Consider the following 55685-nt stretch of genomic DNA (forward strand, 5'->3'; position numbering starts at 1 on the left):
GGGGACCTCGTGGATCTCCACAGTTTCCGGCAGAGCTGTCCCGACGTTCAATTCCACGCCGGGAAGGTTCACCGAAGCCAAGGGCTGCTTCTTGACATACTCACGGATGACCGTGTCCTGTTCCGGCTGGATGATAATGTCGTCAGCGGCGGCGGAGCCGATCCCCGCCAAGAGCAACATGGCTGCGGCGGTGTTCACAAAGTGCATCTTCATATCTTCTCTCCTGCAAGGACCGGCACACGACGATCATCGTCCCGCACTGCCCGGCAACCNCGGCTGGATGATAATGTCGTCAGCGGCGGCGGAGCCGATCCCCGCCAAGAGCAACATGGCTGCGGCGGTGTTCACGAAGTGCATCTTCATATCTTCTCTCCTGCAAGGACCGGCACACGACGATCATCGTCCCGCACTGCCCGGCAACCAACTTTGAACCGGGGTAAACGTTCCCGCCTACGCACCTTTGTCTAATCCGATTGGTCTAAAGTCCGACCGTACAACGCAATGGTCTTACCTTTGGACTAGGCGGAACGGATTAGGGCTTCAGGTTGTTGGTTCTCCACAACGGGAGAGAACAAATGGATCAAAGTGTTGGCCAGGCGCGATGGTTGCTCGCACCGATTTTTGCAACAGCCGTTACCTTTCTGGTAATGGCGGTCGTCCTTAGCTGACATGTCTTGGATCGGCGCAGCCAGGTCCCTTCCTGCGCTGATAGGATTCGCGAGTTGCTTGAGCGGCTGGCGAATCCTCTATTTTACCGTGCGCTGGGCCTGCTCCTTCAGCAGGCGGGGCGCTTCGTTCAGCTCATGTAAGTTGGGAGGTTTACTATGCATCGGCGATCCTTTTTGACAGCGATGTTTGGCGTTGCAGGGGCAGCAGCCTTTGCAAGCGCGGTCCGGCCTATCAACGCATTGGCCGGTGTTCCAGCGGCCNGGCTGGCGAATCCTCTATTTTACCGTGCGCTGGGCCTGCTCCTTCAGCAGGCGGGGCGCTTCGTTCAGCTCATGTAACTTGGGAGGTTTACTATGGATCGGCGATCCTTTTTGACAGCGATATTTGGCGTTGCAGGGGCAGCAGCCTTTGCAAGCGCGGTCCGGCCTATCAACGCATTGGCCGGTGTTCCAGCGGCCAAAAGCGGCATTCTCGAAGAACTCGACGCGCCAGACGCCTTCGACAACGAAGGTACTCACGCGGAAGTGGAGCCGGTCAACCATCGGCGATACTTCGACCAAGATTACGACCCGGACTACTACCACCGGCGCCGCCGCCGCCGGCGGGGCTGGAGAAGAGTCTGCCGTAGTTACTGGCGACACGGGCGCCGTCGGGTCCGGTGCTATCGCCGACGGGGTCCTTCGGTCGTCTTGCGATTTTAGCTAGTCGGCTGCTTCTGCCCATGGCCCGTTCCGGCTGACGTGCTGAGAACGGGCCGGTACGATTCCTTTTTCGTGGCAAACGCAATCCATCTGAGGGCACTCATCAGCAGGGCCGATGGACCTGACTTACAGCTTGGTGGTGCCGCTGTGTGTGGTGCGCCAGGAGCGGTCTGACGGTCCCTCTGTGCAGCGCTTCGGCTGTCGCCAGCCTGGGAAAGCTTTTCGGAACGTTTGGTTCTGGCCGTTAGGCCACGGGGCCAAGCTCAGCCATCAGGACACCCCGCAAGCGATGAGCAGCGGGGCCTGGTAAGGCCCGGCGACCTCCTTTTGACATACGGGGAGAAACCAAGAAGGGCGCCGAGCCTTACCGGCGCTGCTTTGAGGGAGACGACGCCGGACGAGATGAGAGTAGGCGATCATGCTAATTTCTGCGAACCATGCGAATGAGGGAAAGCCGTGTGCGATTCTTCGCTATCCAGCCACGAACCTCTGCCTCGGACATGGCGGTCCGTCGCTCGATCGATGATGAAGAACGCCTGATGTAGCTGCTCGACTTCGTAGAGCCCGACCCGGATCTCGAACCCTGTCTGGCGGGTGGCATCGAAGTCACCGGGACCGATGACAGGGAAGGCGACGACGATGGCGAAGCGGACGACGAGCGCGAAGCCAACGATGCCGAGTATGGCTTCATAGAGGGAGGGCAAGGCCTATAATTGTCCGGTCGAGAATGAATAGCCCGCTGCCTCACGGTGGCTGGCTTCAGTTTTTGTGTGGCACGATGTAGCGACTGCTCACCGCACCCGCCCCTGTGCCCCGCGTGACGACAATCGTGCTATACCCGGCTGGAACGGAACCTGTAGCGGAGGGGTCGATCGAACTGCATCGCCCGACGATCTCCCCGTTGGGAGCGCCCTCGAGCCTCACGGCTAACGCCAACTGGCATGTGTCAAGGGATCCGAACATGGCCGGTGATGTATCGAGTGGCTTGCAGACTCCCTGGGCGGGACTGCAAGAAAGCAAAATCATCACAGCTGCAGTTGCCGGATCCATTCGTGAAGCTCCGTTGTTCGACGAGCCTCAACGCGGAATAGCGAGCTTTGTTTCGCAGGGGCTAAAATATGAGTTTTCTGGTCTGGCACGGTGGCGGGCTTTTCATTGTCACAGCTTTCGCCTCTCAATTGTCCGGATCCCGAACGGTAAAACAGCCATCCGACGAGACACACCGAGAGGATCGCGATGGCCAGAAGGATGCCGCCGGCAATGTTCACCATCAACATGAAATCCATCGGACCTCTCCCTCTTATATGCCGACAATCGGAAACTCGTGAAATCAACATGGTGAACAGGTTGCGAACATGCTGCTACGGTTTTTGCAGAGCCAAGAGATGAGACGAGACGGACCAGCACGACAGGGACTAGCTCTCGTCGCAACAAATTGACACACAAGGACTCGACGGAGTCGAACGGCAAGGGCAGGGACGCCATCAAGCGAATTTCAAAACCGGTGCCTTGGCCGACGGGCAATCGCTGATAACATCAAGGTATGCCCTGAGGCGACGTTACAAGGCAGTGTACTTGGGTGCAGCCGGCCGCAGGCGGCCGAACTCTCGCCTTCCAGAGGTTCTGGAGTGCGCCGACCGACCCCGTCGTGCTCGTCAATGTGTAGGTTTGCAGTGTGGTGTTCCTTCAAGGTCAATCAGCAGCTTAAGCATGGAGGACCACGGCAAGCGGCGTTTTATTCCCGGACAGCGCAAATTCTGTCTCGACAATGTGATTGGTCCGGGCGCCTCGTTTTTTAACGCTCTTTGGCCCGCAACATCGGCCGTCCAGTTCGGGAATATCGGGACCTTTCAAGAATTCGGATATTGTGAGAGCAGCGACGCGTCGTGCGACGAAGGGGAAACAACTTCGCAGTCTCGTGCGACAGCGAGGCGCCTGGCTCAGCGTCTGCTTGCCGGCATCCTGTGTGGGGCGGGAGCGCGGGGGGCAGTCCAGGCGACCGGCAGGCAACGCTCGCGTCTGTCCATCGCGGTGATGGGAGCCTCGTCGAGTTCAGCAGCGTTGTGGAAGCAGTCCGCTGCGCGCGTCAGAACGCTATTGCTAAGCGCAATGCCGGGGTGCCCGATGATCGTCGCATTGAGTTCCGGATTGGCATTCACCTGGGTGACGTCGTGCAGGAGCGCGATGACGACCTGATGGGTAATGGCGTCAACATCGCCGAGGGTATCCGGGTTGCCCGGGCCTAGCGGCTTCGAAGCCGCCGATTATAAGTATTCTCGCCCTGTGGCGGCCGATTCTGCGATTAAGAATTGGACGAATAGGCATGGGGGAGAAAGGCCGTTATTCTAAGCCTCATCCACCCTCGATGCGGGAAATAACGAGATCATGGAGTAGGAAAATCTCATGCTATGCGGCGGAGGTGCTTACAAGGGCGAGATTCACACCCGCCCAACGACAAGGCGCCCATCCCCTGCCCGATGGACGGTGGATAGAGTTTTGGTGCCATGAGCCAAACCCACACATTACAACCGTCATCTATCCGCTTCCCGGTACAACCACGGCTGGTGCCGGCGATCAAGGCGGCGTACTTCGCCGACCTGCCGCCAGCCGACATCACCCTCGAGCTGCTCGACGACTGGTATGGCCGTCTGCTCCGGGTCAAAGGTGTCGACATCGCCTACCGTGCCGTAAAGACGTGGCGTTCGCTGTACAATGTCATGGCCGGCATGAAGCTATGCCCGCCCGGCTCCGACCCATCGCAGGCGATCCGCCGCCAGACGCCACCACCGCGCCACCAGACCTGGACGGCAGGCGAGGCGGTGCGCATGGTCAAGGGCGCCTGGCGCGCCGGCTACCGCGGACTGGCCTGCATCATCGCCGTTGCGTGGGACACGAGCTTCTCACCCGTCGACGTGCGCACGCTCACACCGGCGCAGGCAATGCAGACAGCACAGGAATGGGGTTTTCTGATTGCACGCAGCAGAGTGGCGAGGCGGCTTTCGGCACGCTGTCGTCACGCACGCAGCGCCTGGTGCTGGCCTATGTCGAATCGCTAGGCGTCACCCTGCTTGACGATGCGCCGATCTTTCGCTCGCGCGGTTTCGCGCCGGGCCCGAGGGGCGGCCGGCCGCGCGCCGGCGTGCCTTACACGAAGGATTCTCTGGTCGACGACTTTGCCGATCTGCGTACGCTGGTGTTCGGGACATCGGAGAAGCGGCGGCTGATGGACATGCGGCGTTCCGGCGCGGTCGAGGCGAATGCCGGAGGCGCGTCGGTCGAGGCAATCTCGGCCAAGATGGGCAATTCGATCGATGGGAACAAGGCGCTGCAGAAGACCTATATGCCGGTCAATCTGGCCGCCGTCCGCTCAGCCGATGCCAGCCGCCGCAAGGGCAGAAAGCTGCTTGGCTTGGAACGGAACGAATACAAAATGTTGAAACTCTCAGGAGAATGAGAGTTGAAACTTTTCAAGGGGCGGTAGCTAACCCCTTGAAATTAATGGCGCGAGTGACGGGGCTCGAACCCGCGACCTCCGGCGTGACAGGCCGGCACTCTAACCAACTGAGCTACACCCGCGCATTGGACGAGCACGTGTCAGCCGTGTTCGTCGTTGGGGCGGTGGATAAGGGGTTCGCCACCGGGTGTCAAGCGCAGCTGGACAGCATAAACGCATCAGGAGAAGGTTTTTTGACGGGCGGCACTTTGCCCGCGAAAACCACTGTGCGGCTAAGCTCGCAGCTGTTCATTTGGCCTTGCGAAGCCGGTTGCGACCGCTTAAAGGTCCGGCCGGAGCGGGCGATTAGCTCAGTTGGTAGAGCGCTTCGTTTACACCGAAGATGTCGGCGGTTCGAGCCCGTCATCGCCCACCAAGATCCCGGATTCCGGGCGCGGCCTCAAAGAGCCGCACCCCCTTTCATGCCGGCACCAGTCTACTTCCTGATGTAGCAGGTCTTTTTCGCACGGGGAGCGGGATCCTCGTCAAAGGCATCGTTGCCGCAGCGCACGCCGTTCCTGAAAACGCCTTGCGTGAACCGACCGCGCGCTCCGTATCTGACCACTTGGCGGCCACGGAAATCACAGAACTGATTCTCTCGGGCGCAGGCCACCCATCTGCCGCGGCCCTGGCCGTAATCATCATCGCCGTAATTGTCGCCGTCGTCGTCATTGTCGCCATAGTCGTTACCGCCCCCGCGCTTCACGATATAGCAAGCCTTGTCGCGGCCGGGCGCCGGGTCGCCGAAGACGCGATTCGAGCAAGGCACGGAACGACGATCGAAGAAGCGCGAAGTGGTCTGCCCGCGCGCGCCGTAGACCACTTCCGAGGGGTAGGGCAGGCGGCAGATTTCGCCTTCGTCGGCGCATCGCTGCATCCGCTGGGCGGATGCGGTGGCTGGAAAAAGAATAGACACGGACGAGGCCAGGCCGACCAGGCAGATGAATGTAAACGTCATCCGGATCAAAGCATTGAAGGTTTTTGACACGATTTGTCTCCCGTTCGATTCGACCAGCATGGTACAGCAGCCTTGTTAAATGCACGATGAACGAAAGCCCTCCGGGACGGCAGGACAATGATGGATCATCCAGGGCGCCTGATGCTGCGGTTGCTGTTCGCATTGGCAATCGTCGGCACTGGACGCTCCGCCTTTGCAGGGAATGCGGGCGACGGCGTCGACCAGCCGGCCGCCAAGGCTTCCTTGCTCAAGGCCTATCCCGGACTTTTCACCATCAAGGGCAATGTCCTGACCTGGACCGACGGCACCACAATGGTGTGGGACGACGGCAAGGCGCGCGACGCCGAGGCGCTGCTGGAGAGCCCCGACATCGAAGACATGTTTCGCTACGTCTATCCCGGAGCAGCGGAGGGCGCCCTGGTCCCAGCGGAGGATTTCGATCCCGGCCGCATCCGCAACGAACCTTTCTTCGAAAAGCTCTACGGGGCAAGTGCCGGCGAGGTGGGCAAGCACATCGCCAACGTCAAATGGTTGCCGAAGCTCGGCAAGAAAACCGTGCAGGTGACCAAGGTGTTTGGCATCAACGACCGGCTGGGCAAGGTCTCCGCTGCGCTCGAGGCGATGCCCGCGGAGCTGAGCCGTTATGGGCTCAAGCCCGGCGGCGGCTTTGTCTGGCGGCCGATCGCCGGCACCGACCGGTTGAGCGTTCACTCGTTCGGAGCGGCCTTCGATATCAATGTCGGCTTCTCCGACTATTGGTACAACAACAGGAACAAAACCAACCCGAAGGCCCACATTCCCTTCAAGAACCGGATTCCGCTGGAAATCGTGGAACTGTTCGAGAAAAACGGCTTCATCTGGGGCGGGCGCTGGTATCACTACGACACCATGCATTTCGAGTACCGGCCTGAATTGCTGCTTTACAAGAAATCCGGCTGATCACGGCGGCAGCAGCCGGAAATCCTTGCCTTCGGGCAGCAACTGGCCGCCGTCGACGACGATGGTCGTGCCGGTGATGTAGCTGGCATCGTCCGAGGCGAGGAACAGGAAGGCGTTGGCGACGTCGCGCGGGCTGCCGAGGCGTCCGAGCGGGATCGAATCCTCCATGTTCTTGATGTAGGTGGCGCCCCGATGCAGTTCGATCGCTTCGGTCAGGATGTTGCCGGGCTCGACGCCGTTGACGGCGATGCCGTAGCCGGAAAATTCCAGCGCCGCGGATCGGATGAAGCCGTTGATGCCGGCCTTGCTGGCGGCGTAATGGCCGTGGCCGGGGCTGGTGACGTGCGGACCGGTGATCGACGAGGTGTAGAGCATGCGCCCGTAGCCCTGCGCCTTCATCGGCGCCAGCGCCGCCAGCGTGGCGTTGAAGGTGCCGCGCAGATTGACGGCCATCACCCGGTCCCAGTCGTCCGGGCTGGTGTTCTCGATGAGCTGCCAGGGATAGATGCCGGCATTCTGCACGATGATGTCGAGACGACCGTGGCGGCTCAGCGCCAGCGCAACCGCGGCTTCTGCGTCGGCAATTTGCGAGATGTCGGTTCGGATGAAGGCAGCGCCGAGTTCGTCCGCGGCCGCCTGGCCGGCCTCGGCCTCGCTGTCGGCCAGGACCAGCTTGGCACCTTCCTCGGCAAAGCGCTGCGCAATGCCTTTGCCGATGCCGCGTGCGCTGCCGACGATAAGCGCGACCTTGTTCTCAAGCCGTCCGGTCATGCGAGCCGTCCTCTCATGCCAGTCTTTGGCGAATGGTTTGCTTGAAGGCGTCGAGCAGCACGGCGGCGAGCACCAAAAGGCCGTGGATCACCTGGGTGAAGTTGGCCGGCAAGCCCATCAGATTGATCGCCGTGTTGATGGAGGAGAGCAGCAGCACGCCGGCATAGACGCCGGGCAAGGTGCCGACACCGCCTTTCAGGCTGACGCCGCCGATGACGACGGCGGCAAAGGCGTTGAACAACAGCCCGGTGCCGAGATTGGCGGTGGCGCCCGAGGTGCGGATGGCGAGCAGCCAGCCGGCGAGGCCGGCAATGGCGCCGGCCAGCACGAAGGCGATGATCAGATTGCGGTTGACGCGGATGCCGGCGCGGAAGGTCGCGGTCTCGTTGCCGCCGATCATCACGAGGTGGCGGCCGAACGGCGTCTTGGCCATGATCAGCGAGAACAGGACGAAACAGGCGACGGCGATCCAGGCGGTCAGCGGCAGGCCGGCCAGCCGCTGGATGCCGAACCAGCGGATGGCCGGCGCCAGATCCTGTGCCGAGCGGCCGCCGGAAATCACCAGCACCAGGCCGCGCACCCAGATGTAGGACGCCAGCGTAATGATAAAGGCGCTCATCTTCACCTTGACCACGAGATAGCCGTTGAAGGCGCCGATGAGGCCGCCGACGGCCAGCGCAACCAGCAGCGAAACCGGAACCATCAGCCATTGCGGATTGAGCTGTATGCCCATGCCGATGCCCGATGAGCAGAACAGGATGCCGACCGCCATGGCGCTGAGTGCGGCCACCGATTCCACCGACAGGTCCATATGGCCGGCAATGATGACCAGCGACAGGCCGATCGACATCACGCCGAGAACGCTCGAGGCCTCGATGATGTTGGCGAAGATGCCGAGCTGGAAGTAGTTGGGGACGAAGACGGAAAAGACAACCAGCACAAAGATCAGCATGAACCAGACGAGGTTGTCGAGGACGAACTCCAGGGCTTTGCGGCTGCGCGGGTTCATGGGCTGATCCGGTTGGCGCCCCCGAGAAAATCAGGCTGAGAAATCAACTCGATTTCGTCGGGTTCAGGCGCGGGTTTAGGTTCGCCACGGTGTCCTGGGACGCGGCGTCGTGAATGGGCAGGCTCCGGGCCGCAATGGCCCGGAGCGCTTCGCTAGGCGACTATTCGACAGACTTGATCGTGTCCGTCGGCGGCTTCTGGTTGCCCCAGAAGGCCGGATTGTCGACGTTTTCCTTGGTGATGGCGGCGCCCGGGATCTTGATGTTGGGGCCCCAGCTCTCCTTGGTCACGGTCGACTTCAAGCCGAGCACGTCATACTCGCCAGGCTTGATTTCCTGCTTGCCGGCGATCTTGTCCATGAACATCGCCACGGCCGCGGCCTGCGCGTAGAGCGGCTGCTCGACTTCGACATTGAGCCAGCCCTTGCGGATCAGGTCGAGACCGACCGGAGCGCCGTTCGAGCTCATCAGCATGACGTCGCCCGGCTTCTTGCCGGCGGCCTCGAGCGAGGCGACGGCTGCGACCGACAGGTGCGCGGCATGGCTGAAGATCAGGTCGATGTCGGGGTTGGCGAGCATCTGGTCGGCAACGATCGTGCCGGCGTTGCTGGCTTCCCATTGCATGGCCGGCAGCGAGATGATCTTGACGTCAGGAAACGCCTTCAACTTCTCCTCGAAACCCTTCTGGATGTCGAGCGTGTAGGGATCGCCGGGATCGCCGAGCACCTGCAGGATCTTGCCCTTCACAGAACCGTTCTTGGCGGTCAGAAGCTTTTGCGCCTGCTCGGCGGCGACGTAGCCGATCTCGACCGTGCCCGCCACCGAGGTGAAATCGGACGGGGTCGAGGTGATCTGGCGGTCGAACTCGACCACCGGGATGCCGGCTGCACGCGCCGCTTCGATGGACGGCTTCAGCGCGTTGAAATCGACGGCGGCCAGGATGATCGCCGCCGGCTTCAGCGCAATGACGTCGTTCATCTGCGATTGCTGCGCGTCGGTCTTGTTGTCGGCGTTGAGTGTTTTCACCTCATAGCCGACCTGCTTGAGGAACAGCTCCAGCGCGCTCACCGAGCCGGTCTGGAATTCATCGAGCAGGGTCGGGACCATATAATAGACGGTGCCCTTCGTCTGGGACATTGCCGGCGTGAGCGAGGCAAGAGCCAGTGCCAGGATACCGAAGACAAGAACCAGTATTCGCTTCATGTCGTTCGCTCCTCTTTTATACCGGACCCCTCTTTGGTCCCTCAACCTGCCGGTCCGGCACCGGCAAGCGTCTCACCGGTGATCATGTTGATCACCGCATCGGGACTTGTTTTGTTGCGCGCGACATCGCCGGCCACGACGCCTTGCCGGATCACCACGATCCGGTCGGCGACCTGGAAGGCCTGTTGCATGATGTGGGTGATGATGACGACGCCGATGCCCTGGTTGGCCACTTGGCGGATCATCTCGAGACCGCGCCGCGTCTGCTCGACGCCGAGGGCCGCGAACGGCTCGTCAAGCAGCACAAGCTTGCCGCCCCAGTGCACGAAGCGGTTGAGCTCGATGGCCTGGCGTTGGCCGCCCGAGAGATGCTCGACATTGGTGCGCAGCGACGGGATGCGGGTGCCGGCACTTGCCAGCGCCTTGCCGACCACGGCCTCCATGGCGCGCTCGTCGAGGATGGGGACACCGAGAACCTTGCGGGTGATTTCGCGGCCCATGAAGAAATTGGCGACGACGTCGACATTGGTGCAGAGCGACAGGTCCTGGTAGACGGTCTCGATGCCGGCAGCCTTGGCCTCGGCCGGCGTTTTCGCCAGGAATTCCTTGCCCTCGAACAGCATGCGGCCGGAGCTCGGCTCGAGGCCGCCGGCGATGATCTTGACCAGTGTCGACTTGCCGGCGCCGTTGTCGCCGAGCAGCGCCACGACTTCGCCCTTGCCGATCGAGAAGCTGATGCCCCTCAGCGCATGAATGGCGCCGTAATTCTTGGTGACGTTTTCGAGTACCAGCAGCGGTTCGGTCATGCCGCCACTCCCTTGCTGTGCATGAGGTCGGACCGGCGCTCGCGCTCGGCAATGAACATCTGGCCGAAGCGCGGCGACAGCACGCCCGAAACGGCTAATGCGGCAGCGCCGCGCAGCACCGAATGCTTGCCGCCGGTCGCCACCGTCACGCGCGGTGTCTTGCGGTCGCGCCGCGCCGAGACCGAATTGGGAAGCTGTCCCGCCGCGCCGACCAGCTTTTCGAGCAGGTCGGTGGGCGCAAGCCCGCCGAGGATGACGGTTTCCGGGTCGAACACATTCTCGATGGTGACGATGGCGTCGCGGAAGATCGGCGCGATCTCGGCCACCCAGGCGGCGTCGCTGATGTTGCGGCGGCGACGTGCTTCGAGCGAGAGATACCGTTCGAGGCAGCCGCTGTTACCGCATGGGCAAGGCTCGCCACCGGGAACGGCAGGGATGTGTCCGATTTCGCCGGCATTGCCCCAGGCGCCGCGCATCACCGCGCCGTCATGCACGATGACGCCGCCGAGGCCGACGCCGAAATAGAGGTAGTAGTATTCGGAATAACCGGAGCCGAGACCGTAAAGCCGTTCCCCCATGGCGGCCGCCGCCATGTCGGTTTCGAAGAAGGCCGGCAGCCCGGTCGACGCCGCCAGCCGTTCCGGCAGCGCGACATCCTTCCAGCCGGCCATGGTCGTCGGGCCGACGAAGCTCATCGACTCCACGCCGAACGGTCCAGGCAGCGCCATGCCGATGCCGAGCACGCGCCCGCCGGGCCGCAGCGCCGTCAACTCCGGCACCATCGCGCCGATCAGCTCGAAGGCATGGTTGGGCGTCGCATGCGGCGCCTCGCGATGCATGCTCTCGATGACATCGCCGCTGAGATTGATGAGCGCCGCGTCGATCCCCAGCGGGGTGAGGTGGACGCCGACCGCATAGCCGCCCTCGGGGTTGATCCTGAGCGTCGCCGGCGGCAGCCCGCGTCCGCGCGGCTCTTCGCGCAGCGACAGCACATAGCCGTGCTCTTCGAGTTCGCGAACGATGGTCGATACGGTCTGGACGGTGAGGCCGACCCGGCTGGCAATGTCGCCGCGGGCGATGGGACCGTGAAGACGGATGGACTCCAGCACGATGCGCCGGTTGTAGGGCCGTCCGAACTCCTGATTGGTTCCCCGCAGTGCCATGTCCCGCGCCCCTTAGGAAGACCAAGACTTGCACAGGCAATTTATTCAGTCAAATGGAATTCAAAAATAATTCGGAATGGTTCCCGGACGCGGTGCAGGACCTGTCCCATGCGCCGCGCTGGCCGATTGCAGCCGGGCTGAAACCACCGCAATGATGAATGACGTCAGGCGGGCGCGGGGCTCGCCGGCCAACAATCCAGCAGGAAAACCGATGATCGAATTGCCTTTTGCGCGCGATGAGTACCAGCGGCGGCTCCAGAAGATCCGCGCCGAGATGGCGGCGCGTGGGCTGGAACTGCTGGTCGTCAACGATGTCGCCAACCAGCATTACATCACCGGCTATGACGGCTGGTCGTTCTATACGCCGCAGGTCGTGCTGGTCCCGATCGAAGACGAGGCCGAGCCGGTCTGGATCGGCCGCGCCATGGATGCGGCAGGCGGCTTGCTGACGGCCTGGATGAAGCCGGAGAATGCGGTCGGCTTCCCCGAAGACCACGTGCAGCGAGCCGATCGCCATCCGATGGACTGGATGGCGGCCTGGATCGTCGCCAAGGGCTGGGGCGCGAGACATATCGGCATCGAGCTCGAAGCTTATTATTTCTCGCCGAAGGCGCATGCCCGGCTGGTCGCTGGCCTGCCCAATGCGAAATGGCACGACGCCGATCTCCTGGTGAACTGGATCCGCGCCGTGAAATCCGCTCCGGAAATTGCCTACCTGCGCAAGGCGTCGACCTTGGCTGAAGCAGCTGTTGCGCGGGCCTTCGAAGTCATCGCGCCAGGTGTGCGCGAATGCGATGCGATTGCCGCGATCCAGGCGGCGCAGATCGCCGGCAGCCCGGACTTCGCCGGCGACATCACGGCACTGCCGCCGACCATCCTCGGCGGCGAGAATGCATCGGCTCCGCACATCATGTGGAGTGACCGGCGGTTCGGAAAGGACGAGACGATTGCGCTCGAACTTGCCGGCGTCTGCCGCCGCTATGCCGCAGGCCTCGCCCGAACGATGCAGCTCGGCAAGACGCCGGCCCGTGTCGCCGACACCGCAAAGGCGGTGATCGACGGCATGGATGCGGTGCTCGAGGCGGTCAGACCGGGGACCACAGCCGAAGCGGTCGAGGCCGCTTGGCGCAAGGTTATCCAACGCTACGGACTGAAGAAGGAATCGCGCATCGGCTATTCCATCGGCGTCGCCTATCCCCCGGATTGGGGCGAGCACACGATCAGCCTGCGGCCCGGCGACAAGACCGCGCTGCAGCCCGGCAATGTCGTGCACTCCATTCTTGGCATGTGGATGGATGGCTGGGGCATCGAGATCAGCGAGACCATTCTGGTGACCGAGACCGGCCATGAGACGCTGACCAAATTCCCGCGAGACATCCATGTCAAATCCTGACCGGTCGGCAGCACCGGGCGGTGCCGCGCCCCGCATCGATGCCGGAATTCTCGATCGGATGGTCGAGATCCGCCGTCATCTGCACCGCCATCCCGAATTATCGAACCGAAAGATTGGGACGGGAGCTTATCTCAGGCCGATGCTGGCCGGGCAGGGGATATCAGACATCCGCGACGTCGCCCGCTACGGCCTGGCCGTCGATATCGTCGGCTCCGCGAGGCCGTCAATCGCAATGTGGCGATAAGGTGATGCATGCCTGCGGCCATGACGCCCATGGCTCGATGGGCTTCGCAGTGGCCGTGCATCTGCCTCAGCCCAGGGACAGTTTTGTCGGCACGGGTCCGCGCTTGGTGCGACCCTGGATCGCGGAACCAGCGGGCAGGGCGCGGCGAAGTTGGGCAGCAACCAGCCTGGCTTGACCTTACAAATACTGTTCGACCTTCTTGCCGACGGTCAGGAAGCGCAGCGGGTCGATGGCCTCGCCATTGTGGCGGACTTCGTAGTGCAGGTGCGGGCCGGTCGAGCGGCCGCTGCTGCCGGTCTTGCCGATGATGTCGCCGGCTGCGAGTTTTTGGCCGACGGCAACGTCGATCTCGCTCAGATGGCCGTAGCGCGTGGCAAAGCCGTTGCCGTGATCGACCTCGACCATGCGGCCATAGCCGCCGTTCCAGCCGGCCTTGGTGACGATTCCGGCCGCGGTGACCTTGGCTGGCATGCCGACCGGCGCGCGGAAATCCATGCCTGAATGCAGGGCAGCGGTGCCGAGGATGGGGTCGGTGCGCACGCCGAACGGGCTGGTGACGGAGTGGCCCGGCGCCGGGTTGGCGAGCGGCAGCCGCCGCGCCTCCTTCTTCAACTGGTCGAGCGTATCCAGCGCCTCGTCGAGTTCCTTGACCTTGCTGTCGAACATCATCGAGCTGTCAAGCGGGATCAGCGGCCCGCCGACATCGCTTTCGTTCTTGCCGAAATCGCTGTCGACCGGCAGGCCGGCCGCCTCGAGCGCCTGGGTGATGGCGTCGGCGTTCTTGTAGGCATTGTCGGCCAAGGTCTCGATGCGGGTGAGTTGCTGGCTCTCGATAGCCTTCAGTGAATCATTGATCGAGACGAACAATTTGTCGGCGCGGTCCGCAGCCGTTTCGCTGGGCAGCGGGTCGGAGCGTGTCGACCACAGCGAGAATGGCCTGGTGTCGCCCGAACCAAGGCTGGCGACCGAATAGGCGAGTGGCTCGCCGCCAGTCAGTTCGGCATGCTCGTCGGGTTTTGCCGCCACATCCGCGGCGGCCGGCGTGCCGACCTCGTTTTCCGCCCGTTCGAGGATCGGGCCAAGGCGGCCATGGCGCTGGCTTAGCTGGCTCTGCCGCTCGATCAATTCGCTGACCTTGGTCTCCATCAGTTTCTGGTCGAGAAGCTGGCGGCTGGTGATGCGGTCGACCTGCGCGCGAAGCGCCGAGATGCGATCCTCATAGGCCTGCTGCATGCGCGCCTGCCGGGCCGTGGTGGCGCCGATCAGATCGTCGCGCAGCACGAGATAGGAGGTCGCCAAGAGATAGCCGATGGCGATCGCCGCCAGTGCCGAGCCGAGAAAGGCGACGAGCCACGGGCGGATGGTGAAATGCCGTATTTCATTGCCCCGCGCAATGATGACCGTATGCGGCTCCTTGCGCCTGCCGAAGACCGCTGACTGACCGGTTAGGTTCACGGGACCAAGCTTTCGTTACGACACCAACGAAGCCCGATTACACATTATTAGGGTTAACAAAGTTTTGCCGTCGCGGGCGCGCTAGTGACCAACGGTCAGCCAACCGCATATATGTCTTATGCCCCTAATGCACTGCGCGGCGTTGGCCAGATCGGTGGCGCCTCAGAGCGCGCGGACCGCCTCCAGCACTGCTTCGGCATGGCCTTTCACCCGGACCTTGCGCCAGATCCCGGCGATCCGCCCGTCCTTGCCGATCAGGAACGTCGCCCGCTCGACGCCCATATAGTTGCGGCCATACATCGTCTTCTCGACCCACAGATTGTAGGCCTCGATCACCTTGCGCTCCTCGTCGGCAACAAGGTCGACGGTGAGATCGTATTTGGTTTTGAACTTGTCGTGCTTCTTCACGCTGTCTGGCGACAGGCCGATCACCACGGCGCCGGCCTTTTCGAACTCCGGCTTCAGCTGCGAAAAGCTGATCGCCTCATTGGTACAACTTGTGGTGTCGTCCTGCGGATAGAAATAAAGTACAACGGGCTTCCCCCGCATCGAGGCAAGGCTGAGTGAGCCGCCGCCGTCGCGCGGAAGATCGAATTGCGGCGCAACGTCGCCAACGTCGAGATCAGCCATATCGATGCCCTTGTTTGAGGTTACGCGGCCCTAAATCAAAGAGATAGAGCATGATGCCTGGACAAACGGAAACCGTTTGTCCGAGAAAACCGCCTCACACTTTTCGGCATCATGCTCTAGCCTGCGTCGTTATAGTGTCGGGCGGGGATTCGTCCACGATCGAATTCGCACAACGGAAAATTGCGTGGATCAGGAAGAACCGCAGCACGAGAAAATCCGGTTCAGGCGTGACGAGATCACCGACCTGGGGGCTTTCCCGTCCGCTTGCCGCGTGCCGCCGCTCGGCAAGGCACGGATCGGCCGCGGCTTTCGCATCCTTGCCCGGCTGTTTGCCGGCATTGGAGCCCTTGTGCTGCTGGCAGCGGCCGCCGTCTACGTCATCGGCGCCACCGGCATCGGCAACGAACGGCTGCGGTTGGAAGCCGAAACGGCGATCGAGAAACTGGCCGGTTTCGACGTCAAAGTCGCCGTCGGTCCTGCCAGCCTGACACTTGACGGATCGAGCTTCATTGCGCTGCAGGTCAAGGATGTCAGCGTCGAGACGGCCGACGGCAAGCCGATGGCCGATGCCGGGCGCGTCCGCTTCGGCATCCGGTTGATCCCGCTGCTTTCGGGCGAGGTTCGGCTGACCAGCGCCAGGATTTCCGACGCCCATATCGTCACCGCGGCAATGCCGTCGGGTGGCGACTGGACAGCGCGCCTGCGCAATCAAGACGGTCTCATCGATCCGGAAAAACTGGCCGCCGCCGTCTTCAGTGACGTCAATCGTGCACTCGATGCCGTGCGCGAGGATTCGATGCGCCGCATCGATCTCAAAAATGTCGCGTTCGAGCTGCCCGAGGCCGGATCGGTCAAGCTGGTCACGATCGCCAACGCCACGGTGCTGCAGTCGGGCCCCGGCAGCATGGAGTTCTCGTCCGAGGCGGATGTCGATGGCCGCGCGCTCACCGTCACGGCCACCGCCACCCGCGATACGAGCTCGATGCGCGTCACCGCCTTGAACGCCGCCATCGACATGGCGGATGTCGCGGAGACCACGCCGGCGGCCGGCGGGCGAACCGGCGCGATTGCTTTGAAGCTCACGGGATCCGAAGGCTCGGGCGAGACCGATTCGCGGCTGACGGGCTCGCTGTCGCTAACCGGCTCGGTGCTCGACCTCGGCACACGCGGGCTGTTGCCGGCCGATGTCGATGTCGACGCCGCCCTTGTCTCCGGCTCCAACAAGATCGATGTCGGCAGGCTGGTTCTAAAGACCGGGCGCTCGGTGTTCAATTTCGCCGGCTCGATCGGGCCAAAGCCGTCGACCGGCGCGGCCGGCGAGGAGCCTTCCTATCGTTACGACCTGACCAGCGACGGCTCGACGCTGGCGCCTTCGGAATCGCCCGAGCCGGCGCTGAATTTCTTCGCCCGCATCGCCGGCGTCTATCAGATCAAGAGCCGCAAGCTTGTCGCCGACCAGATCGGCATCAGGTCGGGATCGGGGAGCGAAGTGCTGGGAACCGCTGCGGTTTCCTTCATCGACAACGGACCGCCGGGTATCTCGGTGTCGCTCAACGTCCACGACATGGCGGTCTCGCACGTCAAGCAATTGTGGCCCTGGTTCTCGGCCAAGAACGCGCGGCTGTGGGTGCTGCAGAACCTGTTTGGCGGCCGCGTCGTCGATGCCAGCCTGCAGTTCCAGGTCGTGCCGGGGCGTCTCGGCAACGGCGTGCCGCTTTCGGCCGACGAGGTGTTCGGCCGCTTCCAGGTCGAGGGCTCGCGTTTCGACACCGCCGGCCGCATCCCGCCGATACGCGATGCCGTCGGCGTCGTTTCCTTCCACGGCAACGATGTCGACGTCGCGCTGTCCTCGGGCAGCGTCTATATGCCGAGCGGCCGCACCGTGGCGGCAAGCAATGGCACACTGTCGGTAAAGGCGGCAAACCACCCGCCGGTGATCGGCGCGCTCGACATCGACGTCGCCGGCGAGGCGCCGGCCATCGCCGAACTTGCCTCCTACGAACCGATCAACGCCATGCGCCATGTCGGCATCTTGCCGGACGACCTGTCGGGCAGGGTGACCGGCCACGTCAAGGCCGACATTCCGTTGCAATCCGGCGTCGACACGTCGAAGCTCGATTGGCTGGTATCGCTCGACTACAAGGACCTGTCGCTCGCCAAGCCGTTCGAAGGCCAGATAGTGACCGATGCCGACGGTTCGATCGAAGTCGGGCCCGGCAAGGCGGTGATCTCTGCCAAGGCGCGGCTGAACGGCATTCCAGCCGAGNGAGCTCGATCTGGTCGAGCCGCTCAGGGATGGCGGCCCGCCGCGCAGCCGCAAGGTGGCGCTTGTGCTCGACGACAAGACGCGCGCCATCGCCATGCCTGGCCTGTCGCCGCTGATTTCCGGCACCATCAAGGTGGCAATCGACAAGAGCGGCGAAGGCGGCAGCCAGAACGTCGACGTCGACCTGACGAGCGCCAGGCTGGACATTCCCTGGGCAGGCTGGAGCAAGGGGCCGGGCATTGCCGCCAATGCCACTTTTACCATGAGCAAGTCCGGCGATACCACGACGCTGTCCGACTTCGACCTCGACGGAAAGAGCTTTTCGGTCGAAGGCGATGTCGTCCTGGTCAAGGGCGCGCTGTCTTCGGCCCGCTTCAGCAAAGTCGCCTTGAACCGGGGCGACGATGTCGCCGTGACGGTGAAGCGGTCGGGCAAGGGCTTCGCAGTCGATGTCAGCGGCAACGCGCTCGATGCCCGCTCGCTGATCAAGCAGTTCACCTCCGATGTCGATACCGCCACCAAAACCACCGGCACGGACGCGGTTTCGGTTAGCGCCGACGTCAATTCGCTAAGCGGGTTCCATGACGAGGTCCTGTCCAATTTGAAGCTCGACTACAGTGCCGCCGGCTCCAGGGTGAACAGGCTCAAGGTCAGCGCCGCGGCAAGTTCCGGCGCCGCCATCACCATCAGCAATACGGCAGGCAATGGTGCTCGCGCGCTCACCATGAAGTCGGCCGACGCAGGCGCCATATTGCGCTTCCTCAACATCTACGAGCACATGGAAGGCGGATCGATCACGCTGGCGCTGAGCGGCACAGCCGACGGCCCGATGCGGGGACAGGTCGATTCGAGCAACTTCTTCATCGTCAATGAACCCAAGCTCGCCTCCATCGTCTCGACCACGCCAACCGGCGATAGCCGCAGCTTGAACGAAGCGGTCAAGGGCAAGATCGACACTTCGCGGGTAAAATTCGAGCGCGGCTTTACCGAGATCGACAAGGGGTCGGGCTATTTGAAATTGGCGAATGGCGTGCTGCGCGGCCCGCGCATCGGCACCACCTTCCAGGGCACGCTCTACGACCAGAACAACAATATGGACATGACCGGAACCTTCATGCCGGCCTATGGCCTCAACCGCATCTTCGGCGAGTTGCCGTTGGTCGGCGTTCTGCTCGGCAATGGCCGCGACCGCGGGCTGATCGGCGTCACCTACCGGCTTAAGGGCAACGCCAACAAGCCGGTGCTGGACATCAACCCGCTATCGGTAATCGCGCCGGGCATTTTCCGGTCGATCTTCGAGTATCGCTGAGGATCCCAGAAGACGGCTCAGGCAGGCCGCACAAGCACGTGCTTTTTCTTGCCCACTGAAAGCTTTGCGACGTTTTCCGGACTCAAATCCTGAGGCGTCACCATCCGCCGGTCGTCCGCCACCGGCTGGTCGTTGAGGCGCACGGCGCCACCCTGTATGTGACGCCTTGCCTCGCCGTTGGACCCGGCAAGGCCCGCGCTGACCAGCAGCGACAGGATGCCGATGCCGGCTTCCAGCGCGGCGCCGTCCACTTCCACGGTCGGCAGCGTTTCGGCCGTCACGCCTTCCTCGAACGTCTTGCGCGCGGTTTCCTCGGCCGCGAGCGCCGCCTCGCGGCCGTGCACGATGGCCGTGGTTTCGGTGGCCAGCACCTTCTTGGCCTCGTTGATCTCCGAGCCGCCAAGGGCGGCCAACCGCGCGATCTCCGAAAGCGGCAGCCGGGTGAAGATCTTCAGGAAGCGCTCGACGTCGGCATCCTCGGTGTTGCGCCAGTATTGCCAGAAATCATAGGGCGAGAAGAGGTCGCCGTTCAGCCACACCGCGCCCTTGGCCGATTTGCCCATCTTGGCGCCCGACGATGTCGTCAGCAGCGGCGTGGTCAGCGCATAAAGCTGCGGCGTGCCCATGCGGTGGCCGAGATCGACGCCGTTGATGATGTTGCCCCACTGGTCCGAACCGCCCATCTGCAGCCGGCAGTCGTGGCCGCGGCTGAGCTCTACGAAATCATAGCCCTGCAGGATCATGTAGTTGAATTCGAGGAAGGACAGCGACTGTTCGCGCTCGAGCCGCAGCCTGACGCTGTCGAAGGTCAGCATCCGGTTGACCGAGAAGTGGCGGCCGACATCGCGCAGGAACTCGACATAGTTGAGCTTCATCAGCCAGTCGGCATTGTTGACCATGATGGCGTCGTTGCCAGTGTCGCCGAAGCGCAGGATGCGGCCAAAAATTCGCTTGATGCCTTCGATGTTGGTGGCGATCGCCTCGGGCGTCAAAAGGCTGCGCTGGTCGTCACGGAAGGACGGGTCGCCGATCATCGAGGTGCCGCCGCCCATCAGTGCGATCGGCCGGTGGCCGGTCTCCTGCATCCAGTAGAGCATGGTCGCCGATATCAGATTGCCGATGTGCAGGCTGGTCGCCGTGGCGTCGTAGCCGACATAGGCGGTCACGGTTTCCTTCGCGAAAAGTTGATCCAGCCCGTTCTCATCCGAAATCTGGTGGATGAAGCCGCGCTCGCTCATAACGCGCAGGAAATCGGACTTGAAGGCGGGCATTGTTTCTTCCTGAAAGCGCCGGGTCCGAACGGCCCGGCATGGCCTGAACGCGGGCGTTTAGCATCCAAGCGCGTCAAGCAAAAGTGATTTCCGATTTTGCGCCGGCATGGACAGCCTATTCTGCACTGCCGCGCATGCTTGCTTCATCCTGTCGGCTGGCGTAATGAGGCGCCGCGCCAACGGGTTCGATCCGCTGGAACGGCACCGCACGGCATCCACCGAATGCCATATCTTGTGACAGAGCCCGACGCGATATGCCGGACGCATTGATATCCATCGTCATTCCCTGCCGCAACGAGGCGGCGAACCTGCCGCTGCTGATCGACGAGATCGAGGCGGCGATGACCGGGCGCGACTTCGAAATCATCGTCGTCAATGACGGTTCGACTGACGACACCGCTTCGGTGCTTGCCGCTGAAGCCGCCACACGGCCGTTTCCGCTTCGGCAGCTTCGGCACGAAAAATCCGCCGGCCAGTCGCTTTCGGTGCGCTCGGGCGCCTGGGCGGCGCGCGGCTCGATAATCGCCACCATCGACGGCGACGGCCAGAACGACCCGCAATATATCCCCGTGCTGGTCGATGCGCTGCGTCGGGCAGGGCCCGATTTCGGCGCCGCGCAGGGGCAGCGATTGAAGCGCCGCGACAGCAAGATCAAGCAATTGGCATCGCGTTTCGCCAACTGGCTGCGCGGCGCGATCCTGCATGACGACACCCGCGACACTGGCTGCGGCTTAAAGGCGATCCACACCGATATCTTGCGCAAACTGCCGTTTTTCGACGGTACGCATCGTTTCGTTCCGGCGCTTGTCATCCAGGAAGGCTACCGCGTCGTCCATTGCGACGTCGTCGACCGCTCCCGCCGCCACGGCAAGTCGAATTACGGCATCTTCGATCGCGGCCTGCAGGGCGCGCTCGATCTCGCCGGCGTCTGGTGGCTTCGGCGCCGGCGCCGCAGAATGCCAAAGGTAGAGGAAATCACGCATGGCTAACGTGTTTCAGGAATTGGCGACCTGGCTGCACCAGGTTTTCGTCAAGCAGTTCGACGCCTGGGTTCTGCTCGGCTTCGTTGCCCAGTTCTTCTTCACCATGCGCTTCCTGGTGCAGTGGATCGCTTCGGAAAAGGCCAAGCGCAGCGTCGTGCCGATCGCTTTCTGGTTCTTCTCGCTGTTCGGCGGCGGGCTGCTGCTGGTCTACGCCATCCAGCGTGAGGATCCGGTGTTCATCGCCGGCCAGGCCATGGGCATGGTGATCTATGTCAGAAATTTATGGCTCATCGCCAATGAGCGCAAGGCGGCGATGACCAAGGTCGACTGAGCCACCAGTCCCGCCAAATCCAGTCTGTCCGGTGTCGAAATGAGCAGGAACTACATCTTTCTCTTCCTGTTCAGCCTGATGATGACGGCGTCGGGACTGGCCTCTTTGCCGCCGCTCGACCGCGACGAGCCGCGCTTCGTCCAGGCGACCAAGCAGATGAGGGAGACCGGCGACTATGTCGACATCCGCTTCCAGGACGCGTCGCGCTACCAAAAGCCGATCGGCATCTACTGGCTGCAATCGGCGGCGGTGACGCTGAGCGGCGAGGGGGCACAGGCGCCGATCTGGATCTACCGGCTGATCTCGGCGCTGGGCATCGCCATCGCCGTCGTCGCAATCGCCTGGACCGGGGCCAATCTGTTCGGCGCCAATGCCGGTCTTGCCGCCGGCCTGGTCATGGCGGCGATTTTCGCCACCGCCTTCGAAGGCCGCGACGCCAAGACCGACGCGATGCTGCTTGCCTGCTGCGTTCTGGCGCAAGGCGCGCTGGCGCAGATTTATCTGGCATCGCGCCGCAACGAGCCGGTCGCCGGCCATCTGCCGTGGATTTTCTGGGCTGCGCAGGGCGCGGCGATCCTCATCAAGGGGCCGATTGCACCGCTGCTGTCGGCGCTGACGGTGCTCACGCTGGTTGCCTTCGAGCGCGATTGGTGCTGGCTGACAAAGCTGAAAGCGGCGCGAGGGCTGGCTCTGGTTCTGCTCATCGTGCTGCCTTGGCTCGCCCTCATCACCTGGAAGAGCAACGGCGCCTTCCTGCAGCAGGCCGTCGGCAAGGATATGCTCGGCAAGGTCGCGCAAGGCGAGGAGTCGCACGGCGTTCCGCCGGGCTTCTACGTGCTGACCTATTGCCTGTTCATGTGGCCGTTCGGCCTTGTGGCGCTCGGCGCCGGACTGCAGGCGCTCAACCGATTGCGCGACGATCCGCGCCTGCGTTTCTGCCTCGCCTGGTACATTCCGTTCTGGCTGGTCTTCGAATTGATCCCGACGAAACTGCCGCATTATGTGCTGCCGGCCTATCCCGGCATGGCCCTGCTCATCGGCTGGCTTTTGACGCTGACACCGCAAGAGGCAAATGCGCCGCTCAGGCGCTGGCAGACATGGCTGTGGTGGGCGACCGCATTCGGCACCGTTCTGGTGACAGTCGGTCTCGCCGTGCTTTGCGTCGGTGCGCCGATCTATCTCATGAAGACATTTTTATGGTGGAGCGTTCCGGCCGCCGCGGCAGCATTGGGCGCCGGCTACCTCGCTGTTTCGCGCCAGAAGCTGGTGCCGCTGGTCCGCATCGGCGGGGCTGCGGTTTGCGCCGGTATAACCTACGCCCTGCTGTTCGGTGTCATCGTGCCGTCACTGAAACCGATTTGGATGAGCCGGGAAATCGAGGCTGCGGTTCGCGCCGATCGTCCCTGTGAGATGAGCGTGCTCGCCTCCGCGCAATATCACGAACCGAGCCTGGTATTTCTGGTGGGCACAAAGACGGTACTGACCGATGTCGACGGGGTTGCGCAACATCTGCTTGGCGATCCGGCCTGCGCGCTGGGCCTGGCGCCGGTCGGCGATGAAAAACGGCTGGATGACCTGCTGGCAGGGCAAGGCAAGAAGGCCAGCCGCGTCGCCGAGATCGACGGCATCAACTATTCGTCAGGTGATAAATTGTCGCTCGGCCTGTACCGTGTGGCGAACTGATAGCTCTTCAATGATCGCGCCGAGCTCCGCATGTTGATGAAGTCGCCATCGCCGGCGCGTGCCGCTTTGCCTGCCATGCTCCGGCAGTCTGTCGCTAATTTCCGCGATACCTTCGGGATTGTACGGCATCGCCTGGCGACGCGCCCGGCGCGCTACCCGAAAATCCTGTGGTCGGTCTGGGTTGTGGCCTGGCTTTTGCTGACGATCGCGGTGTCGCTCCGTTTCGACCATCTTGGAGGGACCATGGCGAGGCAGTGGGCTTCAGGCTCGACCAATGTCTTCCGCATCGCCGAGTTTTTTACCTTCTTCGGCCTAGGCGGCTGGTATCTTGTCCCGTCGGTACTGGTGCTGATTGCCGCGAATCTGACGGATTGGCGCAGCCTTTCCCGGCGCGCGCGGATGACCTTCTACAACTGGACCTGCTTTGCTTTCATGGTGCTGGGTTCGATCGCACTCTCGGCCATGGTCGTCAACGTGCTGAAATATGGCGTGGGCAGAGCCAGGCCGATGAATTTCGACAAGCTCGGCGATCTGTCGCTGCATCCTTTTTCCTTGGAGGCGCGCTTTGCCAGCTTCCCGTCCGGCCATGCCACGACCATGGGCGTCATTTTCGGCATTGCACTGCTGTTGTTGCCCCAGCGCAGATGGGTGCTGCTGGCAGCAACCTTGTCGGTCGCATCGACCCGGATCTTTATCGGCGCGCACTACCCGAGCGACACTGTCGCCGGATTCGGCCTTGGCTGTGCTGTTGCCATCGTCTGCGCGATGGTGCTTAGCCGGCTGGGATGTATCTTCCGCTACACGGCGTCGGGGTTGCCGGTGGCAAAAACTACGTTCCGCCTATTCCGTCGGGCTCGCAAACCAAACCAAAACGATGCGCCGAGACAGACGAATTTCGGCATTGGAGCAGCGCCGGCAGGCAACTGAATTGCTGACGCCTTTGGAACCATCTAAGACCACCCCAGCTAGCTGTCGATGCCGCCCCAACTCCGCACCAGCCGAGCCATGTCGGGCGCGCCGGCGGCTTCCTTCTCCAGCCCTTCGGCGACACCGACGCGGTCGGCGACAGGCCGGTTCTGGCTGACTTTCCACTTGCCGCTGATTTCGGCGATCTCGATCTCAAGCCCGACAATGCCCTTGATTTGCGACTGGATGAAGGTAGGCGGCGCATCGGTCACCGCCCAGGGTGCCTCGCGGGCGCCTTCCTGCGACAGCGTCAGCTCGGTGATCTGCTGTGCGATCCAGGCGGAATCCTCGATCACTCTGACGGTTCCTCGCACCTGGACAATGGCGTAGTTCCAGGTCGGCACGACCTTGCCGGTCTCGCGCTTGGTCTCGTACCAGGACGGCGTCACATAGGCGTCGGCGCCCTGGAAGACGACCAGCACCGGCGATGTCGGATTGTCGGCCAGCTGACGCCATTGCGGGTTGGCCCTGGCCAGATGGGCGCGCAGCCGGCCATTCGGCCCAACCTCGGCATCAAGCAGGAAGGGAATGGCATTGGCGACCGGGCCATCGGCGCCGTTGGAGATCAGCAACCCCAGCGGATGCGTCCGGATCAGCCCGTGCAGGACGTCCGGCCGCGTTTCCTGGAAATGGGGAGGCTGGTACATGATCGNTCATGCCTTCTTGCGCTGCTGAACCGGCATTGTGCACCGTTCAGCCGAGCCGCGCCACATGTCAGGCTGGCTTCACCGTTTGGATCAGCCGAAATGGCATTTTCGCGCCCATGATGGGCACGACTGTGACGGCATCGGACCGGGAGTTTTTGTTTTGACGCAATTCCGGACGGAAAACCCGTTTACACTTTTCCTGGAATTGCTCTTAGCGCAGCCGCTTCGGCCGCGGATCGGACAATTCGCCGGCCAGCCGTCGGTCGAGATAGTCGGCGCATTCCTCGAGCAGCAGATCGGCGTCGTTGGCGAAGAAGTGGTTGGCGCCTGGCAAGGTCTTCTGCGTGATGGTGATGCCCTTTTGCGTGTGCAGCTTGTCGACCAGGCCCTGCACATCCTTGGGCGGCGCCACCTTGTCGGCATCGCCATGGATGATCAGACCCGATGACGGGCAGGGCGCCAGGAACGAGAAATCATAGGTGTTTGGCTGCGGCGCGATCGAGATGAAGCCCTCGATCTCGGGCCGGCGCATCAGAAGCTGCATGCCGATCCAGGAGCCGAAGGAATAACCGGCCACCCAGCAGCTCTTGGAATCCGGATGCAGCGACTGCACCCAGTCGAGCGCTGCGGCGGCATCCGACAATTCGCCGGTGCCGTGGTCGAATTCGCCCTGGCTGCGGCCGATGCCGCGGAAGTTGAAGCGAAGCGTGGTGAAATCGCGCTTCTGGAACATGTAGAAGAGGTCATAGACGATCTTGTTGTTCATCGTGCCGCCGAATTGCGGGTGCGGATGCAACACGATGGCAATCGGCGCGCTCTTTTCCTTGGAAGGCTGGTAGCGGCCCTCCAGGCGGCCGGCCGGACCGGTGAAAATGACCTCAGGCATGAACTACTCCAAATGGCATACGAATGCGCGGCGCCCGGAACAACTCTTTACTCTAGCCCCAGCCCTTCCGGGCCTTGACGCAGGGCAAGCGTCTTCTTAGAAGCTAGTTTAGAATTGTTCAAAACTGGATAGCCAGCCGTGACGGCCCGGCCATCCTCGCCGCAAGCCGCGTAAATAGGACGTCTTGCCTTGCAATTTCAAGGAAATAACGCGCTATCCTTGCGGAAAGGGTCTTGACGGGATCGATTGGGTGAAAATGGCCGCAGCACGCGCCTATCTCGACTACAATGCCAGCGCGCCGCTCATTACCGAGGCGCGCGAGGCGATGATTGCCGCGCTCGATCTCGTCGCCAATCCGTCGTCGGTGCATGCCGAGGGGCGCGCGGCGCGGCGCCTGATCGACACTGCCCGGCGCGATGTGGCAGCACTTGTCGGCGCCAAGGCCGAGCATGTCGTCTTCACCTCGGGCGCGACGGAAGCCGCATCAACGCTGCTGACGCCGGATTGGCGGATGGGCCGTGTCACGGTGCGCATGAGCCGGCTCTATGTCTGCGAGGCCGACCACCCTTGCCTGTTGAACGGCGGCCGCTTCCCGGCAACACAGGTTTCGCGGATCGGCGTCGACGCCGATGGCATTGCCGACCTCGCTCAGCTGACAGCCGCTCTGGCCGCGCATGACAAGGCCGAAGGCCTGCCGTTGGTCGCGATCCATGCCGCCAACAACGAGACCGGCGTCATCCAGCCGATCGAGGCAATCGCTGCAATCGTCAAGGCGGCGGGCGGCATTCTGGTGGTCGACGCGGTGCAGGCTGCGGGCCGCGTTCCCATCGACATGTCAGCGGCTTACGCCGACTATTTGATTCTGTCTTCGCACAAGATCGGCGGCCCCAAGGGCGTCGGTGCCATCGTTGCGGCAGCCGATCTGATGATGCCGAAGCCGCTGATCAATGGCGGCGGCCAGGAAAGGGGCCATCGCGGCGGCACCGAAAACTTGGCGGCCATCGCCGGCTTTGGCGCTGCGGCGCGGCAGGCTTTGGCCGGACTGAACCATGTCGATACGCTTGCGCACCGCCGCGACGAAGTCGAAACCATCATCAAAACACTGGTGCCGGACGCAGAAATCTTCGGATCCGGCGCGCCAAGGCTTGCCAACACGACATTCTTCGCTATTCCCGGCGTGAAGGCCGAGACGGCGCAGATCGCGTTCGATCTGGCCGGCGTTGCGCTGTCGGCGGGATCGGCCTGTTCGTCGGGCAAGGTCGGGCCGAGCCATGTGCTGAAAGCCATGGGTTACGGCGACAGCCTGGGCGCTTTGCGCGTGTCCATCGGCCACGCAACGAGTGCCGGGGATATCGAACTGTTCCGTGCTGCGCTGGCCGGTATTGCCCAGCGCCGGGCGGGCAGGGAACAAGCCGCCTGAGGCGGCGACAAAGAATTCAGGCCTCGCGGCCTGGTAGAGCCGTGCGTTTGCAAGTGGCCGGGTGAATTCCCGGCCGAGACGCACTATATGAAACTTACGCCGCCTTCGGCGCCTCATGGGCAGCCCTCGGCGATGCCATAGTTTGAAAACTGTCGGGCCTTGACCCCGGCGTGGATGGAGAACGCTTATGCCTGCTGTGCAGGACACGATCGATCGGGTCCGAAAGATCGACGTCGACCAGTACAAATACGGATTCCAGACAGAGATCGCGATGGACAAGGCCCCCAAGGGCCTGAGCGAAGACATTATTCGCTTCATCTCGGCCAAGAAGGATGAACCGTCCTGGATGCTGGAATGGCGTCTGGAAGCCTATCGGCGCTGGCTGACGCTGGAAGAGCCGACCTGGGCGCGCGTCCATTATCCGAAGATCGACTTTCAGGACCTCTATTACTACGCGGCGCCCAAGAGCACGCCCGGCCCGACCTCGCTGAGCGACGTCGATCCCGAGCTGTTGAAGGTCTACGAGAAGCTCGGCATTCCGCTGCGGGAACAAGAAATCCTCGCCGGCGTGCAGAAAACCGACGTCTCCGATCTCGAGGAGCCCAGCGACAACGTCTACAAATCGGGTCGTGTCGCTGTGGACGCGGTGTTCGATTCCGTTTCCGTCGTCACCACCTTCAAGAAGGAACTGGCGCAGGCCGGCGTCATCTTCTGCTCGATCTCGGAAGCCATCCGTGAGCATCCGGAGCTGGTGCAAAAATATCTCGGCTCGGTCGTGCCGACCTCCGACAATTTCTACGCCACGCTGAATTCGGCCGTGTTCACCGATGGCTCGTTCGTCTTCGTGCCCAAGGGCGTCCGTTGCCCGATGGAGCTGTCGACCTATTTCCGCATGAACGAGAAGAACACCGGCCAGTTCGAGCGCACGCTGATCATCGCCGAGGAAGGGGCTTACGTCTCCTATCTCGAGGGCTGCACGGCGCCGCAGCGCGACGAGAACCAGCTGCATGCCGCAGTCGTCGAACTGGTCGCACTCGACGATGCCGAAATCAAATATTCGACGGTGCAGAACTGGTACCCCGGCGACGCGGAGGGCAAGGGCGGCATCTACAACTTCGTCACCAAACGCGGCGATTGCCGCGGCCACCGCTCGAAGATTTCGTGGACGCAGGTCGAGACCGGCTCGGCCATCACCTGGAAATATCCGAGCTGCATCCTGCGCGGCGACGATTCCTCCGGCGAGTTCTATTCGATCGCGGTGTCGAACGGCTATCAGCAGGTCGACAGCGGCACCAAGATGATCCATCTCGGCAAGAACACGTCGAGCCGCATCATCTCCAAGGGCATCGCCGCCGGCTTCTCGCAGAACACCTATCGCGGCCAGGTCTCGGCGCACCGCAAGGCGACCAACGCCCGCAACTTCACCAATTGCGACTCGCTCTTGATCGGCGATCAGTGCGGCGCGCACACCGTGCCTTACATGGAAGCCAAAAACTCGACGGCGCAGTTCGAACACGAAGCGACGACCTCGAAGATTTCCGAGGACCAGAAATTCTACGTCATGCAGCGTGGCATCCCTGAGGAAGAGGCGATCGCGCTGATCGTCAACGGCTTCGTCAAGGACGTCATCCAGCAGCTGCCGATGGAATTCGCGGTCGAAGCGCAGAAGTTGATCGGCATCTCGCTCGAGGGCTCGGTCGGCTGACCGGACAGATATTCAGGAAACAAAAGAATGCTTGAGATCAAGAACCTGCATGCCCGCATCGTCGATGACGGCACCGAGATCATCCGCGGCCTGAACCTGACGGTGAAAGCCGGCGAGGTCGCCGCCATTATGGGCCCGAACGGCTCGGGCAAGTCGACGCTATCCTACATCCTCGCCGGCCGCGAGGACTATGAGGTCACCGAAGGCGACATCCTCTACAACGGCCAGTCGATCCTCGAAATGGACCCGGCCGAGCGCGCGACTGCCGGCATCTTCCTCGCCTTCCAGTATCCGATGGAGATACCGGGCGTGGCGACCATGGAATTCCTGAAGGTGGCGATGAACGAGCAGCGCAAGGCGCGCGGCGAAGAACCGCTGAAAATCCCGGAATTCCTGAAGCGGGTGAAAGAGGCGGCAGCCTCGCTCAATATGGACATGGCGATGTTGAAGCGGCCGCTCAATGTAGGTTTCTCCGGCGGCGAGAAGAAGCGCGCCGAGATATTGCAGATGAAGCTCCTGGAGCCAAAGCTGTGCGTGCTCGACGAGACCGATTCCGGCCTCGATATCGACGCTCTGAAGATCGTCTCCGACGGCGTCAATGCGCTGCGTTCGCCAGAGCGCGCCATCGTCGTCATCACCCACTACCAGCGCCTGCTCGAGCACATCGTGCCGGATAGCGTGCACGTCCTCTACAAGGGCCAGGTGATCAAGTCCGGCGACAAGTCGCTGGCGCTCGATCTCGAAGCCAATGGCTATGCCGGCGTGATCGGCGAAGCCGCGTGAGATGCCAGAAGGCCATTTTATGCTGAAAGGCGGGGCAAAACTGATGAATATGCATACACAACCCCAGCGCACCCAGGCCGAAACGGCGCTGATCGACGCGTTTGGCGAGCGGCTGTCGCTGCTGCCGGGCGACGGCGCGGTGATGCTGAAGCGCGACGACGCCATCGAGGCGATCAAGCACGGCCTGCCGACGCGCCGCATCGAATCCTGGCACTATACGGACCTGCGCCGGCTGTTGACCTCAGTGCCGGCATTCGATCCCACGGCTGCCACCAAGGCGCTGGCGCCCATCGTCGAAGGTTCCGCTGTCCTGGCGGTGCTGAACGGCGTCTCGAACGCGAAGTTCCCCCTGATCGAAGGCGTGACCGTCCAGCGCCTGTCGGAGAAGCTGACCGACGGCTCGATTGCGCCTGGCCTCGATCCCTATGGCAGCGATGACGCCATCGGCGCGCTGAACACCGCCTTCGTCGCCGACGGCTATTTCGTCGACATCGCCGATGGCGCTGTGCTGGAAAAGCCGATCGAATTGCAGAATTTGCAGGCTGGCGGCCAGGTGCATGTGCGCTTTCCCGTGCGTGTCGGCGCCGGCGCCAAAGTTGCAATCGTCGAGCGTCAGGCAGGCGAGGGCGCGGCACTGGCCAGCTCGGTCAGCCAGTTGGTGCTGGGCGAAGGCGCCGAGGTGACCTGGCTGATCGTGCAGGAACAGCCGGAAACGGCTACACATCTGGCGCAGTTCAAGGCGCATCTCGGCAAGAATTCGAAACTGACCGTGTTCTTCATGAATGCCGGCGGCAAACTGGTGCGCCAGGAGATCGTCGTCAGGACGACGGGCGAAGGCGCCGACTTCAAATTGCGCGGCATCAACCTGCTCGCCGGCGACGCCCACACCGACGTCACCATGGTGCTCGACCATGCCGTGCCGCACACGACCTCGACGGAAGTGATCCGCAATGTCGTCACCGGCAAGGCGCGCGGCGTCTTCCAGGGTCGCATCAACGTCCACCAATATGCGCAGAAGACCAACGCCAAGATGGCTTGCAACACGCTGCTTCTGTCTGATGATGGCGAGTTCTCGACCAAGCCGGAGCTGGAAATCTTCGCCGACGACGTTATCTGCGGCCATGGCGCGACCGTCACCGAGATCGACCACAACCATCTGTTCTACCTGATGGCGCGCNGGCGCGCGGCATCGACGAGAAGAGCGCGCGGGGGCTTCTGGTGAAAGCCTTTGTTGCAGAGGTGATCGAGGAACTGGACGACGAGGCTATCGTCGATGCCCTGGAAACGCGGCTGGACGACTGGTTCGTGGCACACGGGTAAGTGCCTCTTTCCCTTCTCCCCTTGTGGGGTCCGAAGGACGGGCGAGGCAAGTGACTCGCCCCGGGCGGTGGCCGAGCGAAGTTCGGTCGGATGAGGGGTGCGTGACGAAGTGAGGCGGTGCCTCAAGAGAGCTTGTAATGGACCAGAAAATCGAAACCACCCCCTACGACGTCGAGGCGATCCGCCGCGACTTCCCGATCCTGTCGCGCGAAGTCTACGGCAAACCGCTCGTCTATCTCGACAACGGCGCCTCGGCACAGAAGCCGCAGGTGGTGCTTGATACGATCCAGCACGCCTATTCCCAGGAATACGCCAACGTCCATCGCGGCCTGCATTTCCTGTCCAATGCCGCGACCGACGCCTATGAAAAGGCGCGTGAGACGGTGCGCCGCTTCCTCAACGCGCCGAGCACCGACAACATCGTCTTCACCTCGAACACGACCGCGGCGATCAACACCGTCGCCTATGGCTATGGCATGCCCAACATCGGCGAAGGCGACGAGATCGTGCTGTCGATCATGGAGCACCACTCCAACATCGTGCCGTGGCATTTCATCCGGGAGCGGCAGGGCGCCAAGCTGGTCTGGGTGCCGGTCGACGATCTCGGCATCTTCCACATCGAGGAATTCGAAAAGCGGCTGACCGACAAGACCAAGCTCGTCGCCATCACGCATATGTCGAACGCGCTGGGCACGGTAACCCCGATCAAGGAGATCGTGCGCATCGCGCATTCGCGTGGAATTCCCGTACTTGTCGACGGCAGCCAGAGCGCCGTGCACATGCCGATCGACGTCCAGGACCTCGATTGCGATTTCTTCGTCTTCACCGGCCACAAGGTCTACGGGCCCTCCGGCATCGGCGTGCTCTACGGCAAGAAGGACATTCTGCAGGGCATGCGCCCCTTCATGGGCGGCGGCGAAATGATCGAGGAGGTGACTGAAGACATCGTCACCTACAACGAGCCGCCGCACCGCTTCGAGGCCGGCACGCCGCCGATCGTGCAGGCGATTGGCCTGGGTGCAGCATTGGAATACATGGAAAAGGTTGGCCGCGAGCGCATTGCCGCCCATGAGGCCGATCTCAAGACCTATGCGCATGAACGGCTGCGCGCCATCAACTCGCTGCGCATCTTCGGCGACGCGCCGGACAAGGGCGCCATCATTTCCTTCGAATTGCAGGGCATTCATGCCCATGACGTGTCGATGGTGATAGACAGGCAAGGTGTTGCCGTCCGCGCGGGCACCCATTGCGCCCAGCCGCTGTTGAAACGCTTTGGCGTAACCTCCACATGCAGGGCATCGTTCGGCATGTATAATACCAGGGCCGAAGTCGACGCTTTGGCCGATGCGCTGGAAAAAGCGCGCAAGTTCTTCGGGTGACAGGTTCTTTGGATGACGACCATGGATGATGCGAGCCACACCACCGCGCCGGAAGCGGCCGTCAATCCGGTGGTTTCCGCCTCGGCAATTCCCGCCGACGAGCTGGCGCGGCTGACCGACGACATCGTCTCGGCGCTGAAGACGGTCTATGACCCGGAAATACCGGCCGACATCTATGAGCTCGGCCTCATCTACAAGATCGACATCGAGGACAACCGCGCGGTCAAGATCGACATGACGCTGACCGCGCCCGGCTGTCCGGTGGCCGGCGAAATGCCAGGCTGGGTGGAAAACGCCGTCGGCGCCGTCGAAGGCGTCTCCGGCGTCGAGGTCAACATGACCTTCGACCCGCCCTGGTCGCCCGACCGCATGTCGGAAGAGGCGCAGGTGGCGGTGGGCTGGTACTAGGTTGACTGAGGTTGGTGCACTTGCACCAGTGGTAAAACTTCACCATTTTAGGTGAGGAATCATTCGGCAGGCCTTGAACCTGCATGGAATGGAAGAGGAAAAAGAATGGGACGCTTCGCCGTCATCACGATGACCGAAAAGGCCGCCGACCGGGTGCGCGAGATCGTCGCCACGCGCGACAATGCGCATGGCATTCGCCTCGGCATCAAGAAGGGCGGCTGCGCCGGCATGGAATACACGGTCGACCTGGTGACCGAGCCCAATACCAAGGACGACCATATCGAACGCGACGGCGCGCATGTCTATGTCGCGCCCGAGGCTGCCCTTTTCCTGTTCGGCACCGAGATGGATTTCGAGCAGACCACGCTGCGCACCGGCTTCACCTTCCACAACCCGAACCAGAGTTCGGCCTGCGGCTGCGGCGAATCCGTCGAACTGAAGCCCGCCGACCTGAAGGCGCTGGCTGAAGCGCGCGCTTCCGCCTGATCTTTCCTTCGCCCCGTTCACGGGGAGGTGAGGAATGGTCCGCGCAGCGGGCGAAAAGCCAATTGCTTGGCTTTTCGAATGACGAACGGCCCGAAGGGCCGGATGAGGGGCAGCGCTAACCATCGGAAGTCGCGCTCCGAGTCCTCACTTCACCCACATCTTCGTCCGCTTGTGCCAGTCGGCGATCGATTCCTCGGGATAGACGTCGAACGCATTGTCCTTCTTGCCGATCACCGGCTCGACCCAACTCGCCTTGTATTTCAACATCAGATGCACCTTCTCCGGCGGCTTCGGCAACTCGCTGTCGATTGCCGAGGCGAAGGGGTGGACCAGGTCCGGCCATGTCGGATCGTAGAGCCAGAGCGCCGAACCGCACTTCTTGCAGAAATTGCGCTCGCCCGTCGAAATCTCACACTTTGGATGCTCGTCGTCCGCGATCTCGGCCTGGTAGACGCCGAGATTGCGCTTGCCCTTGATTTTCAGCGTCTTGTAATCGGCGCCGAGATTGATGGCGAAGCCGCCGCCGCCCTGCTGCTTGCGGCAGATCGAGCAGTAGCACAGCATGAACGGCACCGGCGTGTTGCTCTCCACCTCGAAATGGACGGCATCGCAGCGGCAGGATCCCTTGAGCAGCAGCGGCATGACAAAACTCCGACGGATGGCTCTCAACTTGCCAGCATGGTTTTTGGTTGCAGCCATGGCAAGCCCGGTGACATGATTGCGGCATGGACAATGAACGCATCGAAGAGCTGTTCGAAGGCCTCGGCCCGGTCAGTATCCGAAAACTGTTCGGCGGCAAGGGTATCTATTTCGACGGCGTCATCGTCGCTATCGTGCTGCGCGGCGAATTGCTGCTCAAGGCTGACGAGCAAAGCGCGCCCGACTTCGAAGCCGCCGGCTGCAAGCAATGGACCTATACCGGCACCCGCCACGGCAAGCTGGTCGCGATGCCGTACTGGAGCATTCCCGACGACGCGTTTGATGATCCTGACGAGATGAGGGTGTGGGCGCGCCGGGCGTATGAGGCGGGGCGGCGGGCGGGGAAGTGAACCGGGACCGTCGCGTTTCTTCCCACCCCCCTCTGTCCTGCCGGACATCTCCCCCGCAAGGGGGGAGATCAGTTGTCACATTGGTCTTCGCCAATCACCATCGTTGAAAATGGGAGCCTGCGGCTAAGCTGTTAATCTCCCTCCTTGCGGGGGAGATGGCCGGCAGGCCAGAGGGGGGTGCTGTCCCGCCGACGTAGGCGATCCTACAGCGCCTTGGCAATCCTCGCCGCCAGCCGCGCATTGTTCTCGACCAGCGCGATGTTGGTCTTCAAGCTCCGGCCGCCGGTCAGTTCGAGGATTTTGCCCAACAGGAACGGCGTCACCGCCTTTCCGGTCACATTCTGCACTTCCGCCGCCTTCTGCGCGGCCTCGATATAGCCGGCCATCTCGTCGGCCGGGATTTCATCGTCCTGCGGCACCGGGTTGGCGATCAGCGTGCCGCCGACCAGGCCAAGTGCCGCCCTGGTCTTGTAGAAATGCGCGATCTCTTCCGGTCTGTGCAGGGTCAGCGGCGCGCGGAACGGCGAATGCCGCGACCAGAAGGCCGGCATCGTCTCGCAGCCATGGCCAATCACCGGCACGCCGCGCGTCTCCAGCACTTCCAGGGTCTTTTCGATGTCGAGGATCGCCTTGGCGCCGGCCGAGACGACGATGACCGGGGTGCGCGCCAACTCGTCGAGATCGGCCGAGATGTCGAAGCTTTTTTCCGCGCCCTTGTGGACGCCGCCAATGCCGCCGGTGGCGAACACCTTTATCCCGACCATGTCGGCCGCGATCATGGTGGCGGCGACCGTGGTGCCGCCGGTGCGGCCTTGCGCCACCGCAAAGCCGAGATCGGCGCGCGACAGCTTCATGGCGTCGCCGGTCATCGCCAGCGACTCGCGCTCGCCGTCGGAAAGCCCGATCTTGATGCGGCCGGCGACCACGGCGATCGTCGCCGGCACCGCGCCATTGTCCAGGATGATCTTTTCGACATTGGCGGCCATGGCGCCATTGTCGGGGTAAGGCATGCCATGGGTGATGATGGTGCTCTCCAGCGCCACGACCGGGCGGCCAGCGGCGAGCGCCTCAGCCACGGGCGCGTGGATGTCGATCAAGGGGCGGGCGCTTTGCGGTGTCATGATGGTCTCCGATCCGGAGATCCGCGCGTCCGCTTGGACGTCGCGCTCCGGCAATGGCAATTGGCCGCCCTCATGCCAATTCCTGCGCGTCGGGCACAAGAGCCAGTGCCTCAGTGAAGGTCGCAATCGTGAAGGCCGGAACCGCGTCGGCGCTTTCAATGGCCAGCGTGGCGGCGGCAACGCCCTCGCGCAATGCCTGGCGCAGGGGCAGGCCGCGCAGCAGGGCAGCGATGGTGGCGCCGGCCAGCGCGTCGCCGGCGCCGGTGACGTCGGCGACTTTTCTCGGCGCCGGCGGCAGGATAGAGAAGGCGCCGGCTTCGTCGAATCCCAGCACCGGGCCATCGCCCGCCGTCACCACGCCACTGGTGAGGCCGCTGCAGCGCAGTCCGTCGATGGTCTCGCGCTCGGTGGCATTGGCATCGACGCCGGCCAGCACCATGGCCTCGCGCCGGTTCATGAAGACCTGCGCGAGCTCCTTCAGCACCGGTATCATCCGCACCACCTTGGCCGGCGAAATGGCAATGGCGAACACCGGCTTGCCGGCGGCGAGCCCCACCAGCCGCTCCAGCGCCGTTGATGGCAGATTGGCGTCGCAGAGCACCGCATCGGCCTCGGCGACCACCTCGCGCACCTTGGAGCGGCGGATCTGCTTGGGGAACGCCAAATCGTAGAGCGCCATGTCGGCAAAGCCGGTGATCAGCTCGCCGTCGCGATCGATCAGCGCCGTGTAGCTCGGCGTCGTGCGGTCGAGGAAAACCGCCGACAGGTCGGCAATGCCGGAGTCGGCGATGGCGCGCGCAACCGTCTCGGCCGAGGCATCGCCGCCGCGCACCGACAAAAGCGAGGCCGAGACGCCGCGCCGCACCAGGCTGCGCAGCGCGTTGAATACGCCGCCGCCGACATCCTCGCGCATCGTGCCGGGGTTGGACGCCGCGGGCACGTACGTGCCCGACACCTGGCCGCGGCGATCGATATGGGCGCCGCCCACCGCCAGTATCTTTGCTGATTTCACCATGCCGGCGATATGACCTTTGTTATTCGAGCCGCACAAGCGCTACGCTGTGCGGCGGAGCTTCGCAGGCAAGCCGGCGATTCGGCCGATCGAAACAGCCGGCGCGTCTGGCCCAATGGTGGATACATCCGGAAACGAAACCATGAGACAAAAAAAGAACAAATCCGGATAAAGATTGCTTTTCAGATATTTGACCCCTCTTGCCAAACGAGAACAAAAGTAGTACAAAATGGGCAGGGATTACGGATTGTCCGGCCTTCATTGACGACCAAGGGGTGATGTATCATGGCTCAGAATTCTTTGCGGCTTGTAGAGGACAAAGCGGTGGACAAATCAAAGGCTCTGGACGCGGCGCTGTCGCAAATCGAGCGCGCCTTCGGCAAGGGCTCGATCATGCGGCTTGGCGCCAACGAGCAGGTCGTCGAGATCGAAACCGTGCCGACCGGATCGCTGGGCCTCGACATCGCGCTTGGCGTCGGCGGCCTGCCGCGCGGCCGCATCGTCGAGATCTACGGGCCGGAAAGCTCGGGCAAGACGACATTGGCGCTGCACACAGTTGCCGAAGCCCAGAAGAAAGGCGGTATCTGCGCCTTCGTCGATGCCGAGCACGCACTCGATCCGGTCTATGCCCGCAAGCTCGGCGTCGATCTGGAAAACCTCTTGATCTCGCAGCCGGACACCGGCGAGCAGGCGCTGGAAATATGCGACACGCTGGTGCGTTCAGGCGCCATCGACGTGCTGGTCGTCGATTCGGTGGCGGCGCTGACGCCGCGCGCCGAAATCGAAGGCGAGATGGGCGATTCTCTGCCCGGTCTCCAGGCGCGTCTGATGAGCCAGGCGCTGCGCAAGCTGACCGCCTCGATCTCGCGCTCCAACACCATGGTCATCTTCATCAACCAGATCCGCATGAAGATCGGCGTCATGTTCGGTTCGCCCGAAACCACGACCGGCGGCAACGCGCTGAAATTCTACGCTTCGGTGCGCCTCGACATCCGCCGCATCGGCTCGGTCAAGGACCGCGACGAGGTCGTCGGCAACCAGACCCGGGTCAAGGTGGTCAAGAACAAGCTGGCGCCGCCCTTCAAGGTGGTCGAGTTCGACATCATGTATGGCGAGGGCGTCTCCAAGACCGGCGAACTGGTCGACCTCGGCGTCAAGGCCGGCGTGGTCGAGAAGTCCGGCGCCTGGTTCTCCTACAATTCGCAGCGTCTCGGCCAAGGTCGCGAAAACGCCAAACTGTTCCTGCGCGACAATCCCGACACGGCGCGTGAGATCGAACTTGCGCTGCGGCAGAATGCCGGGCTGATCGCCGAGAAATTTCTTGAAAATGGTGGCCCCGAGCGCGGCGAAAGCGACGACGGCTTCGAGGAAGAATCCGGCGCCATGTAGGGCACGGCCAGAGTTCGGCCATAAATCCAGTCTATTATCCGATGCTTAAGTGACCGAGTTCTTTAGTATTGCGTTTCAAACCGCCGGCCTTCGCGCCGGCGGTTTTCGTTTTTGGGCAGCGTGAAGCCGGCTTGGCAGTTGCCGGATTGGCCCAATTCCGTGTTTCTGGACAGGGTGGGGCGTGCCCGCTAAAAGGCCAAGTCGATTTCTAAAAAGCAGAGACCAGTGTCCGCCGGCCGTGCCGGCGGTTTTCGCGAAAAGGCAGCACTCATGAGTGGCGTGAACGAGATCCGGTCGACATTCCTCGACTATTTCCGCAAGGAGGGCCACGAGGTCGTGGCCTCGAGCCCGCTGGTGCCGCGCAACGACCCGACGCTGATGTTCACCAATGCCGGCATGGTGCAGTTCAAGAACGTCTTCACCGGCCTGGAGAAGCGGTCCTATTCGCGCGCCACCACTGCGCAGAAAAGCGTGCGCGCCGGCGGCAAGCACAACGACCTCGACAATGTCGGCTACACCGCGCGCCATCTGACCTTCTTCGAAATGCTCGGCAATTTCTCCTTCGGCGACTATTTCAAGGAGCGCGCCATCGAACTGGCCTGGAACCTGATCACCAAGGAGTTCGGGCTGAACAAGGACAAGCTGCTGGTCACCGTCTATCACACCGATGACGAGGCGGCCGGCTTCTGGAAGAAGATCGCCGGTTTCTCCGATGACCGCATCATCCGCATCCCGACCTCCGACAATTTCTGGGCTATGGGCGACACCGGACCGTGCGGGCCGTGCTCGGAAATCTTCATCGACCGTGGCGAGCACATCTGGGGCGGCCCTCCCGGCAGCCCGGAGGAGGACGGCGACCGCTTCCTTGAATTCTGGAACCTGGTGTTCATGCAATATGAGCAGGTCACCAAGGATGAGCGCATCGACCTGCCGCGGCCGTCGATCGACACCGGCATGGGCCTGGAGCGCATGGCCTCCATCCTGCAAGGGGTGGAGAGCGTCTTCGAGACCGACCTGTTCCGTCATCTGATCGATGCGGCCTCGTCGGCGCTCGGGCAGGGACCCGACAAGGAGACGGTTGCCTCCTTCCGCGTCATTGCCGATCATCTGCGCTCGTCCTCTTTCCTGGTTGCCGACGGCGTGCTGCCGTCGAACGAAGGCCGCGGCTATGTGCTGCGCCGCATCATGCGCCGCGCCATGCGCCATGCGCAGTTGCTCGGCGCCAAGGAGCCGTTGATGTGGAAGGTGGTGCCGGCGCTAGTGCGTGAGATGGGCCAGGCCTATCCCGAACTGCTGCGCGGCGAACAGCTGATTACCGAGACGCTGAAGCTCGAGGAGACCAGGTTCCGCAAGACGCTGGTGCGCGGCCTCGGCCTGCTCTCGGAGGCGACGGATACGCTGCACGCCGGCGATATGCTGGATGGCGAGACGGCGTTCAAGCTCTATGACACGTACGGCTTCCCGCTCGATCTGACGCAGGACGCACTGCGCCAGCGCAACATCTCGGTCGACCTTGCCGGCTTCACCCATGCGATGGAGCAGCAGAAGGCCGAAGCGCGCAAGCATTGGGCTGGCTCCGGCGACGCGGCCACCGAGACCATCTGGTTTTCTGTACGCGAGAAGGCCGGCGCCACCGAATTCCTCGGCTACGAGACCGAACAGGCGGAAGGCCTCATCCAGGCCCTGGTCAAGGACGGCAAGACAGTCGATAGCGCCGGCAAGGGCGACGCGGTGGCGGTGGTCGTCAACCAGACGCCGTTCTATGGCGAGTCGGGCGGCCAGATGGGCGACACCGGCATCATCTCCGGCGAAGGTTTCTCGATCGAGGTTTCCGACACGCAGAAAAAGGCCGACGGCCTGTTCGTGCATCTGGGCAAGGTGACGAACGGCACGGTCAAGCCAGGTGCAGCCGTCGAGCTGAAAGTTGACCATGCGCGCCGCACCCGGCTGCGTGCCAACCATTCGGCAACGCATCTGATCCATGAGGCGCTGCGCGAGGTGCTGGGCACCCATGTCGCGCAGAAAGGTTCGCTGGTCGCGCCCGAGCGCCTGCGCTTCGACATCTCGCACAACAAGCCGATCTCGGCCGAAGATCTCGAAGAGGTCGAGCGCATGGCCAACGAAATCGTCGTCCAGAACAGCCCGGTGACGACGCGGCTGATGTCGGTCGACGACGCCATCGCCGAAGGCGCCATGGCGCTATTCGGCGAAAAATACGGCGACGAGGTGCGTGTCGTCTCGATGGGCACCGGCGTGCATGGCGCCAAGGCCAACCGGCCCTATTCCGTCGAGCTGTGCGGCGGCACCCATGTCCGGGCGACCGGCGATATCGGCCTGGTCCGTGTCGTCTCCGACAGCGCGGTCGCCGCCGGCGTGCGCCGCATCGAGGCGCTGACCGGCGAAGCCGCACGAAAATATCTCGACGAGCAGGACAGGCGCCTGAAGGCGACGGCGGCCGTGTTGAAGATTTCGCCGGCCGACGTGCCGGCGCGTGTCGAGACGCTGCTCGAGGAGCGCAAGAAGCTCGAGAAGGAACTGAGCGAAGCGCGCAAGAAACTCGCGCTGGGCGGTGGTGCCGCGGCCGATGCTCCGGCCACCGCCGAAACCGTCGCCGGGATCGGCTTCCTCGGCAAGGCGGTTACCGGCGTCTCACCTAGGGATTTGAAGCCGCTGGCCGATGCCGGCAAGACATCGCTCGGCTCCGGCGTCGTCGTCTTCGTCGGTGCGGGCGAAGACAACAAGGCAAGCGTCGTGGTCGCCGTGACGGACGATCTCGTCGGCCGCTTCAGCGCTGTCGATCTGGTGCGCGTTGCCTCGGCCGCACTGGGCGGGCAGGGCGGCGGCGGACGGCCCGACATGGCGCAAGCCGGCGGCCCGGACGCCTCGAAGGCCAGTGATGCGATCGCCGCGGTGAGGGCGGCGCTGGAGGCAGCCTGAAAGCTTAGCTCTGCTTCGCCGCCTTCAGGGCGCGCGTCATTCTGCTGGAATCGCCCCAGGTGGACAGCCAGATCAGCACGTCCGCGGCCATCGAAATCAGCGACCGTAAAAAGTTCAGCGCCGGGCCGGGCGATTTCAGCTGCTCTTCGGCGTGATGGAGATGGGCGAGCTCTTCCTCGCGGATCGCCAGGATGATGCCGTGCAAGTCGTAGTCGCGATTGGCGAGGAAAAACAGCTGATCGTCCAGATGGCGATGCACCGCCGCTTCAACCGCCGCCGTGCAGGCCCAGATGCCTTGCGGACCGAGCAGGGCGGTGACAAAACCCAGCACCCAGCCACCCCAGCTCCAGAACTGCATCACCCGGCACGGTCGCGACCGCCGCGCCGGCATGGCGGCGCGGAACGCAGCGCAATGCGTGCGCTCGTGTCCAAGCATCTCCGACAAGGATGGCACGCAATCCGGCCATAAGCGCCTGGCGACAAGAATCTGCGCCGAATAGATCCTGATCGCACCAAACTCACCGGCGTGGTTGACCCTGACAATTCTGGCGACGGTGAGCGCGTCCTGGCGAGATGGGTCAGCCATGGCCCGAACCCATATCAGCCCGCCGCCAGGCTCGGACGTTTTGCGATGCCCTCCCACCAGGCCTGGATGTCGGCGAACGCCGCAAGCAGCTTTTGCCCGTCGGCGACCTTGACGAAATAGGCGATGATGGATGCCGCATGCAGGTCGGCCAGCGTCAGATGGTCCCCGAGCAGCCACGGCCCGGGAGGCTTGAGTGCGGTGAGCACCCGCAGCACCGTTTCCGCCTGGCGCAGCCCGTTGGCGACCAGTGCCTCGTCTGGCGCTTCCTTCTCAAGCCGCTCGACGGCGACGTCCCAGACCATCGATCTGTAGGCATAGGCGTCGAGAATGCCGATGAGCTGGTTCATCGTTGCACGGGTGCGGGCGTCTTTTGGCTGCAGTGCCGGGCCGTCGAACGCGTCGTCGACATAGCGGGCGATTGCGCTGGTTTCGAACAGGCGAAACCCGTCGTGCTCGAAGGCCGGAATGCGGCCGAAAGGGTGATGCTCGAAATACCAGGCAGGAGTGCCCTCGGCGGCAAAGACATCGACCGGCACAAGCTCGTAGTCGATGCCTTTTTCCGCCAGCACGAGGCGGACGATGCGCACATAGACGCTGTAGTCCGCCCCGTAGACGACCGGCTTGGCCATGGCTGCCGGCTTACGCCATCGCCTTCTGCAAATTCTCGTCGATCTTGTCGAGGAAGCCGGTGGTCGACAGCCATGGTTGGTCGGGACCGATCAAGAGCGACAGGTCCTTGGTCATGAAGCCGCTCTCAACCGTCTGGATGCAGACCTTCTCCAGCGTGTCGGCAAATCGCTTCAACTCGGCATTATCGTCGAGCTTGGCGCGGTGGGCGAGGCCGCGCGTCCAGGCGAAGATCGAGGCGATCGAATTGGTCGAGGTTTCCTCGCCCTTCTGGTGCTGGCGATAGTGGCGCGTCACGGTGCCGTGCGCGGCCTCCGCTTCCACCGTCTTGCCGTCCGGCGTCATCAGCACGGAGGTCATCAGGCCGAGCGAGCCAAAACCTTGCGCCACCGTGTCGGACTGGACGTCGCCGTCATAATTCTTGCAGGCCCAGACATAGCCGCCAGACCATTTCAGGGCGGAGGCCACCATGTCGTCGATCAGCCGGTGCTCGTACCACAGCTTCTTCGCCTTGAACTCGGCCTCGAATTCAGCCTCGTAGACCTCCTGGAAAATGTCCTTGAAGCGGCCGTCATAGGCTTTGAGGATGGTGTTCTTGGTCGAGAGATAAACCGGATAATTGCGCAGCAGGCCGTAATTCAGCGAGGCGCGGGCGAATTCGCGGATGGAGTCGTCGAGATTGTACATCGCCATGGCAACGCCGGCGCCGGGTGCGTCGTACACGTCATGCTCGATCACCTTGCCGTCCTCGCCGACGAACTTGATGGTCAGCTTGCCCTTGCCGGGGAAGCGGAAGTCGGTGGCGCGATACTGGTCGCCGAAAGCATGACGGCCGACGATGATGGGCTTGGTCCATCCCGGCACCAGACGCGGCACGTTCTTCATGATGATCGGTTCGCGGAAAATGGTGCCGCCGAGAATGTTACGGATGGTGCCGTTCGGCGACTTCCACATCTTCTTCAGCTTGAATTCCTCGACGCGCTGCTCGTCGGGCGTGATCGTCGCGCATTTCACGCCGACGCCCCATTTCTTGATGGCATTGGCCGAATCGATGGTCACCTGGTCGTTGGTGGCGTCGCGGTGCTCGACGCCGAGGTCGTAATATTCGAGCTTCAGGTCGAGATAAGGGTGGATCAGCTTGTCCTTGATGAACTGCCAGATGATGCGGGTCATCTCGTCGCCGTCGAGCTCGACGACCGGGTTCGCCACCTTGATCTTCGCCATGAAAAGAATGCCTCGCTTTTGGGGAACAAAACGGCCTCGCCCGCATGGCTTCGGCCGGGTATGCGGAGCGTATATCAAAGCCTATTTGGCCGCGCAAACCACGATCCGTGCAGAATGGGTCGTCTGTGCCGCGACCGGTGTTTGCAAAAGCTTCATTTTGCCAAGCGGATATGGCAGGGAACGCTGAAATGCCGCAAACAGCAGTTCATTGAGATCATGTCCGCCGTCGATCATCCTGAAAACGCATCCGCCGCCGGGCCGGCGATCATCCTGGTCGAGCCGCAGCTCGGCGAGAATATCGGTATGGTCGCGCGCGCCATGGCCAATTTCGGCCTTGCCGAACTGAGACTGGTCAACCCGCGTGACGGCTGGCCGAGCGAGAAGGCGCGCGCCGCCGCCAGCCGCGCCGACCATGTCATCGATGCCGTAACAGTGTTCGGCGACCTGGCGTCCGCCGTCGCCGACCTCAACTTCGTCTTCGCCACCACGGCGCGGGAGCGCGACGGCTTCAAACCCGTGCGTGGTCCGGTCGAGGCGGGCAGGGCGCTCAGGGCGCGTCAGATGGCCGGCCTGCGCACCGGCATCTTGTTCGGCCGCGAGCGTTTTGGGCTCTACAATGACGAGGTCGGGCTGGCCGACGAGATCGTCACCTTCCCGGTCGTTCCCGGCTTTTCGTCGCTCAACATCGCCCAGGCCGTGCTGTTGATGTCCTATGAATGGATGAAATCCGGCCTGGAGGACGAGACGGCGACCAATTTCTCCAGTCCTGAAATGAAGCCGGCGAGCAAGGAAGAGTTGCACGGCCTGTTTGCCTATCTCGAAGGCGCGCTCGAAGCGCGCGGTTATTTCCGCCCGGCGCCCAAGAAACCCAAGATGGTCGACAATCTGCGCGCCGTCTTGACGCGCGCCGGTTTCGCCGAGCCGGAACTGAAAGTACTGCGTGGCATCATCTCGTCGCTCGACCGGTTTTCGCCGGCCATGCCGCGCGGTGACGGCTCGCCGGGAGACGATCCAAGGCGTTTGCCGGCCGCTGCGCGAAAACGCCAGGCAGACAAAGAAGATTAGAAATCGCTAAGCTTCGAACGGCTGAAGTAACCGAATTTTATTTGCCTCTCATCCATTGTTGTCAAAACGGTGGGGTGGCAAATGTTCACGTCCAAAATCGGCCGTATGCGCTTCTTCTTCTATTCGCTCGGCGTAGCCCTGCTCGAGGCCGTTCTAGCTGTGCTGTGCATCGTTGGCACGGTCGGCTTTGAGGGGCTGGTCAACTCGGCGCCCGGTCCATTGCGGCAAGGGATGGCAGGCGCGGTTCTGGTCGTTTCCCTCCTGGCCGTGGTCATGCGTGCCAACATCGCCTGGCGACGCAGCCGCGACGCCAACGGCAAAGCCTGGATCCTGTGGTCCTACATCGTGTTCTGCGCCATCTACGCCTTTCTGCAGGCAGGCACGCTGCTGGTCATCGATTTCAACAATCCGGAAAGCACGTCCAGCGGTTTGAACCTGCTGGCGCTGTCGATCTTTGGCCTTTGGTGCACGATTCTGGTGGCTAAGCCGGTGGCGGGCATCAATATCGACGAACTGACATCGGTTTTCGATTTCGATGGCGATACGCCCATGCCTGCGGCATCCGGCCGGACGGCCAGCAGCACGACACAGTCTTCCATGCGCAACGCCACACCGGCCACGCGCTCGGTGCCGTCCGCCCAGCCTCTGGGCCGTCCGCGGCCCGCCGGCTTCGGCAAGCGCGGGCTCTAGAGCAACCGAGGCAAGGTCGTCTTCGCCGGCTTTGCATGGAAGTTGCTAACATTCGCCACTTCAAGGCCATGATGGTTGCAGATAGAACGGCATTGGCCAATGACCGCCAAGCCTTCTGATCCAGCCTCTTTCATGGTCCGATATCAATGAGCCACCGTCCGATACTGATGTTCGATTCCGGCGTTGGCGGATTGACCGTGCTGCGCGAAGCGCGCGTGCTGATGCCCGACCGGCGCTTCGTCTACGTCGCCGATGACAAGGCCTTTCCCTACGGCGCGTGGGAAGAGCCGGCGCTGCAGGCCCATATAGTCGAGCTCTTCGCCAAGCTGCTCGACCGTTTTGATCCGGAAATTTCGGTCGTCGCCTGCAATACCGCTTCGACGCTGGTGATCGATGCGTTGCGGGAAAAATTCCCTGGCCATCCCTTTGTCGGCACCGTGCCGGCGATCAAGCCGGCGGCCGAGCGCACCCGGTCCGGGCTGGTCTCGGTGCTGGCGACGCCGGGCACGGTGAAGCGCCAGTACACGCGCGACCTGATCGGCAAATGGGCGCAGAAATGCCATGTCCGGCTGGTCGGCAGCAACAATCTCGCCGGACTGGCCGAGGCCTACATGCGCGAGGGCTTTGTCGACGAGGAGGCCGTGCGTGCCGAGATCGCACCGTGTTTCGTCCAGCATGACGATTTGCGCACGGACATCGTCGTGCTCGCCTGCACGCACTATCCGTTCCTGGCCAATCGCATGCGCAAGACCGCGCCCTGGCCGGTCGACTGGATCGACCCGGCCGAAGCGATTGCGCGGCGTGCTCTGTCGCTGCTTCCGGCTGTCGACGGGCCATTGCCGCAAAGCGAGCCCGACATCGCCGTCTTTACCTCGGGAAAGGCGGACTTCGCCATCAGCCGGCTGATGCAGGGTTTTGGATTGAGCGCGCGCTAGACTAATGCATGTCGCCCAAAAGTGCGCAGCGGTTTTGGGACAACGACATGCATAAAACGAAAAAACTAAAGCGCGTCGCCGACGCGCTTTAGGCAGGCTCGAAGACAATGACGCGCCGATCCGGATCGGGCCGAAACAAGCCTTAGCGTCAGGCCATCGCCCTGCCTGAACCCTGAGGCCTTCACATTAGCAACGACAGGCATGTCCGAGAGCTGAACGCGCACACGCTGATCACCGACGTCGGTGACGACGGCCTTGAATGTTTCACCCATGCGCCCCCTCAGCATCACCGCCTCGGCAAGGTCGATGGCCGCGTGGTTGATCTGCGAGGCGCGGGCGCCTGCGCGGCCCATCACCTTCGGCAGTCTGGAAAACGCCTCGGTAACGGCTTGCGGCACCGGCTGGCCGTTGGCGATGGCCAGCACGCAGCGCACGACGTAGCGATCGGCCAGCCGCCTCAGGGGCGCGGTGGCGTGGGCATAGGTCGCGGCCATCGCCTCGTGCCAGGGGACAACGCCTTCCTCATAGGGTTGGTAGGACGCACCGGAGCCGGCGCGGCGGATTTCCAGCATCAGCGCTGCCTGTTGCCTGTTGGTCGGATCGAGGGTTCGCTGATAGTCGGGCAGGCTGGTCGAAGGAGGCCAGGACAGGCCTAAGGCCCGTGCCGCGCTGCGCAGTCTTTGTACTTTGGAAGCATCGGGCGGCGCCATCACCCGGAACAAGCCGGTCCTGTGTGCCAGCATGGCGTCGGCAATCGCCATGTTGGCGGCCAGCGAAAGTGCTGCGTTGTCTTGCTCGGATTGCAGCAGCGGTCTGAACGCAAGCTGGAACGTGCCATCGGCAAGCTGTTCCACCTCCTGCTCGGGCGGGTCGACGCGCGAAGCGCCGCGACGCTCTTCGGCCGCCGCCATGCGCCGCGCGATTTCGGCGAAGCCGACTGGGACGTCGGCGGCCTGCACGCTGTCATAGGCGAGCTTGGCGCGGCTTTGAATGATTGCCCGCTCCGCGCCATCCAGCCTTACCGCTCCGTCGTCGGCGATCCGGACCGTGAAGATGACAGCCGGACGCGGACCGCTGGGCAGCAAGCTCGCGGCGCCCTCGGCAAGCACCCGGGGATAGAGCCCGGCCTTGCCGTCCGGCAAATACAGGGTTTCGCCCCGCGCCCAGGCTTCGCGATCCACCGCGTCGCCGTCCGCGACGAACCAGGCTACGTCGGCAATCGCATAGTGCAACAGAAGGTCGCTACCGCTCGCTTCGATCGAAAACGCTTGGTCAAGATCGGTGGAAGCCGCGGGATCGAGCGTCACGAAGGGCATCGCGGTGCGGTCGGCATGCTGGTCGGGCACGCGCCTGGCCGCCGTCTGTGCCATGGCCATTACATCAGGGGGAAATGCCTCCGGCACATGGAACTCGGTGCGGATTTTCGCGAGGCCGGTAGCGAGTGCCTGCGAGGGATCGTTCAACGATTTCATGGCGCCGTCCTACACCGGCGTTGCGGGCACGGGAAGGTGGTTTGCCGGCAGTGCCGGCCGACCATGGGCAGGCATGAGCGCGGAACGGAAGTTGACCGCCAGCGCTGGAACCGTCGCCGGAGCGCAACGTTTCTTCCTCTGGCAGCAAAGGAGAAGCCGATATGCCTGCAACCTCAAAAGCACAGCAAAAGGCCGCGGGCGCAGCCCTGTCGGCCAAGCGCGGCGAGACCAGGAAGAGCGAACTTCAAGGCGCGTCGAAGTCGATGTACAATTCGATGAGCGAAAAGCAGCTCGAGGAATTCGCAGAGACCAAGCGCAAAGGCCTGCCGGAGAAGAAATCGGCAGACTGAAACCTTGAACCGAGTCGATAAACAAAGCCCGTGGCCGAAACCACGGGCTTCTTCGGTTCAGGCCAAGCCCGAAACCCCTGACGTCACCAGCAGCGCTTCACCTTGTAGCGGATGACCTTCTTGTGGCCATGCCGCCAGATGACCTTCTTCTTCACCACGACATGGCAGGTCTGACGATGCTTGTGGCCCTGCCAATGCTTGGCCATCGCTGGCTCGGGCACGGCGATCGACATCGTCCCGGCCAGGACGGCCGCACCGACCAACGAGAGGAAAAACTTCTTCATGCGACTTCGGGCTCCTTTGGCTCCAGTCCCTTCCTAAATGCCGTCGGCGCAACAACCTCCCGCCGCATCCGGCACGGCACTCAACGCCAAAGACGTGATATGGTTGCCGGGCCCAGCGCCAGCGACGCGCTTGACTCTGCTCAAATCTCCGTTTAACGAGCGCACCAACACCGGGCCGCAATGCCCGGTTGTTTCTTTTGCATGGCAAGCCCGGGAAAGCAGGTTTATCGTTTCCTGGGTTTTGTCTAGACTGACGTGTCCCGTGGGTTTTCCGCCGCGTTGCGTGGGAAAACCCTGTCAGGCCTCGAAAACGGAGGCCAGAGGAGGGCGCGTTTCCTTCACCCGGACCATGAGGCTCCGGGTGGTTTGTTTTGAAAGGGAATGCGATGAGCAAGCGCGAATCCGCGAAGTACAAGATCGACCGCCGTCTCGGCGAAAACATCTGGGGCCGCCCGAAGTCCCCGGTCAACAAGCGTGAATACGGCCCCGGCCAGCACGGCCAGCGCCGCAAGGGCAAGCTTTCCGATTTCGGCCTGCAGCTGCGCGCCAAGCAGAAGCTGAAGGGTCACTATGGTGATGTCTCCGAAAAGCAGTTCCGCAAAGTCTATGAAGAGGCTGATCGCCGCAAGGGCGACACCTCCGAGAACCTGATCGGCCTGCTCGAGTCGCGTCTCGACGCGGTCGTCTACCGCTCCAAGTTCGTGCCCACCATTTTCGCGGCTCGCCAGTTCGTCAACCACGGCCACGTCAACGTCAACGGCAAGCGCGTCAACATCGGCTCGTACCGTTGCAAGCCGGGCGATGTCGTCGAAGTGCGCGAAAAGTCGAAGCAGCTGGTCATCGTGCTGGAAGCGGTCGGCCTCGCCGAGCGCGACGTGCCGGACTATATCGAAGTCGATCACAACAAGATGGTCGCGACCTTCTCGCGCATCCCCGGCCTGGCCGATGTTCCGTTCGCCGTGCAGATGGAGCCGAACCTGGTCGTCGAATTCTATTCGCGCTAAGCGATCGCTTTTCTGCGATACTGGAAAGGGCCGCCCGTCGAGGCGGCCTTTTCTTTGTCGGCCATGTCCGCTAATCCGGCACTCTCGGCTATGGAAAGCGACAAGCCATGAACATGCTGGCAGACATCGAAACAGTTGAACCGATTGCTGAAGGCGGCTTCCATCCGCTGTTTGCCGAAGTGCCGTCTTCCGTCGAGTTCAACAAACTGCGTAAGCGGCTGTTGCGGTTGACCCGTCAGGCGGTCGAGGATTTCGCCATGGCGAGGCCCGGCGACCGCTGGCTGGTGGCCTTGTCCGGCGGCAAGGATTCCTACGGGCTGCTGGCCGTGCTGCTCGATCTCAAATGGCGCGGGCTGCTGCCGGTCGAGCTGCTGGCCTGCAATCTCGACCAGGGCCAGCCGAATTTTCCGAAGCACATTTTGCCCGACTACCTCGATGCGCATGGCATTGCCCATCGCATCGAGTATCAGGACACCTATTCGGTGGTCACCGACAAGCTGCCTCAGGGCAGCACCTATTGTTCGCTGTGCTCGCGGCTGCGGCGCGGCCATCTCTATCGCATCGCGCGCGAGGAGGGCTGTTCGGCGCTGGTGCTCGGCCACCACCGCGAGGACATTCTCGAAACCTTCTTCATGAATCTGTTCCATGGCGGCCGCCTTGCCGCCATGCCGCCAAAGCTGCTCAACGACGACGGCGACGTCATGGTGCTGCGGCCGCTGAGCTACTGCGCCGAGGTCGATCTGGAAAAATTCGCCGCCGCTATGAAATTCCCGATCATTCCCTGCGATCTCTGCGGCAGCCAGGAAGGCCTGCAGCGCAACGCCATGAAGGCGATGCTGGACGATATGGAAAAGCGCATGCCGGGCCGCAAGGATACGATGCTGCGCGCGCTGTCCAACACCAGGCCGTCGCATCTGCTCGACAGAAAGCTGTTCGACTTTGCCGCCCTCAATGGCAGCCTCAGCACAGGACAAGACATTTCCGATGATATTTGACGACCAAGCGATCGACTGGCTGGCCGAGCTTCTCGCCGATGCAGCCAGGGCCGAAATCATGCCACGCTTTCGCCGGCTGGGCGAGGGCGACATCAGACAGAAGACCTCGGCTGCCGACCTGGTGACCGAGGCCGACATCAACGCCGAGCGGCTGATCACGGCCAGGCTGCGCGAGCGCTATCCCACGGCGATGATCGTCGGCGAGGAAGCCTGTTCCGACAATCCGGCGCTGCTTCAGGGGCTCGGCGATGCCGACCTCGCCTTCGTCGTCGACCCGGTCGACGGCACCTTCAACTTCGCCTCCGGCGTGCCGCTCTTCGGCGTCATGCTGAGCGTCGTCGTCAAGGGCGAAACCGTCGCCGGTATCATCCATGACCCCGTAGGCCGGGACTGGCTGATCGGCGCCAAGGGCGCCGGCAGCCATATCCGCCATGCGCATGGCGCGCTGGAGACGGTGCACGTCGCCGATGCCGTGCCGATCTCGCAGATGACCGGCTCCGTCTCCTGGCAATATCTGGCGGAACCGCAACGCTCGCTCCTGGCGCGCAACCAGACCAAGACCCTGTCGCAGTTCGGCTATCGCTGCGCGGCACATGAATACCGTCTTCTGGCCAGCGGCCATGCCCATTTCGTCGTCTACAACAAACTGATGCCGTGGGACCATCTGGTCGGTGTGCTGATCCACGCCGAGGCCGGCGGCTACACCGCGCGGATCGACGGTAGCGCCTATCTGCCCTCGCATATCGACGGCGGCATTCTTGTCGCCCCGGACAAGGAAAGCTGGCAGGAGTTGCGCAGGGAACTCTGGGCGCAATAGTCGGTCCAACTGCCGGTAGACGCTTTCGTCAAGTATATTGGCTCTGTTATAGTGGTCCAATCTCTCGCGAAGCCGGAGCCGCGAAATGAAACATCGGTCCGCAATTGTCGCAACGGCACTTGCACTTGCCCTGGTCGCCTGCGCCACTGAGGCACGATCGCAGGAGCGCGCGTGTCGTAGCCCCGATCCCATCGACACCATCGACGAAATGTTCGACGCGATCTTTGCCTGTTGGCAGCCGCCGCCTGGAAGTGCTGGCCTGACCCTGACGCTGAGTTTTTCAATTCGCAAAAACGGCACGCTGATGGGCAAGCCGCGCGCCACTTTCTCCCATATGGGAGATGATGCCTCGCTCAACCGGGTCTTTGTGTCATCCGTGCTCGAAGCGCTCGACAAGGCTCTGCCGATGCCGCTGTCGGACAGCATGGGTGGCGCCATCGCAGGGCGCCCGCTGTTCCCTCGTTTCACGGCAGTGATTGGCGGCGCATCCTGAAACGCGTCGCATAAAGGTGGATGCGGTTTTGAGACCAACAATCTCAAGGCGCGTCGCTCAATGCAGGTCGGTGACGTGCCCTGAAATGGGTGGGTTGTGCGGCTGGAACATCTTGCCGCGCTCGGCGATCAGGATCATCAGCAGGGCCGCGACCGAGACGCTGCAGAAGCCGGCGGCAAGCGGCGTCACCGTGCCGTTGAAGGCCTGGCCGATCAGCGTGCCGAGGATGCCGCCGAGAAAAGTCTGCATGAAGCCCAGGATGGACGACGCGGTGCCCGCCAGTTGGCCGAGCGGTTCCATCGCGAGCGCGTTGAAATTGGCGCCGAGCGCGCCGAACGGGAGCATCGCACTGGCGAAGAAGGTGATGAACAGCCAGAGTGGCATCTTCATTTGAAGCGAAACGGTGAGCCAGGCAAGGCTGATCACCAGGAACAACAGCAGTGCGCTCTGCGACAGGCGGCGCATGCCGATGCGGCCGACCAGGCGCGAGTTGAGGTAGTTCGAAAAAGCGAGAACGCCGGCGACACCCGCGAAGATGACAGGAAACAATTCGCCGACATGAAAAATGTCGACATAGATCTGCTGTGCGGAGGCGATGAAGCCGAACATGGCGGCGAAAATGAAGGTGCTGGCAAAGGCGTAGCAAAGCGCCATGCGGTTGGTGAGCACGATGCGGAAACCACCGACGACGGATGAGACTGTCAGCGGCCGGCGGTACTCCGGATGCAGCGTCTCCGGCAGCCGCAGCAGCGACCACGCCGACACGATCAGCGCTCCGACGGCCATGGTGACGAAGATCCAGTGCCATGTTGCGAACAGCATGATGAACTGGCCGATCCCAGGCGCGATCACCGGGATGGCCATGAACACCATGAAGATCAGAGACATCACCTCGGCCATGCGCCGACCGTCGAACGTGTCGCGCACGATCGAGACGGCGATGACGCGGGTCGCCGCCGCACCGATGCCTTGCACCAGCCGGCACAGCAGCAGGACGGCGAATGACGGGGCGATGGCGGCAGCTGCCGCCGCCACGACATAGATCGCCAGCCCGGCAACGAGTGGCGCGCGGCGCCCGAACCGGTCCGAGATCGGTCCGAAGAAAAGCTGTCCGCCACCGAAGCCCAATATATAGGCGGTGATCACATACTGGCGGTGGTTTTCATTCTCAACGCCAAGCGTGGCGCCGATTTGCTGCAGTGCCGGCAGCATGATGTCGATGGCCAGCGAGTTCAACGCCATCAGTGCCGCGCAAAGCGCGATGAATTCCCAGCGCGGAATAGGCAATTTGCGTGCCTGTTGCGGCGCTTTTGCTGGCTGGTCCACGGCGGGTCCGATCTTCAAAACGAATATGCGCCGGCATGCCGGCGCATAAGTTCGTCCTCACTCCGATAGGGGGAGGTAACATTTTGCCGGGGCGGGGCTGCCCCGTCTCAACTCAGAATCAGGCTGTCGCTTTGACGCTGACGCCCTTGTCGACGAGCAACGTCTGCAGCTCGCCCGCCTGGAACATTTCGCGGATGATGTCGCAGCCGCCGACGAATTCGCCCTTGACGTAAAGCTGCGGGATCGTCGGCCAGTTCGAATATTCCTTGATGCCTTGGCGCAGTTCGGCCGAGGTCAGCACGTCGACGCCCTTGTAGTCGGCGCCGATGTAATCGAGGATCTGGACGACCTGGCCGGAAAAGCCGCACTGCGGAAAACCGGGCGTGCCCTTCATGAAAAGGACGACGTCGTTGCCCTTCACTTCGCTGTCGATGTAGTCGTTGATGCCGCTCATGAGATATCCTTTCACGCCTGTGGGAGTCAGGCTCGAAGCATAGCCATCAAATAAACCCATAGATGGGCCGAAACAAGATGTTTGCGCCGCCGTCGCGGAAATGGCGCAAAGGATCGCCTGTCTTGGGCCAAGCATCCCTGCCGATTGCAGCCTCCGGGACATGATGAAAAGACGATATGGCGCCGCCCTTCCGATCGCCATCCTGCTGGCCGCGATTGCCGTTGTCTGGTGGCCGAGACGCCCGGAGCCGCCGCCGCTGGTCATTGGCGGTGACCTGCCCGCGCCTTGCCGGAATGTCGCCTTCGAGGCGGTGACCTATGTCGTCTGCACGGTCGACCTGCGGACCTACAACCTCGCTGTCTTTCACGTCGGTGCCGACGGCAAGCCCTTCGGCTCGCTGGAGGCCTTCGGCAAGGCGGTTGCGGGCGAGGGGAGGCCGGTGCTGCTCGCCATGAATGGCGGCATGTATCACGAGGATTTGTCGCCGGTCGGCCTGCTGGTCGAGAACGGCAGCGAAAAGTCGCCGCTCAACCTTGCCGATAGCGAAGGTAATTTCTTCCTGAAGCCGAACGGCGTCTTTCTGGTCGGCAAGGACGGCAAGGCGGCTGTCATGGAAAGCAACGCCTATGCCGCCGCCAAACCCGATGTCGCCTTCGCCACGCAGTCGGGCCCGATGCTGGTGATCGATGGCCAGATTCATCCACGCTTCGAGCCGAACGGAACCTCGCGCTACGTCCGCAACGGCGTCGGCGTGCGCGATGAAAACACCGTTTTGCTGGCGATCTCGCGGTCTGAGGTAAGTTTCGGCAGCTTTGCGCGGCTGTTTCGCGACGCGCTACAATGCCGCAACGCGCTGTTCCTCGACGGCGCGGTCTCCGCGCTATCGGATGGCGACAGGATGATTGTCGGCGGAAGATATCCGGCAGGGCCGATCATTGCCCTGTTGGCAAGCCAGCCGCCGACGCGCTAGGCCAGCCTGGCGTCAGTCCGGCACACTGGTCTGCAACGCCAGCGCGTGCAGCACGCCGCCCATATTGCCCTTCAGCGCATCATAGACCATCTGGTGCTGCTGGACGCGGCTCTTTCCGCGGAAGCTTTCGGCCACCACTTCGGCTGCATAGTGATCGCCGTCACCGGCGAGGTCGCGGATCGTCACCTTGGCGTCCGGAATCCCGTCCTTGATCAGTTTTTCGATGTCGTGGGCATCCATTGCCATGGCATAATCCTGTTCTGGGCGGCTAGGCACGAAGTGACTCGGACGGCAGCCTAAAGCCTTTCTGGTCCGGGTTGAAGCCGCTCTGTCGGCGACGCAGTGTCTAAGGGCCATCCTGCGGCGGGTGCACCACACCATCTTCGGTGATATCGTCGCGGGTCGAGAACCCCCGGCCAAGGCTGAACACCAGGACATAGAGCGGGATGTTGAGCGCTAGGTTGATGATCGGGAGATAGCTGGTCATCTGCCACAAGGGCGAAAAGAATGGTTGGCCATAGCCGTCGCAGATCAGCGATGACCCGTATTCCCACAGCGCGCCGGTAATGACCGCAATGGCAAAGAGCTTGATGCAGGTGGCGACATGCCTTGCGCGCGCCGGGTTCGGCAAAAGGCGGCTCCACAGCACCAGGCAGATGATGGGGATCGCATAGATCAGACTTTGCAAGGCCAGCATCTGCAGTGTGCCATTGGCCGCCTCAATGAACTGGTCACGCCTTTCCAGCAGCGGACAGACCTCGCTCGAGGTCGTCGACAGCAGGAAAAAGACGAACGGCCCGAGGAACCAGAAGAAGAACAGCGACGGCCAGAAGACGACTGCGATCAGCGTCCGGGCTGCCAGGCTGGTCAAATGGACTTGTCCATGAAGTTCGGGAACCAGCCTTCGTGGGCGGCGGTCAATTCGCTGACCGGGATCGCCCTGGCATCGCCGAGCTTCAGTTCGTTTCCACCGGTCGAGCCGATCCATGGCGCAAAGATGCCGAGCTTGCTCTGTTCCTCGCGGATGGCGTCCCATTCCTTGCTCTGCGGATTGACGGACAGCGTCAGCAGGTAGCGGCCCTGGTCTTCGCCGAACCAGACCGGGATCGGGTCGGTGCCGGCGAGCCCCGGAATGGTGGCGCCGATGCCGGACGCCATCGCCATTTCGGCCAAGGCTATCGCCAAGCCGCCATCGGAAAGGTCATGCGCCGCGGTCACGACGCCCGACGCGATCAGCGCGCGCACGTGGTCGCCGACGCGCTTTTCGTGCGCGAGGTCGACGGATGGCGGCGGCCCGTCGGTACGGCCATGGATGTCCCTGAAATAGGCGGACTGGCCGAGATGGCTGCCCCAGCTTGCGGGTGCGCCGACCAGCAGGATCATCTGGCCCTCGGCGGCAAAGCCGATACGGGTCATCTTCGACCAGTCGGCAATCAGCCCGACGCCGCCGATGGTCGGCGTCGGCAGGATGCCTTGGCCATTGGTTTCGTTGTAGAGCGAGACATTGCCCGACACGATCGGGAAGCCGAGCGCGCGGCAGGCATCGCCAATGCCTTTCACCGCGCCGACCAGCTGGCCCATGATCTCAGGCCGTTCCGGATTGCCGAAAT

At 62.8% G+C, this 55685-nt stretch carries 56 protein-coding genes, 2 tRNA genes and 2 pseudogenes (1 of these 60 running past the window's edge); 31 read left to right on the forward strand and 29 right to left on the reverse strand.

Going from position 1 to position 55685, the window contains the following annotated elements:
• From X751_RS138750 to X751_RS138735, 4 genes are all read right to left on the reverse strand, one after another.
• Positions 1-213 (reverse strand): hypothetical protein (locus X751_RS138750; RefSeq protein ID WP_023745944.1); only part of this gene is annotated, 213 nt, incomplete at its 3' end.
• A 731-nt stretch (positions 214-944) separates the two neighbouring features.
• Complete coding sequence (locus tag X751_RS1000000167165; RefSeq protein WP_156033689.1) at positions 945-1229, reverse strand: hypothetical protein; 285 nt, start codon at positions 1227-1229, stop codon at positions 945-947.
• 557 nt (positions 1230-1786) lie between these two features.
• Positions 1787-2074, reverse strand: coding sequence for a hypothetical protein (locus X751_RS138740; RefSeq protein WP_023745948.1), 288 nt, complete (start codon positions 2072-2074; stop codon positions 1787-1789).
• Positions 2075-2395: 321 nt separating this feature from the next.
• Positions 2396-2656, reverse strand: coding sequence for a hypothetical protein (locus X751_RS138735; protein ID WP_023745949.1), 261 nt, complete (start codon positions 2654-2656; stop codon positions 2396-2398).
• A gap of 744 nt (positions 2657-3400) precedes the next feature.
• Between X751_RS138735 and X751_RS138730 the strand changes: the two are divergent.
• The 3 genes and pseudogenes from X751_RS138730 to X751_RS138720 form a co-directional block, all read left to right on the forward strand.
• Positions 3401-3598 (forward strand): annotated as a pseudogene (locus X751_RS138730) (adenylate/guanylate cyclase domain-containing protein); the annotation flags it as partial.
• Positions 3599-3874: 276 nt separating this feature from the next.
• Positions 3875-4426 (forward strand): hypothetical protein, encoded by a 552-nt coding sequence (locus X751_RS138725; protein ID WP_155923563.1) that lies wholly within the window; start codon positions 3875-3877, stop codon positions 4424-4426.
• Positions 4402-4824: a hypothetical protein gene (locus tag X751_RS138720; protein ID WP_023745951.1), complete on the forward strand. Its 423-nt coding sequence runs from the start codon at positions 4402-4404 to the stop codon at positions 4822-4824. The genes X751_RS138725 and X751_RS138720 overlap by 25 nt, the downstream gene beginning before the upstream one ends.
• A gap of 45 nt (positions 4825-4869) precedes the next feature.
• Here the strand turns inward: X751_RS138720 and X751_RS138715 are convergent.
• A tRNA-Asp gene (locus X751_RS138715) sits at positions 4870-4946 on the reverse strand.
• Positions 4947-5163: 217 nt separating this feature from the next.
• On the opposite strand from X751_RS138715, the gene X751_RS138710 reads away from it, so the two are divergent.
• A tRNA-Val gene (locus X751_RS138710) sits at positions 5164-5239 on the forward strand.
• Between the two features lie 60 nt (positions 5240-5299).
• On the opposite strand, the gene X751_RS138705 is transcribed toward X751_RS138710, so the two are convergent.
• Positions 5300-5881, reverse strand: coding sequence for a hypothetical protein (locus X751_RS138705; RefSeq protein ID WP_245265827.1), 582 nt, complete (start codon positions 5879-5881; stop codon positions 5300-5302).
• A 57-nt stretch (positions 5882-5938) separates the two neighbouring features.
• Here X751_RS138705 and X751_RS138700 point away from each other — a divergent pair, with 57 nt between their 5' ends.
• Positions 5939-6760 (forward strand): M15 family metallopeptidase, encoded by an 822-nt coding sequence (locus X751_RS138700; RefSeq protein WP_023745953.1) that lies wholly within the window; start codon positions 5939-5941, stop codon positions 6758-6760.
• Here X751_RS138700 and X751_RS138695 read toward each other — a convergent pair whose 3' ends face one another.
• From X751_RS138695 to X751_RS138675, 5 genes are all read right to left on the reverse strand, one after another.
• On the reverse strand, positions 6761-7531 hold the full coding sequence (locus X751_RS138695) for an SDR family oxidoreductase (RefSeq protein ID WP_023745954.1): 771 nt from the start codon (positions 7529-7531) through the stop codon (positions 6761-6763).
• A gap of 13 nt (positions 7532-7544) precedes the next feature.
• Positions 7545-8540: an ABC transporter permease gene (locus X751_RS138690; protein ID WP_023694096.1), complete on the reverse strand. Its 996-nt coding sequence runs from the start codon at positions 8538-8540 to the stop codon at positions 7545-7547.
• Positions 8541-8700: 160 nt separating this feature from the next.
• Positions 8701-9741, reverse strand: a complete 1041-nt coding sequence (locus X751_RS138685) for a sugar ABC transporter substrate-binding protein (protein WP_023684845.1) — start codon at positions 9739-9741, stop codon at positions 8701-8703.
• A gap of 41 nt (positions 9742-9782) precedes the next feature.
• Positions 9783-10547, reverse strand: coding sequence for an ATP-binding cassette domain-containing protein (locus tag X751_RS138680; RefSeq protein WP_023669142.1), 765 nt, complete (start codon positions 10545-10547; stop codon positions 9783-9785).
• A complete protein-coding gene (locus tag X751_RS138675; protein WP_023745955.1) occupies positions 10544-11710 on the reverse strand; it encodes an ROK family transcriptional regulator in 1167 nt (388 codons plus the stop codon). Before X751_RS138675 ends, X751_RS138680 begins: the two co-directional genes overlap by 4 nt.
• 211 nt (positions 11711-11921) lie before the next feature.
• Between X751_RS138675 and X751_RS138670 the strand changes: the two genes are divergently transcribed.
• Together X751_RS138670 and X751_RS1000000167170 are read left to right on the forward strand one after the other, a co-directional pair.
• A complete protein-coding gene (locus tag X751_RS138670) occupies positions 11922-13103 on the forward strand; it encodes a M24 family metallopeptidase (RefSeq protein ID WP_023745957.1) in 1182 nt (393 codons plus the stop codon).
• Positions 13090-13347, forward strand: a complete 258-nt coding sequence (locus X751_RS1000000167170) for a hypothetical protein (protein WP_198022462.1) — start codon at positions 13090-13092, stop codon at positions 13345-13347. Before X751_RS138670 ends, X751_RS1000000167170 begins: the two co-directional genes overlap by 14 nt.
• 177 nt (positions 13348-13524) lie before the next feature.
• Here X751_RS1000000167170 and X751_RS138665 read toward each other — a convergent pair whose 3' ends face one another.
• Together X751_RS138665 and X751_RS138660 are read right to left on the reverse strand one after the other, a co-directional pair.
• Positions 13525-14802 carry a M23 family metallopeptidase gene (locus X751_RS138665; RefSeq protein WP_023745960.1) on the reverse strand — a complete coding sequence of 426 codons (1278 nt, stop codon included), beginning with the start codon at positions 14800-14802 and terminating at the stop codon, positions 13525-13527.
• A 162-nt stretch (positions 14803-14964) separates the two neighbouring features.
• Positions 14965-15432 (reverse strand): peroxiredoxin, encoded by a 468-nt coding sequence (locus X751_RS138660; RefSeq protein WP_023697549.1) that lies wholly within the window; start codon positions 15430-15432, stop codon positions 14965-14967.
• A 2678-nt stretch (positions 15433-18110) separates the two neighbouring features.
• Here X751_RS138660 and X751_RS1000000168095 point away from each other — a divergent pair.
• A complete protein-coding gene (locus tag X751_RS1000000168095; protein ID WP_348524585.1) occupies positions 18111-19007 on the forward strand; it encodes an AsmA-like C-terminal region-containing protein in 897 nt (298 codons plus the stop codon).
• A 17-nt stretch (positions 19008-19024) separates the two neighbouring features.
• Here the strand turns inward: X751_RS1000000168095 and tyrS are convergent, their stop codons facing one another.
• Positions 19025-20278 carry a tyrosine--tRNA ligase gene (tyrS, locus tag X751_RS138655; RefSeq protein WP_023745961.1) on the reverse strand — a complete coding sequence of 418 codons (1254 nt, stop codon included), beginning with the start codon at positions 20276-20278 and terminating at the stop codon, positions 19025-19027.
• A gap of 254 nt (positions 20279-20532) precedes the next feature.
• Here tyrS and X751_RS138650 point away from each other — a divergent pair, with 254 nt between their 5' ends.
• From X751_RS138650 to X751_RS138635, 4 genes are read left to right on the forward strand one after another with little or no spacing between them, the layout of a single operon-like run.
• A complete protein-coding gene (locus tag X751_RS138650) occupies positions 20533-21267 on the forward strand; it encodes a glycosyltransferase family 2 protein (RefSeq protein WP_023694104.1) in 735 nt (244 codons plus the stop codon).
• A complete protein-coding gene (locus X751_RS138645; RefSeq protein WP_023669132.1) occupies positions 21260-21592 on the forward strand; it encodes a lipid-A-disaccharide synthase N-terminal domain-containing protein in 333 nt (110 codons plus the stop codon). The genes X751_RS138650 and X751_RS138645 overlap by 8 nt, the downstream gene beginning before the upstream one ends.
• A gap of 39 nt (positions 21593-21631) precedes the next feature.
• Positions 21632-23275: a glycosyltransferase family 39 protein gene (locus tag X751_RS138640; RefSeq protein WP_023745962.1), complete on the forward strand. Its 1644-nt coding sequence runs from the start codon at positions 21632-21634 to the stop codon at positions 23273-23275.
• A 30-nt stretch (positions 23276-23305) separates the two neighbouring features.
• Positions 23306-24202: a phosphatase PAP2 family protein gene (locus tag X751_RS138635; RefSeq protein ID WP_023745963.1), complete on the forward strand. Its 897-nt coding sequence runs from the start codon at positions 23306-23308 to the stop codon at positions 24200-24202.
• A 38-nt stretch (positions 24203-24240) separates the two neighbouring features.
• Here X751_RS138635 and X751_RS138630 read toward each other — a convergent pair whose 3' ends face one another.
• Both X751_RS138630 and X751_RS138625 read right to left on the reverse strand, forming a co-directional pair.
• A complete protein-coding gene (locus X751_RS138630) occupies positions 24241-24888 on the reverse strand; it encodes an FMN-binding negative transcriptional regulator (RefSeq protein ID WP_023743150.1) in 648 nt (215 codons plus the stop codon).
• A gap of 211 nt (positions 24889-25099) precedes the next feature.
• The gene (locus tag X751_RS138625) at positions 25100-25774 is read right to left on the reverse strand and encodes an alpha/beta hydrolase (RefSeq protein WP_023669128.1); all 675 of its coding nucleotides are present in this window, start codon (positions 25772-25774) and stop codon (positions 25100-25102) included.
• A gap of 256 nt (positions 25775-26030) precedes the next feature.
• Between X751_RS138625 and X751_RS138620 the strand changes: the two genes are divergently transcribed.
• The 7 genes and pseudogenes from X751_RS138620 (at position 26031) to sufA (ending at position 33275) form a co-directional block, all read left to right on the forward strand.
• Positions 26031-27194, forward strand: coding sequence for a cysteine desulfurase family protein (locus X751_RS138620; protein ID WP_023745964.1), 1164 nt, complete (start codon positions 26031-26033; stop codon positions 27192-27194).
• A gap of 187 nt (positions 27195-27381) precedes the next feature.
• The gene (gene sufB / locus X751_RS138615; RefSeq protein ID WP_023706434.1) at positions 27382-28899 is read left to right on the forward strand and encodes a Fe-S cluster assembly protein SufB; all 1518 of its coding nucleotides are present in this window, start codon (positions 27382-27384) and stop codon (positions 28897-28899) included.
• Between the two features lie 27 nt (positions 28900-28926).
• Entirely contained in the window at positions 28927-29682 is a 756-nt protein-coding gene (gene sufC, locus X751_RS138610; protein WP_023694111.1) for a Fe-S cluster assembly ATPase SufC, read from the forward strand.
• Positions 29683-29725: 43 nt separating this feature from the next.
• Positions 29726-31002: pseudogene (sufD, locus tag X751_RS01000000164195) on the forward strand (Fe-S cluster assembly protein SufD).
• 137 nt (positions 31003-31139) lie between these two features.
• Positions 31140-32381 (forward strand): cysteine desulfurase, encoded by a 1242-nt coding sequence (locus X751_RS138605; protein WP_023745965.1) that lies wholly within the window; start codon positions 31140-31142, stop codon positions 32379-32381.
• Positions 32382-32402: 21 nt separating this feature from the next.
• Complete coding sequence (locus X751_RS138600) at positions 32403-32789, forward strand: SUF system Fe-S cluster assembly protein (RefSeq protein WP_023684865.1); 387 nt, start codon at positions 32403-32405, stop codon at positions 32787-32789.
• Between the two features lie 105 nt (positions 32790-32894).
• On the forward strand, positions 32895-33275 hold the full coding sequence (gene sufA / locus X751_RS138595) for a Fe-S cluster assembly scaffold SufA (protein ID WP_013532156.1): 381 nt from the start codon (positions 32895-32897) through the stop codon (positions 33273-33275).
• Between the two features lie 144 nt (positions 33276-33419).
• Here sufA and X751_RS138590 read toward each other — a convergent pair whose 3' ends face one another.
• Positions 33420-33917 (reverse strand): GFA family protein, encoded by a 498-nt coding sequence (locus X751_RS138590; protein WP_023669121.1) that lies wholly within the window; start codon positions 33915-33917, stop codon positions 33420-33422.
• Between the two features lie 83 nt (positions 33918-34000).
• On the opposite strand from X751_RS138590, the gene X751_RS138585 reads away from it, so the two are divergent.
• On the forward strand, positions 34001-34324 hold the full coding sequence (locus X751_RS138585; RefSeq protein ID WP_023669120.1) for a TfoX/Sxy family protein: 324 nt from the start codon (positions 34001-34003) through the stop codon (positions 34322-34324).
• 203 nt (positions 34325-34527) lie between these two features.
• Here X751_RS138585 and X751_RS138580 read toward each other — a convergent pair whose 3' ends face one another.
• The gene (locus X751_RS138580; protein WP_023745966.1) at positions 34528-35445 is read right to left on the reverse strand and encodes a pseudouridine-5'-phosphate glycosidase; all 918 of its coding nucleotides are present in this window, start codon (positions 35443-35445) and stop codon (positions 34528-34530) included.
• Positions 35446-35515: 70 nt separating this feature from the next.
• The gene (locus X751_RS138575) at positions 35516-36460 is read right to left on the reverse strand and encodes a carbohydrate kinase family protein (protein ID WP_023745967.1); all 945 of its coding nucleotides are present in this window, start codon (positions 36458-36460) and stop codon (positions 35516-35518) included.
• A gap of 282 nt (positions 36461-36742) precedes the next feature.
• On the opposite strand from X751_RS138575, the gene recA reads away from it, so the two are divergent.
• Both recA and alaS read left to right on the forward strand, forming a co-directional pair.
• Positions 36743-37846 carry a recombinase RecA gene (gene recA / locus X751_RS138570; RefSeq protein ID WP_023669117.1) on the forward strand — a complete coding sequence of 368 codons (1104 nt, stop codon included), beginning with the start codon at positions 36743-36745 and terminating at the stop codon, positions 37844-37846.
• A 270-nt stretch (positions 37847-38116) separates the two neighbouring features.
• Complete coding sequence (gene alaS, locus X751_RS138565) at positions 38117-40783, forward strand: alanine--tRNA ligase (RefSeq protein WP_023745968.1); 2667 nt, start codon at positions 38117-38119, stop codon at positions 40781-40783.
• 4 nt (positions 40784-40787) lie between these two features.
• On the opposite strand, the gene X751_RS138560 is transcribed toward alaS, so the two are convergent.
• Genes X751_RS138560 through X751_RS138550 form a run of 3 tightly spaced genes read right to left on the reverse strand, consistent with a single transcriptional unit; the run spans position 40788 to position 43220 of the window.
• On the reverse strand, positions 40788-41369 hold the full coding sequence (locus X751_RS138560; RefSeq protein WP_023745969.1) for a demethoxyubiquinone hydroxylase family protein: 582 nt from the start codon (positions 41367-41369) through the stop codon (positions 40788-40790).
• 14 nt (positions 41370-41383) lie between these two features.
• Positions 41384-41998, reverse strand: a complete 615-nt coding sequence (locus X751_RS138555) for a glutathione S-transferase family protein (protein ID WP_023745970.1) — start codon at positions 41996-41998, stop codon at positions 41384-41386.
• 10 nt (positions 41999-42008) lie between these two features.
• Entirely contained in the window at positions 42009-43220 is a 1212-nt protein-coding gene (locus X751_RS138550; RefSeq protein WP_023669114.1) for an NADP-dependent isocitrate dehydrogenase, read from the reverse strand.
• A gap of 216 nt (positions 43221-43436) precedes the next feature.
• Between X751_RS138550 and X751_RS138545 the strand changes: the two genes are divergently transcribed.
• The 3 genes from X751_RS138545 to murI all read left to right on the forward strand — a co-directional run bounded on the left by X751_RS138545 (position 43437) and on the right by murI (position 45910).
• Positions 43437-44285 carry an RNA methyltransferase gene (locus X751_RS138545; protein ID WP_023669113.1) on the forward strand — a complete coding sequence of 283 codons (849 nt, stop codon included), beginning with the start codon at positions 43437-43439 and terminating at the stop codon, positions 44283-44285.
• Between the two features lie 105 nt (positions 44286-44390).
• A complete protein-coding gene (locus X751_RS138540; RefSeq protein ID WP_156929814.1) occupies positions 44391-44975 on the forward strand; it encodes a hypothetical protein in 585 nt (194 codons plus the stop codon).
• A 146-nt stretch (positions 44976-45121) separates the two neighbouring features.
• Positions 45122-45910, forward strand: a complete 789-nt coding sequence (gene murI / locus X751_RS138535) for a glutamate racemase (protein WP_023684874.1) — start codon at positions 45122-45124, stop codon at positions 45908-45910.
• Positions 45911-45975: 65 nt separating this feature from the next.
• Here the strand turns inward: murI and X751_RS03665 are convergent, their stop codons facing one another.
• The gene (locus X751_RS03665; RefSeq protein WP_023745971.1) at positions 45976-47382 is read right to left on the reverse strand and encodes an RNB domain-containing ribonuclease; all 1407 of its coding nucleotides are present in this window, start codon (positions 47380-47382) and stop codon (positions 45976-45978) included.
• 161 nt (positions 47383-47543) lie between these two features.
• Here X751_RS03665 and X751_RS138530 point away from each other — a divergent pair, with 161 nt between their 5' ends.
• Positions 47544-47732 carry a DUF3008 family protein gene (locus X751_RS138530; protein ID WP_023684876.1) on the forward strand — a complete coding sequence of 63 codons (189 nt, stop codon included), beginning with the start codon at positions 47544-47546 and terminating at the stop codon, positions 47730-47732.
• An 83-nt stretch (positions 47733-47815) separates the two neighbouring features.
• Here X751_RS138530 and X751_RS138525 read toward each other — a convergent pair whose 3' ends face one another.
• Positions 47816-48016 carry a hypothetical protein gene (locus tag X751_RS138525; protein ID WP_023690200.1) on the reverse strand — a complete coding sequence of 67 codons (201 nt, stop codon included), beginning with the start codon at positions 48014-48016 and terminating at the stop codon, positions 47816-47818.
• Positions 48017-48402: 386 nt separating this feature from the next.
• Here X751_RS138525 and rpsD point away from each other — a divergent pair, with 386 nt between their 5' ends.
• From rpsD to X751_RS138505, 4 genes are all read left to right on the forward strand, one after another.
• Complete coding sequence (rpsD, locus tag X751_RS138520) at positions 48403-49020, forward strand: 30S ribosomal protein S4 (protein WP_023669107.1); 618 nt, start codon at positions 48403-48405, stop codon at positions 49018-49020.
• A 107-nt stretch (positions 49021-49127) separates the two neighbouring features.
• A complete protein-coding gene (ttcA, locus tag X751_RS138515) occupies positions 49128-50015 on the forward strand; it encodes a tRNA 2-thiocytidine(32) synthetase TtcA (protein ID WP_023706452.1) in 888 nt (295 codons plus the stop codon).
• Positions 50005-50832, forward strand: a complete 828-nt coding sequence (locus tag X751_RS138510; RefSeq protein ID WP_023684879.1) for an inositol monophosphatase family protein — start codon at positions 50005-50007, stop codon at positions 50830-50832. Before ttcA ends, X751_RS138510 begins: the two co-directional genes overlap by 11 nt.
• Before the next feature lie 208 nt (positions 50833-51040).
• Positions 51041-51325: a hypothetical protein gene (locus X751_RS138505; RefSeq protein WP_245260654.1), complete on the forward strand. Its 285-nt coding sequence runs from the start codon at positions 51041-51043 to the stop codon at positions 51323-51325.
• Between the two features lie 57 nt (positions 51326-51382).
• Here X751_RS138505 and X751_RS138500 read toward each other — a convergent pair whose 3' ends face one another.
• Positions 51383-52651 carry a multidrug effflux MFS transporter gene (locus tag X751_RS138500; protein ID WP_023684881.1) on the reverse strand — a complete coding sequence of 423 codons (1269 nt, stop codon included), beginning with the start codon at positions 52649-52651 and terminating at the stop codon, positions 51383-51385.
• A gap of 118 nt (positions 52652-52769) precedes the next feature.
• Complete coding sequence (gene grxD / locus X751_RS138495; protein WP_023669102.1) at positions 52770-53105, reverse strand: Grx4 family monothiol glutaredoxin; 336 nt, start codon at positions 53103-53105, stop codon at positions 52770-52772.
• 160 nt (positions 53106-53265) lie between these two features.
• Here grxD and X751_RS138490 point away from each other — a divergent pair, with 160 nt between their 5' ends.
• The gene (locus tag X751_RS138490; RefSeq protein WP_023745972.1) at positions 53266-54075 is read left to right on the forward strand and encodes a phosphodiester glycosidase family protein; all 810 of its coding nucleotides are present in this window, start codon (positions 53266-53268) and stop codon (positions 54073-54075) included.
• 12 nt (positions 54076-54087) lie between these two features.
• Here X751_RS138490 and X751_RS138485 read toward each other — a convergent pair whose 3' ends face one another.
• The 3 genes from X751_RS138485 to purL all read right to left on the reverse strand — a co-directional run.
• A complete protein-coding gene (locus tag X751_RS138485) occupies positions 54088-54321 on the reverse strand; it encodes a BolA family transcriptional regulator (protein WP_010909092.1) in 234 nt (77 codons plus the stop codon).
• A gap of 100 nt (positions 54322-54421) precedes the next feature.
• A complete protein-coding gene (locus tag X751_RS138480; protein ID WP_023745973.1) occupies positions 54422-54946 on the reverse strand; it encodes a hypothetical protein in 525 nt (174 codons plus the stop codon).
• A protein-coding gene (gene purL, locus X751_RS138475; RefSeq protein ID WP_023745974.1) for a phosphoribosylformylglycinamidine synthase subunit PurL crosses the window boundary here: on the reverse strand, positions 54943-55685 show its 3' end. The gene runs 1489 nt beyond the window's last position; 743 of the gene's 2232 nt are visible here — the last part of the coding sequence; its start codon lies beyond the right edge, outside the window; the stop codon is at positions 54943-54945. The genes X751_RS138480 and purL overlap by 4 nt, the downstream gene beginning before the upstream one ends.

Source organism: Mesorhizobium sp. LNJC394B00 (assembly GCF_000502555.1).
Classification (GTDB): Bacteria; Pseudomonadota; Alphaproteobacteria; order Rhizobiales; family Rhizobiaceae; genus Mesorhizobium.

Coding starts and splice junctions, on each gene's coding strand:
- X751_RS138735 (WP_023745949.1), bottom strand. CDS start 2,656: ATGGATTTCATGTTGATGGTGAACATTGCCGGCGGCATCCTTCTGGCC.
- X751_RS138725 (WP_155923563.1), top strand. CDS start 3,875: ATGAGCCAAACCCACACATTACAACCGTCATCTATCCGCTTCCCGGTA.
- X751_RS138705 (WP_245265827.1), bottom strand. CDS start 5,881: ATGCTGGTCGAATCGAACGGGAGACAAATCGTGTCAAAAACCTTCAAT.
- X751_RS138700 (WP_023745953.1), top strand. CDS start 5,939: ATGATGGATCATCCAGGGCGCCTGATGCTGCGGTTGCTGTTCGCATTG.
- X751_RS138695 (WP_023745954.1), bottom strand. CDS start 7,531: ATGACCGGACGGCTTGAGAACAAGGTCGCGCTTATCGTCGGCAGCGCA.
- X751_RS138690 (WP_023694096.1), bottom strand. CDS start 8,540: ATGAACCCGCGCAGCCGCAAAGCCCTGGAGTTCGTCCTCGACAACCTC.
- X751_RS138685 (WP_023684845.1), bottom strand. CDS start 9,741: ATGAAGCGAATACTGGTTCTTGTCTTCGGTATCCTGGCACTGGCTCTT.
- X751_RS138680 (WP_023669142.1), bottom strand. CDS start 10,547: ATGACCGAACCGCTGCTGGTACTCGAAAACGTCACCAAGAATTACGGC.
- X751_RS138675 (WP_023745955.1), bottom strand. CDS start 11,710: ATGGCACTGCGGGGAACCAATCAGGAGTTCGGACGGCCCTACAACCGG.
- X751_RS138670 (WP_023745957.1), top strand. CDS start 11,922: ATGATCGAATTGCCTTTTGCGCGCGATGAGTACCAGCGGCGGCTCCAG.
- X751_RS1000000167170 (WP_198022462.1), top strand. CDS start 13,090: ATGTCAAATCCTGACCGGTCGGCAGCACCGGGCGGTGCCGCGCCCCGC.
- X751_RS138660 (WP_023697549.1), bottom strand. CDS start 15,432: ATGGCTGATCTCGACGTTGGCGACGTTGCGCCGCAATTCGATCTTCCG.
- tyrS (WP_023745961.1), bottom strand. CDS start 20,278: ATGCCCGCCTTCAAGTCCGATTTCCTGCGCGTTATGAGCGAGCGCGGC.
- X751_RS138650 (WP_023694104.1), top strand. CDS start 20,533: ATGCCGGACGCATTGATATCCATCGTCATTCCCTGCCGCAACGAGGCG.
- X751_RS138645 (WP_023669132.1), top strand. CDS start 21,260: ATGGCTAACGTGTTTCAGGAATTGGCGACCTGGCTGCACCAGGTTTTC.
- X751_RS138640 (WP_023745962.1), top strand. CDS start 21,632: ATGAGCAGGAACTACATCTTTCTCTTCCTGTTCAGCCTGATGATGACG.
- X751_RS138635 (WP_023745963.1), top strand. CDS start 23,306: ATGTTGATGAAGTCGCCATCGCCGGCGCGTGCCGCTTTGCCTGCCATG.
- X751_RS138630 (WP_023743150.1), bottom strand. CDS start 24,888: ATGTACCAGCCTCCCCATTTCCAGGAAACGCGGCCGGACGTCCTGCAC.
- X751_RS138625 (WP_023669128.1), bottom strand. CDS start 25,774: ATGCCTGAGGTCATTTTCACCGGTCCGGCCGGCCGCCTGGAGGGCCGC.
- X751_RS138620 (WP_023745964.1), top strand. CDS start 26,031: ATGGCCGCAGCACGCGCCTATCTCGACTACAATGCCAGCGCGCCGCTC.
- sufB (WP_023706434.1), top strand. CDS start 27,382: ATGCCTGCTGTGCAGGACACGATCGATCGGGTCCGAAAGATCGACGTC.
- sufC (WP_023694111.1), top strand. CDS start 28,927: ATGCTTGAGATCAAGAACCTGCATGCCCGCATCGTCGATGACGGCACC.
- X751_RS138605 (WP_023745965.1), top strand. CDS start 31,140: ATGGACCAGAAAATCGAAACCACCCCCTACGACGTCGAGGCGATCCGC.
- X751_RS138600 (WP_023684865.1), top strand. CDS start 32,403: ATGGATGATGCGAGCCACACCACCGCGCCGGAAGCGGCCGTCAATCCG.
- sufA (WP_013532156.1), top strand. CDS start 32,895: ATGGGACGCTTCGCCGTCATCACGATGACCGAAAAGGCCGCCGACCGG.
- X751_RS138590 (WP_023669121.1), bottom strand. CDS start 33,917: ATGCCGCTGCTGCTCAAGGGATCCTGCCGCTGCGATGCCGTCCATTTC.
- X751_RS138585 (WP_023669120.1), top strand. CDS start 34,001: ATGGACAATGAACGCATCGAAGAGCTGTTCGAAGGCCTCGGCCCGGTC.
- X751_RS138580 (WP_023745966.1), bottom strand. CDS start 35,445: ATGACACCGCAAAGCGCCCGCCCCTTGATCGACATCCACGCGCCCGTG.
- X751_RS138575 (WP_023745967.1), bottom strand. CDS start 36,460: ATGGTGAAATCAGCAAAGATACTGGCGGTGGGCGGCGCCCATATCGAT.
- recA (WP_023669117.1), top strand. CDS start 36,743: ATGGCTCAGAATTCTTTGCGGCTTGTAGAGGACAAAGCGGTGGACAAA.
- alaS (WP_023745968.1), top strand. CDS start 38,117: ATGAGTGGCGTGAACGAGATCCGGTCGACATTCCTCGACTATTTCCGC.
- X751_RS138560 (WP_023745969.1), bottom strand. CDS start 41,369: ATGGCTGACCCATCTCGCCAGGACGCGCTCACCGTCGCCAGAATTGTC.
- X751_RS138555 (WP_023745970.1), bottom strand. CDS start 41,998: ATGGCCAAGCCGGTCGTCTACGGGGCGGACTACAGCGTCTATGTGCGC.
- X751_RS138550 (WP_023669114.1), bottom strand. CDS start 43,220: ATGGCGAAGATCAAGGTGGCGAACCCGGTCGTCGAGCTCGACGGCGAC.
- X751_RS138545 (WP_023669113.1), top strand. CDS start 43,437: ATGTCCGCCGTCGATCATCCTGAAAACGCATCCGCCGCCGGGCCGGCG.
- X751_RS138540 (WP_156929814.1), top strand. CDS start 44,391: ATGCGCTTCTTCTTCTATTCGCTCGGCGTAGCCCTGCTCGAGGCCGTT.
- murI (WP_023684874.1), top strand. CDS start 45,122: ATGAGCCACCGTCCGATACTGATGTTCGATTCCGGCGTTGGCGGATTG.
- X751_RS03665 (WP_023745971.1), bottom strand. CDS start 47,382: ATGAAATCGTTGAACGATCCCTCGCAGGCACTCGCTACCGGCCTCGCG.
- X751_RS138530 (WP_023684876.1), top strand. CDS start 47,544: ATGCCTGCAACCTCAAAAGCACAGCAAAAGGCCGCGGGCGCAGCCCTG.
- X751_RS138525 (WP_023690200.1), bottom strand. CDS start 48,016: ATGAAGAAGTTTTTCCTCTCGTTGGTCGGTGCGGCCGTCCTGGCCGGG.
- rpsD (WP_023669107.1), top strand. CDS start 48,403: ATGAGCAAGCGCGAATCCGCGAAGTACAAGATCGACCGCCGTCTCGGC.
- ttcA (WP_023706452.1), top strand. CDS start 49,128: ATGAACATGCTGGCAGACATCGAAACAGTTGAACCGATTGCTGAAGGC.
- X751_RS138510 (WP_023684879.1), top strand. CDS start 50,005: ATGATATTTGACGACCAAGCGATCGACTGGCTGGCCGAGCTTCTCGCC.
- X751_RS138505 (WP_245260654.1), top strand. CDS start 51,041: ATGTTCGACGCGATCTTTGCCTGTTGGCAGCCGCCGCCTGGAAGTGCT.
- grxD (WP_023669102.1), bottom strand. CDS start 53,105: ATGAGCGGCATCAACGACTACATCGACAGCGAAGTGAAGGGCAACGAC.
- X751_RS138490 (WP_023745972.1), top strand. CDS start 53,266: ATGATGAAAAGACGATATGGCGCCGCCCTTCCGATCGCCATCCTGCTG.
- X751_RS138485 (WP_010909092.1), bottom strand. CDS start 54,321: ATGGCAATGGATGCCCACGACATCGAAAAACTGATCAAGGACGGGATT.